This window comes from Nonomuraea sp. NPDC049758 (genome assembly GCF_040674635.1).
In the GTDB taxonomy this organism is placed as follows: domain Bacteria; phylum Actinomycetota; class Actinomycetes; order Streptosporangiales; family Streptosporangiaceae; genus Nonomuraea.
The window spans coordinates 1-55,702 of sequence record NZ_JBFAMZ010000032.1; the positions used below are offsets into that span (position 1 = coordinate 1).

Annotated in this window: 49 protein-coding genes and 2 pseudogenes (1 of these 51 cut by a window edge); 27 read left to right on the plus strand and 24 right to left on the minus strand. The window is 73.5% G+C overall.

What is annotated here, in order from left to right:
- The 5 genes from AB0J46_RS46895 to AB0J46_RS46915 form a co-directional block, all read right to left on the minus strand.
- On the minus strand, positions 1–5,135 hold a 5,135-nt coding region (locus tag AB0J46_RS46895), incomplete at its 3' end, for an amino acid adenylation domain-containing protein (protein ID WP_364342335.1).
- A complete protein-coding gene (locus tag AB0J46_RS46900; protein ID WP_364342338.1) occupies positions 5,132–9,811 on the minus strand; it encodes an amino acid adenylation domain-containing protein in 4,680 nt (1,559 codons plus the stop codon). The genes AB0J46_RS46900 and AB0J46_RS46895, both read right to left, overlap by 4 nt.
- A gap of 2,210 nt (positions 9,812–12,021) precedes the next feature.
- Complete coding sequence (locus tag AB0J46_RS46905) at positions 12,022–12,513, minus strand: tetratricopeptide repeat protein (protein ID WP_364342341.1); 492 nt, start codon at positions 12,511–12,513, stop codon at positions 12,022–12,024.
- A gap of 101 nt (positions 12,514–12,614) precedes the next feature.
- Entirely contained in the window at positions 12,615–12,974 is a 360-nt protein-coding gene (locus AB0J46_RS46910; protein ID WP_364342344.1) for a hypothetical protein, read from the minus strand.
- A gap of 51 nt (positions 12,975–13,025) precedes the next feature.
- Positions 13,026–13,433, minus strand: a complete 408-nt coding sequence (locus AB0J46_RS46915; RefSeq protein ID WP_364342347.1) for a VOC family protein — start codon at positions 13,431–13,433, stop codon at positions 13,026–13,028.
- Positions 13,434–13,517: 84 nt separating this feature from the next.
- Here AB0J46_RS46915 and AB0J46_RS46920 point away from each other — a divergent pair, with 84 nt between their 5' ends.
- Positions 13,518–14,093 carry a TetR/AcrR family transcriptional regulator gene (locus AB0J46_RS46920; protein ID WP_364342350.1) on the plus strand — a complete coding sequence of 192 codons (576 nt, stop codon included), beginning with the start codon at positions 13,518–13,520 and terminating at the stop codon, positions 14,091–14,093.
- Positions 14,094–14,297: 204 nt separating this feature from the next.
- Here the strand turns inward: AB0J46_RS46920 and AB0J46_RS46925 are convergent, their stop codons facing one another.
- Complete coding sequence (locus tag AB0J46_RS46925) at positions 14,298–15,467, minus strand: cellulose binding domain-containing protein (RefSeq protein WP_364342353.1); 1,170 nt, start codon at positions 15,465–15,467, stop codon at positions 14,298–14,300.
- Positions 15,468–15,670: 203 nt separating this feature from the next.
- Between AB0J46_RS46925 and AB0J46_RS46930 the strand changes: the two genes are divergently transcribed.
- The 5 genes from AB0J46_RS46930 to AB0J46_RS46950 are packed head-to-tail and all read left to right on the plus strand — an operon-like array spanning position 15,671 to position 21,981.
- Positions 15,671–16,063, plus strand: a complete 393-nt coding sequence (locus AB0J46_RS46930; protein ID WP_364342356.1) for a VOC family protein — start codon at positions 15,671–15,673, stop codon at positions 16,061–16,063.
- On the plus strand, positions 16,060–16,935 hold the full coding sequence (locus AB0J46_RS46935; RefSeq protein WP_364342358.1) for a sigma-70 family RNA polymerase sigma factor: 876 nt from the start codon (positions 16,060–16,062) through the stop codon (positions 16,933–16,935). The genes AB0J46_RS46930 and AB0J46_RS46935 overlap by 4 nt, the downstream gene beginning before the upstream one ends.
- Before the next feature lie 58 nt (positions 16,936–16,993).
- Entirely contained in the window at positions 16,994–20,308 is a 3,315-nt protein-coding gene (locus AB0J46_RS46940) for a BTAD domain-containing putative transcriptional regulator (RefSeq protein ID WP_364342361.1), read from the plus strand.
- 45 nt (positions 20,309–20,353) lie between these two features.
- Entirely contained in the window at positions 20,354–20,995 is a 642-nt protein-coding gene (locus AB0J46_RS46945) for a hemerythrin domain-containing protein (RefSeq protein ID WP_364342364.1), read from the plus strand.
- A complete protein-coding gene (locus tag AB0J46_RS46950) occupies positions 20,995–21,981 on the plus strand; it encodes a hypothetical protein (RefSeq protein ID WP_364342367.1) in 987 nt (328 codons plus the stop codon). The genes AB0J46_RS46945 and AB0J46_RS46950 overlap by 1 nt, the downstream gene beginning before the upstream one ends.
- A 32-nt stretch (positions 21,982–22,013) precedes the next feature.
- On the opposite strand, the gene AB0J46_RS46955 is transcribed toward AB0J46_RS46950, so the two are convergent.
- Positions 22,014–22,337: a cupin domain-containing protein gene (locus tag AB0J46_RS46955; RefSeq protein ID WP_358301847.1), complete on the minus strand. Its 324-nt coding sequence runs from the start codon at positions 22,335–22,337 to the stop codon at positions 22,014–22,016.
- Between the two features lie 71 nt (positions 22,338–22,408).
- Between AB0J46_RS46955 and AB0J46_RS46960 the strand changes: the two genes are divergently transcribed.
- Entirely contained in the window at positions 22,409–23,431 is a 1,023-nt protein-coding gene (locus AB0J46_RS46960) for a helix-turn-helix domain-containing protein (RefSeq protein ID WP_364342370.1), read from the plus strand.
- Here AB0J46_RS46960 and AB0J46_RS46965 read toward each other — a convergent pair.
- A complete protein-coding gene (locus tag AB0J46_RS46965; RefSeq protein WP_364342373.1) occupies positions 23,394–23,933 on the minus strand; it encodes a GNAT family protein in 540 nt (179 codons plus the stop codon). The genes AB0J46_RS46960 and AB0J46_RS46965 overlap by 38 nt on opposite strands.
- 37 nt (positions 23,934–23,970) lie before the next feature.
- Complete coding sequence (locus tag AB0J46_RS46970) at positions 23,971–24,933, minus strand: alpha/beta fold hydrolase (protein ID WP_364342376.1); 963 nt, start codon at positions 24,931–24,933, stop codon at positions 23,971–23,973.
- Positions 24,934–25,106: 173 nt separating this feature from the next.
- Between AB0J46_RS46970 and AB0J46_RS46975 the strand changes: the two genes are divergently transcribed.
- Both AB0J46_RS46975 and AB0J46_RS46980 read left to right on the plus strand, forming a co-directional pair.
- The gene (locus AB0J46_RS46975) at positions 25,107–26,258 is read left to right on the plus strand and encodes a histidine kinase (RefSeq protein ID WP_364342379.1); all 1,152 of its coding nucleotides are present in this window, start codon (positions 25,107–25,109) and stop codon (positions 26,256–26,258) included.
- Positions 26,255–26,914: a response regulator transcription factor gene (locus tag AB0J46_RS46980; protein WP_358301832.1), complete on the plus strand. Its 660-nt coding sequence runs from the start codon at positions 26,255–26,257 to the stop codon at positions 26,912–26,914. The genes AB0J46_RS46975 and AB0J46_RS46980 overlap by 4 nt, the downstream gene beginning before the upstream one ends.
- Before the next feature lie 4 nt (positions 26,915–26,918).
- Here the strand turns inward: AB0J46_RS46980 and AB0J46_RS46985 are convergent, their stop codons facing one another.
- From AB0J46_RS46985 to AB0J46_RS47000, 4 genes are read right to left on the minus strand one after another with little or no spacing between them, the layout of a single operon-like run.
- Complete coding sequence (locus tag AB0J46_RS46985; RefSeq protein ID WP_364342382.1) at positions 26,919–28,175, minus strand: FAD-dependent monooxygenase; 1,257 nt, start codon at positions 28,173–28,175, stop codon at positions 26,919–26,921.
- Between the two features lie 16 nt (positions 28,176–28,191).
- Positions 28,192–28,839, minus strand: a complete 648-nt coding sequence (locus AB0J46_RS46990) for a maleylpyruvate isomerase family mycothiol-dependent enzyme (RefSeq protein WP_364342385.1) — start codon at positions 28,837–28,839, stop codon at positions 28,192–28,194.
- Positions 28,839–29,672, minus strand: a complete 834-nt coding sequence (locus AB0J46_RS46995; protein ID WP_352327259.1) for a fumarylacetoacetate hydrolase family protein — start codon at positions 29,670–29,672, stop codon at positions 28,839–28,841. The genes AB0J46_RS46990 and AB0J46_RS46995 overlap by 1 nt, the downstream gene beginning before the upstream one ends.
- Positions 29,669–30,823, minus strand: coding sequence for a cupin domain-containing protein (locus AB0J46_RS47000; protein WP_364342388.1), 1,155 nt, complete (start codon positions 30,821–30,823; stop codon positions 29,669–29,671). The genes AB0J46_RS46995 and AB0J46_RS47000 overlap by 4 nt, the downstream gene beginning before the upstream one ends.
- Positions 30,824–30,902: 79 nt before the next feature.
- Between AB0J46_RS47000 and AB0J46_RS47005 the strand changes: the two genes are divergently transcribed.
- Positions 30,903–31,667 carry an IclR family transcriptional regulator gene (locus AB0J46_RS47005; protein ID WP_364342391.1) on the plus strand — a complete coding sequence of 255 codons (765 nt, stop codon included), beginning with the start codon at positions 30,903–30,905 and terminating at the stop codon, positions 31,665–31,667.
- 99 nt (positions 31,668–31,766) lie between these two features.
- Here AB0J46_RS47005 and AB0J46_RS47010 read toward each other — a convergent pair whose 3' ends face one another.
- Positions 31,767–32,528: an IclR family transcriptional regulator gene (locus AB0J46_RS47010; protein WP_358301814.1), complete on the minus strand. Its 762-nt coding sequence runs from the start codon at positions 32,526–32,528 to the stop codon at positions 31,767–31,769.
- A gap of 68 nt (positions 32,529–32,596) precedes the next feature.
- Here AB0J46_RS47010 and AB0J46_RS47015 point away from each other — a divergent pair, with 68 nt between their 5' ends.
- Genes AB0J46_RS47015 through dmpG form a run of 3 tightly spaced genes read left to right on the plus strand, consistent with a single transcriptional unit; the run spans position 32,597 to position 35,387 of the window.
- Entirely contained in the window at positions 32,597–33,421 is an 825-nt protein-coding gene (locus AB0J46_RS47015) for a fumarylacetoacetate hydrolase family protein (protein ID WP_364342394.1), read from the plus strand.
- On the plus strand, positions 33,418–34,365 hold the full coding sequence (locus tag AB0J46_RS47020; protein ID WP_364342397.1) for an acetaldehyde dehydrogenase (acetylating): 948 nt from the start codon (positions 33,418–33,420) through the stop codon (positions 34,363–34,365). Before AB0J46_RS47015 ends, AB0J46_RS47020 begins: the two co-directional genes overlap by 4 nt.
- Positions 34,362–35,387 carry a 4-hydroxy-2-oxovalerate aldolase gene (gene dmpG / locus AB0J46_RS47025; protein WP_352364326.1) on the plus strand — a complete coding sequence of 342 codons (1,026 nt, stop codon included), beginning with the start codon at positions 34,362–34,364 and terminating at the stop codon, positions 35,385–35,387. The genes AB0J46_RS47020 and dmpG overlap by 4 nt, the downstream gene beginning before the upstream one ends.
- 3 nt (positions 35,388–35,390) lie before the next feature.
- Here dmpG and AB0J46_RS47030 read toward each other — a convergent pair whose 3' ends face one another.
- On the minus strand, positions 35,391–36,077 hold the full coding sequence (locus AB0J46_RS47030; RefSeq protein ID WP_364342400.1) for a TetR/AcrR family transcriptional regulator: 687 nt from the start codon (positions 36,075–36,077) through the stop codon (positions 35,391–35,393).
- A gap of 186 nt (positions 36,078–36,263) precedes the next feature.
- On the opposite strand from AB0J46_RS47030, the gene AB0J46_RS47035 reads away from it, so the two are divergent.
- The 4 genes and pseudogenes from AB0J46_RS47035 to AB0J46_RS47050 all read left to right on the plus strand — a co-directional run bounded on the left by AB0J46_RS47035 (position 36,264) and on the right by AB0J46_RS47050 (position 41,160).
- Positions 36,264–37,805: a bifunctional 3-(3-hydroxy-phenyl)propionate/3-hydroxycinnamic acid hydroxylase gene (locus AB0J46_RS47035; RefSeq protein ID WP_364342403.1), complete on the plus strand. Its 1,542-nt coding sequence runs from the start codon at positions 36,264–36,266 to the stop codon at positions 37,803–37,805.
- Between the two features lie 357 nt (positions 37,806–38,162).
- Positions 38,163–38,564: pseudogene (locus tag AB0J46_RS47040) on the plus strand (VOC family protein); the annotation flags it as partial.
- Between the two features lie 199 nt (positions 38,565–38,763).
- Positions 38,764–39,427: pseudogene (locus tag AB0J46_RS47045) on the plus strand (alpha/beta hydrolase); the annotation flags it as partial.
- A gap of 515 nt (positions 39,428–39,942) precedes the next feature.
- Positions 39,943–41,160: an MFS transporter gene (locus AB0J46_RS47050; protein ID WP_364342406.1), complete on the plus strand. Its 1,218-nt coding sequence runs from the start codon at positions 39,943–39,945 to the stop codon at positions 41,158–41,160.
- Positions 41,161–41,302: 142 nt separating this feature from the next.
- On the opposite strand, the gene AB0J46_RS47055 is transcribed toward AB0J46_RS47050, so the two are convergent.
- The 7 genes from AB0J46_RS47055 to AB0J46_RS47085 all read right to left on the minus strand — a co-directional run bounded on the left by AB0J46_RS47055 (position 41,303) and on the right by AB0J46_RS47085 (position 47,005).
- Positions 41,303–42,187, minus strand: coding sequence for a LysR family transcriptional regulator (locus AB0J46_RS47055; protein ID WP_364342409.1), 885 nt, complete (start codon positions 42,185–42,187; stop codon positions 41,303–41,305).
- Complete coding sequence (locus AB0J46_RS47060; RefSeq protein ID WP_364342412.1) at positions 42,184–42,879, minus strand: hypothetical protein; 696 nt, start codon at positions 42,877–42,879, stop codon at positions 42,184–42,186. The genes AB0J46_RS47055 and AB0J46_RS47060 overlap by 4 nt, the downstream gene beginning before the upstream one ends.
- Positions 42,880–43,188: 309 nt before the next feature.
- Positions 43,189–43,674 carry an HAD domain-containing protein gene (locus AB0J46_RS47065; protein WP_364342415.1) on the minus strand — a complete coding sequence of 162 codons (486 nt, stop codon included), beginning with the start codon at positions 43,672–43,674 and terminating at the stop codon, positions 43,189–43,191.
- Positions 43,675–43,734: 60 nt separating this feature from the next.
- Positions 43,735–44,376 carry a histidine phosphatase family protein gene (locus tag AB0J46_RS47070; protein ID WP_364342418.1) on the minus strand — a complete coding sequence of 214 codons (642 nt, stop codon included), beginning with the start codon at positions 44,374–44,376 and terminating at the stop codon, positions 43,735–43,737.
- 154 nt (positions 44,377–44,530) lie between these two features.
- Positions 44,531–45,478 carry a TIGR04222 domain-containing membrane protein gene (locus AB0J46_RS47075; RefSeq protein ID WP_364342421.1) on the minus strand — a complete coding sequence of 316 codons (948 nt, stop codon included), beginning with the start codon at positions 45,476–45,478 and terminating at the stop codon, positions 44,531–44,533.
- Between the two features lie 157 nt (positions 45,479–45,635).
- Positions 45,636–45,944, minus strand: a complete 309-nt coding sequence (locus AB0J46_RS47080; RefSeq protein WP_358301788.1) for a hypothetical protein — start codon at positions 45,942–45,944, stop codon at positions 45,636–45,638.
- A gap of 272 nt (positions 45,945–46,216) precedes the next feature.
- Positions 46,217–47,005: a helix-turn-helix domain-containing protein gene (locus tag AB0J46_RS47085; RefSeq protein ID WP_364342424.1), complete on the minus strand. Its 789-nt coding sequence runs from the start codon at positions 47,003–47,005 to the stop codon at positions 46,217–46,219.
- 225 nt (positions 47,006–47,230) lie between these two features.
- Between AB0J46_RS47085 and AB0J46_RS47090 the strand changes: the two genes are divergently transcribed.
- From AB0J46_RS47090 to AB0J46_RS47110, 5 genes are read left to right on the plus strand one after another with little or no spacing between them, the layout of a single operon-like run.
- Positions 47,231–47,458, plus strand: a complete 228-nt coding sequence (locus tag AB0J46_RS47090) for a hypothetical protein (RefSeq protein ID WP_358301777.1) — start codon at positions 47,231–47,233, stop codon at positions 47,456–47,458.
- 37 nt (positions 47,459–47,495) lie between these two features.
- Positions 47,496–48,530, plus strand: coding sequence for a tetratricopeptide repeat protein (locus AB0J46_RS47095; RefSeq protein WP_364342427.1), 1,035 nt, complete (start codon positions 47,496–47,498; stop codon positions 48,528–48,530).
- A 10-nt stretch (positions 48,531–48,540) separates the two neighbouring features.
- Positions 48,541–49,074 (plus strand): hypothetical protein, encoded by a 534-nt coding sequence (locus AB0J46_RS47100; protein ID WP_364342430.1) that lies wholly within the window; start codon positions 48,541–48,543, stop codon positions 49,072–49,074.
- An 18-nt stretch (positions 49,075–49,092) separates the two neighbouring features.
- The gene (locus tag AB0J46_RS47105; protein ID WP_364342433.1) at positions 49,093–49,440 is read left to right on the plus strand and encodes a hypothetical protein; all 348 of its coding nucleotides are present in this window, start codon (positions 49,093–49,095) and stop codon (positions 49,438–49,440) included.
- Positions 49,437–50,828: a hypothetical protein gene (locus tag AB0J46_RS47110; RefSeq protein ID WP_364342436.1), complete on the plus strand. Its 1,392-nt coding sequence runs from the start codon at positions 49,437–49,439 to the stop codon at positions 50,826–50,828. Before AB0J46_RS47105 ends, AB0J46_RS47110 begins: the two co-directional genes overlap by 4 nt.
- Before the next feature lie 62 nt (positions 50,829–50,890).
- On the opposite strand, the gene cynR is transcribed toward AB0J46_RS47110, so the two are convergent.
- Positions 50,891–51,799, minus strand: coding sequence for a transcriptional regulator CynR (gene cynR, locus AB0J46_RS47115; protein WP_364342438.1), 909 nt, complete (start codon positions 51,797–51,799; stop codon positions 50,891–50,893).
- A 123-nt stretch (positions 51,800–51,922) separates the two neighbouring features.
- Between cynR and AB0J46_RS47120 the strand changes: the two genes are divergently transcribed.
- The 3 genes from AB0J46_RS47120 (at position 51,923) to AB0J46_RS47130 (ending at position 53,690) form a co-directional block, all read left to right on the plus strand.
- Positions 51,923–52,510 carry a carbonic anhydrase gene (locus tag AB0J46_RS47120; RefSeq protein WP_364342441.1) on the plus strand — a complete coding sequence of 196 codons (588 nt, stop codon included), beginning with the start codon at positions 51,923–51,925 and terminating at the stop codon, positions 52,508–52,510.
- A gap of 86 nt (positions 52,511–52,596) precedes the next feature.
- A complete protein-coding gene (gene cynS / locus AB0J46_RS47125; protein ID WP_364342444.1) occupies positions 52,597–53,067 on the plus strand; it encodes a cyanase in 471 nt (156 codons plus the stop codon).
- A gap of 122 nt (positions 53,068–53,189) precedes the next feature.
- The gene (locus AB0J46_RS47130) at positions 53,190–53,690 is read left to right on the plus strand and encodes a nucleoside deaminase (protein ID WP_364342447.1); all 501 of its coding nucleotides are present in this window, start codon (positions 53,190–53,192) and stop codon (positions 53,688–53,690) included.
- A gap of 36 nt (positions 53,691–53,726) precedes the next feature.
- Here AB0J46_RS47130 and AB0J46_RS47135 read toward each other — a convergent pair whose 3' ends face one another.
- On the minus strand, positions 53,727–54,638 hold the full coding sequence (locus tag AB0J46_RS47135) for a LysR substrate-binding domain-containing protein (RefSeq protein ID WP_364342450.1): 912 nt from the start codon (positions 54,636–54,638) through the stop codon (positions 53,727–53,729).
- Between the two features lie 101 nt (positions 54,639–54,739).
- On the opposite strand from AB0J46_RS47135, the gene AB0J46_RS47140 reads away from it, so the two are divergent.
- Both AB0J46_RS47140 and AB0J46_RS47145 read left to right on the plus strand, forming a co-directional pair.
- Positions 54,740–55,198 carry a nuclear transport factor 2 family protein gene (locus tag AB0J46_RS47140; RefSeq protein ID WP_364342452.1) on the plus strand — a complete coding sequence of 153 codons (459 nt, stop codon included), beginning with the start codon at positions 54,740–54,742 and terminating at the stop codon, positions 55,196–55,198.
- Positions 55,195–55,702 carry the 5' portion of a YceI family protein gene (locus tag AB0J46_RS47145; protein WP_364342455.1) on the plus strand. It continues 17 nt past the right edge of the window, so 508 of the gene's 525 nt are visible here — the first part of the coding sequence; its start codon is at positions 55,195–55,197; the stop codon falls past the right edge of the window. Before AB0J46_RS47140 ends, AB0J46_RS47145 begins: the two co-directional genes overlap by 4 nt.

Sequence of the window (55,702 nt, forward strand, 5' to 3'; positions counted from 1 at the left end):
CGCGGCACCAGGTGCACCGTCCCGCCGGTGGTCAGCGCGCCGAACACGCAGGTCAGGCCGAAGTCGGCGGCCGGTGTGGAGACCACCGCGAACGAGCCGCCGGGCACGCCGATGCGCGGCAGCATGCCGCCCAGGTAGTTCATGACGCCGCCGTGCTCGGCGGCCACCGCCTTGGGGGTGCCGGTGGAGCCGGAGGTGAAGATGACGTGGTGCAGGTGCTCGGGGCGGACGTCCACGCGGGGCCGCTCGGCGGGCAGGTCGGGCAGTCGGTCCAGTTTCAGGACCCGTACGTCCGGGCCGAGGCGGTCGGTGAACTCCGACATCGTGATCACGGCTCGGACTCCGGCGGCGTCGAGCATGGTCGCGATGCGTGCCGCCGGATAGGTCGGATCCATCGGCAGATATCCGCCGCCGGACTTCTGGATGCCGAACAACGCGCTTGCCAAGGAGGCGCCGGGCTCCAGCAGCACGCCGACCGGTTCGTCCGCGCGTACTCCGGCCTCGATCAGCCAGTGCGCGATGCGGTTGGCGGAGGACTCCAGCTCGGAGTAGGTGAGGCTGCGATCCGCGCCGACCACGGCGGGCGCGTCCGGGGTGGTGTCCACCCACTGTTCGATCAGGTGGTGCACGGCCTGGCCGGGTGCCTCCATGGGGGCGGGACCGGCCAGGACGGGCCCGGTCACGGGCTCCAGCGGCACCGCCCCGACCGGCGCGTCCAGGTCGGACAACATCCCGCCGAGCAGGGTGAGGTACCAGTCCACCAGCCTGCGGACGGTCGCCTCGTCGAACAGGTCCGTGCGGTAGCCGAAGCCGCCGCGCAGCGGCGATCCTGGACCGCTGTCGAGCACGTACAGGTCGAGGTCGAACTTCGCCGTCCGCTCGGGGAGCTCGATGGAGGTCGCCTCCAGGCCGGGCAGCTCGGGACGTCCCTGGTCGGGGATGTAGTTGAGCATCACCTGGAACAGCGGGGTGGCGGCCAGGTTGCGTTCCGGCCGCAGCCGGTCCACCACCCGGTCGAACGGCGCTCCCGCGTGGGCGAGCGCCCCCAGCGCGGCCTCCTTGACCCGGTCAAGCAGCTCCCGGCCGGTCGGGTCGCCGCCCAGGTCGGTGCGGACCACGACGGTGTTGATGAAACAGCCCACCACGCCCTCGGTGTCGGGATGGTCCCGTCCGCTGACCGGCACGCCGACCGCGATGTCATGGACCGCCGACAGCCGCGCGAGCAGCGCCTGCAACCCGGCCAGCAGCACCATGAACGGCGTCATGCCCGGCGCCGACCGCACCTTGGCCGCCAGCTCCGCCGGCAGCTCGACCTCCAGCGAGGCCCCCGCCGGGTCGGCCACCGCGGGCCGAGGACGATCCGTCGGCAGGTCGAGCACCGGCGGCAGCCCCCGCAGCCGTTCCGCCCACCAGTCCAAATCGGCCAGGGCCGGGACGGGCGCCACCTCCGCGTACTGGGCGGGCGGCGGGCCCGGCGGCGGGCGCAGTCCCAGCCGGGCGGCGTACAGCGCCGACAGCTCGGACTGCAGGAGGCCGCGCGTCCAGGCGTCCGTGGCGATGTGGTGGAAGGTGAGGGAGAGCACGTGCTCCGCGTCGTCGACCACGAACAGGACCGCCCGCATCGGCGGCTCCCGGTCCAGCGCGAACGGCGTGGCCAGCTGCTCGGCCACCGCCCGGTCGACCTGGGAACGGTCGATGGTCACGGTGGTCACCGGCACCTCCGCGGCCGGCCGTACCTCCAGGACCGGTTCGGCGCCGGTGGCGACGATCACGCTGCGCAGCACCTCGTGCCGCTCGGCCAGATCCCTGACCGCGCCCAGCAGCGCGTCCGCCTGCAGTGGCCCGCGCAGTCGCAGGGTCATCGGGACGTTGTAGGCCGTGCCGTCCGGCTCCAGCTGAGCCAGGAACCAGAGCCTGGCCTGGGCGCCGGACAGCGGCGCCGGGCCCTCCACGCGCTCGCGTCGCGCCACCGCCGCCGAGGCGGGACGGGGGAGCGCGGCGGCCAGGTCGGCGAGCACGGAGTGCTCGAAGAGCAGCCGCACCGGTACGGCGACGCCGAGCTGCTCGCGCAGGCGGCCCGCCACGCGGGTGGCGGCGAAGGAGTGGCCGCCCAGCGTGAAGAAATCGTCGTTCGCCCCCACCTGGTCCACGTCGAGCACTTCGGCCCACGCCTGGGCCACCAGGCGCTCCGCGGCCGTGCTCGGCGGCACGAAGGCCACCGCCTCCTGCTGCGGTTCGGGGAGGGCGGCCCGGTCGATCTTGCCGTTGGGATTGAGGGGCAGGTGGTCGAGGGTGACGATGTGGGCGGGGACCATGTAGTCGGGCAGCCGCTCGCGCAACGCCGACCGGAGCGCCGGCACGTTCGCCGACGCGGGGGTGACCCAGGCGGCCAGCTGCCTGGCCTTGCCCTCGCCGATCGGGAGGACGACGGCTTCGGAGACCTGGGGGAGGGCCCGCAGGGCGGTGACCACTTCGCCGAGTTCGACGCGGTAGCCGCGGACCTTGACCTGGTCGTCGACCCGGCCGCGGAACTCGATCTCTCCGTCGGCGGTGAGCCGGAGCAGGTCGCCGCTGCGGTAGCAACGCCCGTCGCCGGTCAGCGGGTCCGGGACGAACCGCTCGGCGGTCAGATCCGGCAGCCCGATGTAGCCGCGGGTGACGCCGGGCCCGCCGACGACCAGCTCACCCGGCACGCCGGGCGGGACCGGCCGCAGCCGCGAGTCCACCAGATGGCCGTAGACACCCGGCAGGGGACGGCCCAGCGGGACGATCCCGGTCCGGCGTTCCGCCGGGATCTGGTCGGTGTCGCAGACCAGGCAGATCATGGTGGATTCGGTGTGGCCGTAGTGGCTCTGGATGCGCAGGCCGGGTTTGGCTTTCTGGGCTCGTTCGACGAGGTCCCAGGGGCAGGCTTCGCCGGCGAGGATGAGCAGTTTGCCTGGCAGGACGGCGGCCAGGTCACCGCCGGAGGCCAGGAGCTCCAGGTGGCTGGGGACGCATTTGACGACGTCCACGTGGTGGTGGGTCAGGTAGTCGGCGAACGCGGTGGGGTCCATCGCGGTCTCGCGTGGCAGCAGGTGGACGGTTCCGCCGGTGGTCAGCGCGCCGAACACGCAGGTCAGGCCGAAGTCGGCGGCGGGTGTGGAGACCACCGCGAAGGAGCCGCCGGGGGCGTCGATGCGGGGGAGCATCCCGTTGAGGTAGCTGAGCACGTTGCGGTGCTCGGCGGCGACGGCCTTGGGGGTGCCGGTGGAGCCGGAGGTGAAGATGACGTGGTGCAGGTGCTCGGGGCGGACGTCCACGCGGGGCCGCTCGGCGGGCAGGTCGGGCAGTCGGTCCAGTTCCAGGACCCGTACGTCCGGGCCGAGGCGGTCGGTGAACTCCGACATCGTGATCACGGCCCGGACTCCGGCGGCGTCGAGCATGGTCGCGATGCGTGCCGCCGGATAGGTCGGATCCATCGGCAGATATCCGCCGCCGGACTTCTGGATGCCGAACAACGCGCACGCCAGGGAAGCCCCGGACTCCAGCAGCACGCCGACGGGTTCGTCCGCGCGTACTCCGGCCTCGATCAGCCAGTGCGCGATGCGGTTGGCGGAGGACTCCAGCTCGGCATAGGACAGGCTGCGATCCGCGCCCACCACGGCAGGTGCGTCCGGGGTGGTGTCCACCCACTGTTCGATCAGGTGGTGCACGGCCTGGCCGGGTGCCTCCATGGGGGCGGGACCGGCCAGGACGGGCCCGGTCACGGGCTCCAGCGGCACCGCCCCGACCGGCGCGTCCAGGTCGGACAACATCCCGCCGAGCAGGGCGAGGTACCAGTCCACCAGCCTGCGGACGGTCGCCTCGTCGAACAGGTCCGTGCGGAACTCGAGCACGCCGTCGAACCCGTCCCCGCGATCCTCCAGCGTCAGGTTGAGATCGAACTTGGCCGTCGGCGACGTCAGCCGCTCGGCCACGACCTCGACCCCGGGCAGGCTCATCGGGGTGACGCTGTCGTACACGTTCAGCATCACCTGGAACAGCGGGGTGACCGACAGGTTCCGCTCCGGCTGCAACCGCTCCACGATCCGCTCGAACGGCGTGCGGCTGTGGGCGAAGGCGTCCAGCGCGGTCGTGCGGGCCCGGGTCAGCAGCTCGCGCCCGGTGGGGTCGCCGCCGACGTCGGTACGCAGCACCAGGGTGTTGAGGAAGCAGCCCACCACGCCCTCGGTGTCGGGATGGTGCCGCCCGGCGTGCGGAACGCCCACCGCGATGTCGTCGCTGCCGGCCAACCGGCCCAGCAGCGCCTGCAGCCCGGCCAGGAAGACCATGAACGGCGTCGTCCCGGCGGTGGCCCGCACCTTGGCCGCCAGCTCCCCGTGCACCTCGAAGCCGACCGTGCGCCCGCTCCACGCCGGCACGGCGGGACGGGGCCGGTCCGTGGGCAGGTCGAGCACCGGGGCCAGCCCGGTCAGCCGCCGCGTCCACCAGTCCAGGTCGCTCTCGCCGGCCGTCTCGTGCGCATTCTGGCCGGCCTCCCAGGCGGCGACGTCGGCGTACTGCAGGGCCGGGGGCTCCGGCCGGGGGCCGGCGCCGAGCCGGGCCGCGTACAGCGCCGACAGGTCGCGCAGCAGCACCTGCTCCGACCAGGCGTCGGTCACGATGTGATGCAGGACCAGCACGAGCACGTGGTCGTCGGCGCCGAGCCGGAACACCGTGGCCCGCATGGGCGGCTCGGCGCCCAGCCGGAAGGGCCGCCAGGCCTCGGCCCGCAGCTCCCGCTCCAGCGACCCGGGGGTCACCTCCACCACGCTGACGGGCACGCCGGCGGCCGGCCGCACCCGCCGGCCCTCGACGACGCCGCGCAGCACCCAGTGCCGCTCACCGACGTCGGCCAGCGCGCCGGTGAGGGCGTCGAGGTCCACCGGCCCGCGCAGCCGCAGCGCCTGCGGCACGTTGTAGGCGGGGGAGTCCGGCTCCAGCTGGGCCAGGAACCACAGCCGCTCCTGGAGCGGGGACAGCGGCATGTCCGCGGCCGACAGCGCCGGGATGCCCGCCGGAGCGGCTTCCTCAAGGGTCTCGGCCGCGGCCCGCGCCGCCGCGAGCCGGGAGCGGAGCAGATCGGCGACCCGGTCGCGCTGCACTTCGGTCATGCCTCCACCCCGTCCGTCAGGTCGGCGAGCAGCAGCTCTTCCAGGCCGGCGGCGAAGTCCGCGAGCACCGGACGGTCGAAGAGCAGCCGCACCGGCACCGCGAGCTGCAGGACCTCGCGCAGCCGCCCGGCCACGCGGGTGGCGGCGAAGGAGCTGCCGCCCAGGGCGAAGAAGTCGTCGTCGGCCCAGACGGCCGGACGGCCGAGCACCGCCGCCCAGATCGAGGCGACCATGATCTCGGCGTCGGAGGCGGGCGCGACCCGTTCGGCCTGTGGGGCGTCGCCGGGCTCGGGCAGGGCGTCCCTGTCCACCTTGCCGCTGGACAGGGTGGGCAGGGCGGTCAACGCCACCCATCGCCGCGGCACCATGTGGTCGGGCAGCCGGGCGCGCAGATGTCGCTCCACCGCCGCCGGGTCGGCCGTCTCGGGCGTGACGTAGCCGACCAGGTGGGCCTGGGCGCCCGTGCCGGACACGGTCACCGCGCCCTGGGCCACCTCGCGCAGCACCGCCTCGACCTCGCCCAGCTCGATGCGGTAGCCGCGGACCTTCACCTGGTGGTCGCGGCGGCCGTGGAACTCCAGCATCCCGTCGGGCCGCCGGCGCGCGAGGTCCCCCGTCCGGTAACACCTGCCACCGGGGACGAAGGGATCCTCCACGAACCCGGACAGGCCCGGACGGTTCCGGTATCCCCGGGCCACGCCCGCGCCGCCCAGCAGCAGTTCGCCCACCGCGCCCGGCGGCAGCAGCCGCAGCCGCCGGTCGACGACGTAGGCCCGCTCGCCGGGCATCGGCGAGCCGATCGGCACCGGGCCGGGCTCGCCGGCGGACACGCGGTGCATGGTCGAGGTGACGGTGGCCTCGGTGGGGCCGTAGGCGTTCCACAACTCGCCGGCCCGCGCCAGGATCTCCGCGGCCAGGCCCGGGTCCAGCGCCTCGCCGCCGGTGACCGCGCGCAGCTCCGCGTCGCCCGTCCAGCCGGCCTCGATCAGCATCCGGTACGCCGTCGGCACCAGGTCGAGCACCGTTGCCTTGGCGGCCGCCTCGGCCAGCGCGTGACCGTCCCTGGCGGTGGCCCTGTCCACCACCACGCTGGTCCCGCCGCAGGTCAGGACCGTCCACAGCTCGGAGGCCGCCGCGTCGAACGTCAGCGGCGCCACGGCCGGCTGCACGTCGTCCGGGCCCAGGCGCAGCGCGGCCGCCGTGCCCGCCACCAGGGCGGCCAGGTTCGCGTGGGTGACCTCGACGCCCTTGGGCGTGCCGGTCGAGCCGGAGGTGTACATCACGTACGCCAGGTCGCCGGGCCGGACCTCGGGCAGCTCGGCGCGGCCGTCGAGCTCCAGCCGGTCGAGGTCCAGGACGTCGAGCCCTGGCAGGCCGCCCCTGGACAGCACGACGCCGGCCCCGGCGTCCTCGGCCAGCAGGCGTAGCCGCTCGGCCGGGTGCGCGGGATCCATCGGCAGGTAGGCCGCGCCCGCCCGCCACACCGCCAGCAGGACGGCGGGCATCAGGTGGTCGCGCGGCAGGCAGACGCCGACGACGTCCCCGGGCGCCACGCCGTGCTCCAGCAGCGTCGCCGCCGCCCGGTCGGCCCAGTCGTTCAGGTCGGCGAAGCTCAGCGACGTGCCGTCGGGGCCGACCACGGCCGTTCCCGTGGTGTGGGCCGCGATCGACCGCGGCACGGTCGGCAGCGGTCGCGGCAGCTCCGGCCCGGCGGCCAGCGCCAGCAGCGCGGCCCGCTCGTCGGGGGTGACGAGCTCCAGTTCGCGGCCGGGGTCCGTCATGGCGTGCCGGAGCAGCGCGATCAGGCGGTCCACGTACGCCTCGGCGCGGTCCCGGCCGAGCAGCGCGGTGGCGTACTCCAGGTGCAGCTCGCCGCCGGACGCCGTGCGGTTGACCAGCACGCTGAGCTCGTGGCCGGCGGCTCCCGAACCGAGCTCGGTGAGCAGTTCCAGACCGTCCACGCGCACGGGGACCTCGCTGTGCTGCATGGCCAGCAGCACGGCGGTGCGGGGCAGCTCGGCGGGCGGGAGCTCCTGGTGGATCAGCGCCCGCGTGGTGGCGTCCGCGGCCTGGCGCACCAGGTCGCGGAAGGTCGCGGCGTCGCCGGTCCGCAGCCGTACCGGCACGGTGTCGACCAGCGGGCCGACGACCGCGGCGAGCTCGGCGCCGGCGCGGCGCGCCGCGACCGCGCCGACCAGCGTGTCCGGTTCGGCGCCGGCCAGGGCGAGCCCGGCCAGGTACACCGCGAACGGGGTCGCGCCGCACCGCCTGGCCAGGGCGGACACGCCGGCCACGAACTCCTCCGGCAGCGGCCTGGTCACCCGCGCCGCCGTCAGGTCGGCGGGCGCCGGAGGCGTCATCGGCGCGCCCGACAGCTCACGCTGCCAGAACTCGCGCAGCCGCGGCAGCTCCGGATGCCCCTCCTGCTCGCGCACGGCCACGTCGCCGACCTGGACGGCGGGCCCGGCCACCGGCCGTCCGGCCAGCCCGGCGGCCAGCTCGTCCATCAGGATGCCGACCGAGCCGCCGTCGAAGGCGAGGTGATCGGTCACGACCACGAGCTCGGCCGCCGCCTCGCCGGTCCAGCACAGCTCGGCCCGGACCAGCGGCACCTCGTCCGCCACGTCGAACACGTACGCGCCCGCGCGCCTGGCCACCCGCTCCGGGTCGGCCTCGGGGTCGTGCTCGGCGAACGGCACCGGAACCGGCGGATGTGTCACGGCGTACGGCACGCCGTCCTCGCCCACGGCGACGGTGCTGCGCAGCACCTCGTGCCGGGCCACGACGGCGTCCAGCGCCGCCCGCAGCGGCGCCGCGTCCCGCAGGCCGCTCACCCGCAGCCGGACCGACACGGTGGTGACCGGCTTGCCCGGATGGAGCTGTCGCAGGGTCCAGAACTCGCGCTGCATGCCGGTCAGCGGGTACGTGCTCCGTCCGCCGTCCCGCCGCACCGGCTCCTGGACGGTCTCGCGCAGCCGGGTCGCCAGCCCGGCCGCCGTGGGCTCGACCAGGAACGCCGCCGGCGGCACGGTGTGCCCCAGCCGGCGCGACAGCTCGTTCACCACCTTGACCGCGGCCAGGGAGTGCCCGCCCAGGTCGGCGAAGCGGTCCAGCACGCCGATCCCGTCGAGGCCGAGCACCTCGGCGATGACGTCGGCCACCAGGCGCTCGTCGTCGGTCCTCGGCGCGACCGGCGCGGCGGCGACCAGCCGCGTGGAGCCGAGCCTGGGCAGGGCGGCGCGGTCCACCTTGCCGGTGGGGGCCAGCGGCAGGCTCTCGCTGATCCCGATCCGGGCCGGGATCAGGTGGCCGGGCAGCCGGTCGCTCAGCCATTCGCGCAGGTCGGGCTCGCCCACCCCGGTCGCGGCGACGTGGCCGACCAGGTGGGCGGCCCCGTCCTCGCCGGTCTGCGCCAGCACCACGGCCCGCCGCACCGCGGGATGGCCGCCCAGCACGGCCTCCACCTCGCCGAGCTCGACCCGGATGCCGCGGATCTTGACCTGGTCGTCGGCCCGGCCCGCGTAGCGCAGCTCGCCGTCCACCCGGCGGACCAGGTCGCCGCTGCGGTACACGCGGCCGCCGTCCGAGCCGGAGCCGAACGCGGGGGAGTCCACCCCCAGGTATCCGCGGGCCACCACGGGGCCGCCGATCCACAACTCGCCCAGCTCGCCGTCCTGTACGGGCAGGCCCTGCGCGTCGCACACCGACAGCACGGCGCCGGCCAGCGGCTCGCCGAGCGGCGGGTCGCCGTCGAAGTCGCGTCCCGCCTCGAAGAAGGTGCAGGCGGTGCTGCACTCCGTCGGGCCGTACATGTTGAGGACGCGCCGGACGTTCGGGTTGGCGTAGATCTGGCGGATCAGCGCGGCGGTCAGCGGCTCGCCGCCCGACACCACCGTCCGCACCCCGGCCGGCAGCGGGTCGCGCAGCAGCACCGACAGCGCGGACGGGACGCCGAACACGGTCCTCACCTCGTCGCGGGCGGGCAGGGACGGCAGCGCCAGCAGGTTCTCCGCCATGATCACCGTGCCGCCGGCGACGAGCGGGACGAACAGCAGCATGATCGAGGCGTCGAAGCAGATCGACGCGCTGGCCAGCATGCCGCCCAGCTCCTCGGCCGTGTACGCCGACGCGCCCCAGGTCAGGAAGTTCATGGTGTTGCGGTGCTCCACGACCACGCCCTTGGGCGTCCCGGTGGAGCCGGAGGTGTAGATGACGTACGCGGCGTCGGCGGCGTCTCCCGCGACGCCGGGCGCGTCCTCGCGCGGCGCGACGTCGTCGACGTGGACGACCTCCACCCCGGTGAGGGCGGCCTTCTCGGCCGGCGTCGTCGCGGAGAGCACGGCGGTGACCTCGGCGTTCGCGGCCATGAAACGTAAGCGTTCCGCGGGGTAGGCGGGGTCGAGCGGCACGTAGGCCGCGCCCGCCTTCCACACGCCGAGTAGCGCCGGGAGCAGCCATTCGCCCTGTTCCAGGCAGACGCCGACGTGGTGGCCGCGTCCGATGCCGCGGTCGAGCAGCGTGTGGGCGATGCCGTTGGCGCGGCGGTCCAGGTCGGCGTAGGTGAGGCGGGTGGTGCCGGCTATGACGGCGATGCTGTCGGGACTTTTCCTGGTTTGGATGGATATGGCCTCGTGAACGCGTGTGCCGGCCCCCGGGCCTTTCGCGTCGTCGGTCATGGTGTCTCCCCGTAAAACCCACCGCGATTGGCGGCAAATACGTACAAATTGCGCGATGAAGCATAATCCGCATGATCGCTTTGTCGAGTGTCTTCTGGGGCGGAGTTGGCCGTAAGCCGTGAATGACGCCACGTAAGGTTTTCCGGTCAAACTCCGGGGGATTCTGTGACCCTGTGTAGTGGCTGATCTCCGGGTGGCGAATTCGTGATCCCGACCGGCGGAAGAACGTCCGTTCCGTGGGGGTGGCGTTCCCTGTTCGGGTCTGCCGATGGTCTGCGTCCTGTGTCGGTACGGGTGTGCTGGCGTGGTGGCAGGGGTGACGTCGATGAGGGCCTCGGGTGCCGAGCCGCCTCAGGAAGGGCATCAGGGCTGGGGCATCCGAGAGGGTTCATGGCGGCTCGGGTACGACCGGGCCGGTGGTCGGCGCGAACGAGGTCGGACATTTGGCGGAGGAAGCCTGCGGCGGAGTGTCGCGGCCGGGTGGCGGTGCGAGGGTGGCGCCGGCAGAGAGCGCGCGGGCGGCATGGCCGGGTGGCGCGGCGGGTTGAGGCGCCGGGCTGAGGCGGCGGGCTGCCCGGTTAGGCGACGCGGTGGCGGTGGCGCGATCGGGCGGTACGACGGGCTGGGACGTTGGGCGGCGCGGCAGAGGCGAGACGGCGGGGCGGGGACTTTGGGCGGCGTGGCGACCGCATAGCGCGGCCGGGATGTCGCAGCGGGGCGGCTCGGCCGCGCAGTGCGGCGGAGTGAGGTGAGGTGGTGGCCGGGCTGAGCGTTGTCGTGTTCGACAGCGACCTCGATGAGCGTTGCTGGGCGCGCCGGGCTTTGGCGTGCTGAGTCCTCTGGAGGAGGCGGCCATGCCTCCGAGCTGGCCTTTAGTGGGTTGAAGCACGGCGAGCACCTGACCGGGCTTCTCGGGCCCTAGTGCGTGGTCGCCGCCGGGTTGGCCGACTTGGCGGGGCCGGTCTGGCGGGCAGAGTGCCGGTTTGTCTGGCGGGCAGCACGGCGAGCGGCCAAAGCGCGCGGTCTGGGGGCCGTTTGGCGGGCGGGCGGCCTGGCGGCCTTGCTCGTCGCCGTCCGAGCCGGCCTGAGCGGGTTGCATCACGGTGAGTACCTGACCAGGCACCTTGGGTGCCGGCGCGTGGTCGCCGCCGGGCTGGCCGACGTCGTGGGGCCCGTCTGGCGGCCAGGCTGACCGGCCGGTCTGGTGGGCAGCGCGGTGGGTGGTCTGGGAGGGCGGCCCAGCGCGCGGTCTGGCGGTCGGTCTGGTGCTGTTTGGCGGGCGGGCGGGCGGCCACGCGGTCTCGCTCGTCACCGTCCGAGCCGGCAGGGCAGCCTTGTTCGTCGTCGCCCAAGCTGGCAGGGCGGCCCTGCTCATCCCCGATCGGCGCGGCCCGGGGGGCCTGGCCATTGTCGTCTGAGTCTGCTGGGGCGGCCGGGGTGTTGTCGTTCCAGTCTGCTGGGGCCGCTCTGGTGTTATCGTCCGAGTCGGCCAGGGCCGCTCTGGTGTTGTCGTCTGAGCGGACGGGGCGGGTCTGTTCGTCGCCGTGCGAGCTTGTCGGATGGAGGGGTGGTCGCTCTGCCGGGAGCTGGTGGAGGGGTGTCTGGCTGGAGTGCCCCCGCTGCGTGCTCTCGCCGGGCCTGACGTTGGCGCGCCTGGAGTGGCTGCGCTGGCCGCGCACACCTTCGGCCCGCCCGGCGGCCTGGACGCATGGAAAGGAGGTTCCGGGCTCCGAGCTCCCAGCTCCCCGACCAGCGCGTCCCGGCCCCAGCTCCTCGCTCTCTGGTCCCCGCTCCCGCTCCCTGGTCCCCGGCCCCGGTTCCTGGCCCGTTTGCTCCTGGCCTGTCCGCTCTGGGGGCGTCCGCTCCCCGGTCTGCCCGCTCCTGGGCCGCCCGGACTCCCCGTGCCGCCGGGACTCCCCGGACTCCCGTGCCGCTCAGACTCCCCGGACTTCCCGGCCCTCGCCACCGGACCACCGGACGGACCACCGGACCACCGGGCCACCGGACCACCGGGCCATTGGACCTCCGGGCCGCTGGGCCGCCGCGGGTGGGGACGCTCGAGTGGGGTGGTGGTCTTTGAGTAATTGGGCGCCGTTGTCGTTCGGAATTGGGGATCGTTGTTTTGGCTTTGTTGAGGAATTTGCTGAAGGGGGCTCTGAGTGTTCGGGGGGGGAATTGCTCTGGTGTGAAATGGTGCTGGGGAAATCGGTTCAGGGTTTCGTGGGTGGGGTGACAGAAAAATTGTTGGAGTTCAGTAGGCCGGCCAGTCGGTCGAGGCCGCCCTTGATAAGTCGGCCGTATCCGTCGTCGGCCAGGGCGCCGATTCCGGCTCGGGCCTGGTCGAGGTGGTCGCGGGCGCGGTCGGGATCGCCCAGCTTGCGGTAGCACTCGCCCAGGTTCAGGTGCAGCGACGGGTACAGCGCCACCACCGGGAGCGCCACCCCGGCCTGTGCCACCTGTTCGTCGGTGACCTGGTCGGCGGCGGCGAGCGCGCGCAGGTCCCACATCAGCTCCTGGCGCACGTCGTCCTGGACGTCGGCCATCGAGTGCGCGAGAACGCAGACGTGCAGCGGATCGCCCTGCTCGCCGCCGATGTCGTCCCAGATCTGCGCGAACAATTCGCGAGCGGCTTCGGGCCGGCCTTGGTGGTGGTGTAAGTCCACCCCTTGGCCGATCCTGGCCATCGTCGGATCGGCGGTCATCGGTGCTCCTTCACTGTCGCGGGAAACAGCGGTCAGCGTACTTGTCCGGACCGATCCGGATGGCCGTACGAGCCGTGACCGCCGCCGTAATTCGGCGGGTTTCATCCGCGCCGGAGACGTTCGAGGTGTGGCAGTTCGGCCGTGCGCGGGCGGCCGGGCCGGGTGTCCAGGAGCCGCCATCGGGTGGTGACCCCGTCCGGGCCGTCGAGCGTCCCCCGCGCCAGCGCGGCGTCGATGCGGGCCCGCACACCGGCCTCGGCCGCCGCCTCGGCCGCGAACAGGACCCGCACCCGGACGACGTCGCCCTGCCGGTCGGCGGTCGTGTGGTGCGCCGCGATCGGGCAGGGCGGCTCGTGCTCCCAGTGCCCGCACAGCGCCACGGTGATCGCCGCGCCGGGGGCGCGCACATCGCCGTCCGCGTCCATGACGATCGTCGCCTCATGGGCGAAACCCGTACGCACCCCTCCATGATTCACGTACGCGTACGACGGGTCCAGCGCCCGGCGCCGGTCTCACTCGGGCGCGTACTGGGACGCGTACTCCTGCGAGGGCGGGATCGGCGTGATCACGTCCACGAGGACGCCGTTGGGGTCGGCCACGATGAAGTGCCGCTGGCCGAAGTCCTCGTCGCGCAGCGCCAGCTCAGGGGTCAGCCCCTCGCGCCCGACCAGGCGCTCCCACTCGGCGTCGACGTCGGCGACCTCGAAGTTGATCAGCAGCCCCGCGACCGGACGGCGGTAGGCGGCAGGCAGTGTCGGGTGGCGGTGGTCGAGCAGGGCCAGCTCGTACGGTCCGCGGCGCAGGCTCACGTACCAGTCGGCCTCGAAGGTCACCTCATACCCGAACAGCCGGACGTAGAAGTCCTTCGACGCGGCGAGGTCGGCCGTGCACACCACCGGATACACGCTGCTCAGCTCCATGCGTTCCTCCTCATCAGTTTCACGTACCAACGGTATGTGGGCGTACACTATTTGGGATACCGTCGGTATGTCAAAGGGGACGCAGTGGCCAGGACGGAGCAGAAGGAACGCACCCGCCGCACGTTGCTCGCCACGGCGCGGCGCCTGTTCGCGACCAGGGGCTATGCCGGGGTGGGGCTGGCGGAGATCGTCGGCGAGTCCGGCGTCACCAAAGGCGCCCTCTACCACCACTTCGAGGGCAAGCCCGACCTCTTCCGGGCCGTGCTGGAACAGGTGCAGCGCGAGGTGGCGGACCGGGTGGCCGCGGCGGCCGACGCCGAGGACGACCCGTGGGCGCAGCTCAAGGCGGGCTGCGCGGCGTTCGTCGCGGCCGGGGCCGATCCCGACGTGCAGCGGATCATGCTGATCGACGGTCCCGCCGTGCTCGGCTGGAACGAGTGGCGGGCGATCGACGAGGCCACCAGCGTCCGGCACCTGACCGAGGCGCTGGCCGCGCTCGTCGCGGCCGGCGCCATCCCGGCCCAGCCGGTCGCGCCGCTGGCCCGCCTGCTGTCCGGCGCGATGAACGAGGCCGCGCTGTGGCTGGCGCAGTCCGCCCCGGACGAGCTGGCCGACACCCAGGCGGCGCTGTCCCGCCTCCTCGACGCCCTACGCGCCTGAAGCGGCGCACCCTCGTCCGCCACCGAGAGCTCGCGCGCACCACGAGCCTGACCGCTCGGACGGGCGGAGCCGGTGGCGCTCGCCACGGCGGCCGATCGGATCGGTCGTGGTCGGTGTCGCTCGCCATGGAGGCCGGTCGGGCTCGGCGGGGTGGGGCTGGTGGTCGCCGTGGTCGTCCCCGCCGAGCAGTTACGGGCCGGAACGTCAGCCGGTGGCGCAGGTCTTGCCGTTGAGCGCGAAGCTCGCCGGCGAGGGCGGCGCGCCGCCGCCGTACGTGGCGGTGAACCCGACCTGGGTCTGCGAGCCGACCCCGATGACCTTGTTCCACTGCTTGTTCACCCCGGCCACCCCCGCACCGGCCTGGGTCCAGTTCGCGGACCAGCCCGAGACGAGACGCACGGCGGCCGCCGCCGGGTAGTCGACCGTCAGCGTCCACCCGTCGACCGGGGCCGTGCCGGTGTTGCGCACGACGAGTTCGGCGTCCAGCCGCGGCCCTCCCGCCGTGGCCCGGTACGTCACCGTGCAGGGCGCGATCGACGACGGGGTGGGCGACGGCAGCCCCTCCCTGGCCAGCGCGGACAGCGGGTCCGACGGCACGCTGACGTTGCCGCCCGCGTCCTTGGCGACCACGACGTACGTGTAGCGCTGCCCGACGACCAGGCCGGGTTCGGCGAAGTTCAGGCTCGGCGGAAGGACCGTGCCGACCCTGCTGTACGCCGTCGCCGTCTCCCGGTACACGTCGTACGCCGTCACCGCCACGTTGTCGGTCGACGGCTGCCAGCAGAACGTGACGCCCGGATAGTCCTGCAGGCAGGCGTCGCGCAGCCCGGTGGGCCTGGACGGCGGCACGTGGTCGCCCGGCAGCGGGGTCGGCGAGCTGGTCGGGGTCATCCCGAGCGTCGCCGGCACCGTGATCAGGGCGGACGGCGGGCTGAGGTGCCCCGCCAGGTCCCTGGCCACGACGTACATCGTGTACAGGCGGTTCAGCTCGCCGGAGAACCCGCCGATCGTGCTGGTCGTGCTGCTTGCGAGGACGAAGCCGTCCGGGTCCAGGCGGTACAGGTCGTACCCGGCGACGCCCGTGTCGTCGGAGGAGGGGGACCAGCAGATGGACGCGTAGCCGGTCGGGTTGGCGGCGAACGGCACCGGGCACGGCCGCAGCCCGCCGGGACGGGTCGGCGGCGCGTCGTCGGCCGCCCCGGAGACAGCCGCGACAGCCGCGCCGGAGACAGCCGCCGCGGGGACGGCCGCGTACGCGACGTCGTGCGCCGCCGGGACGGAGGCCAGAGCCGTCCTCCCGGTCGGGCCGATCGCCAGCGCGGCGAGGAACAACGCCAGAGTGAGGAATCCGAGGGTGAGGCCAACCGCTCCCAAGGATCGTCTGCCAGGCCGCATAGGGCCCCCTTCTGATCGAGCCTGCACCCCCTCGCAGTGATCGTGAACGAGTTTTCATGTTCCGTAAAGCCGGGAATCCGCCGGGCCGGACCGGCCGTGTTACCTTTTCCCGCCGCCACTCGTCATGGGGGTGACGACCGAGAACGAACGGTCGTCAGACCCGCGAGTGAATCGAGAGCAGGATGCTGACCACCATCATGTACACCACGGTCTACGTCACCGACCAGGACCGCGCGCTGGAGTTCTACACTGCCGGGCTCGGGCTGGAGAAGCGCATCGACGTCCGGGGGCCCGACGGCCGTTTCCTCACCGTCGGCGTGCCCGGGAGCCCGGTGCAGATCCTCCTGTGGTCGCATGCGCCGGCCGCCGGGCAGCCGGGCGACGCGGGCGGGAGCGGCGCGCCGGGCCCGCTGATCCTGGAATCCGACGACCTGCGCAAGGACTTCGAGGTCATGCGCGGGCGGGGCGTCACCTTCGAGGAGTCCGAGCCCGTGGACTACCCGTTCGGCGTCCGCGCCGAGGCGGTGGACCCGGACGGCAACCGGATCTCCCTCCGTCAGCAGCGCAGGCCGTGACCGTGCACCCGCCCGGCCCGGTGGCCGAGGCGTTCGAGGCCCAGCGTGACCGGCTGCGCGCCGTCGCCCACCGCGTGCTGGGCTCGCACGCCGACGCCGAGGACGTGGTCCAGGAAGCCTGGATGCGGCTGGTCCGCCAGGACGTGTCGGCCATCGGCAACCTGGCGGGCTGGCTGACCACCGTGGTCGGCCGCATCAGCCTGGACCTGCTGCGATCCCGCCAGACCCATCCCGAGACGGCGTACGGGCAGGAGTTCACGGACCTCCTGGTGACGCCCGACGACGAGCCCACGCCGGACGAGCAGGCGGTGCTGGCCGACTCGGTCGGGCTCGCCCTCCTCGTGGTGCTCGACTCGCTCACCCCGAGCGAGCGGCTGGCGTTCGTCCTGCACGACCTGTTCGGGGTCCCGTTCCAGGAGATCGGCCACATCCTGGGCAGGTCCGCCGAAGCCGCCAAGATGATCGCCAGCCGCGCCCGCCGCAAGGTCCGGTCCACGGACCGGGCGGCGGGCCCCGGCCGCGAGCACCGGGAGGCCGTGGACGCCTTCCGCGCCGCCGCGCTCGGCGGCGACTTCGAGGCGCTCCTGCGGGTCCTCGACCCGGACGTGAAGCTGACCGTGGACACCCCCGGCGGCGTGGTCGTCACCCTCGGCGCCACCGCCGTCGCCGCCGGAGCCCGCATGTTCTCCGGCGAGGTCGCCGGGCAGCGGCCCGTGCTGGTGGACGGGCTCCCCGGCCACCTGTCCTGGCGCGCCGACGGGATCCCGCTGTCCGCCATCGCCTTCACCGTCGCCGGCGGCCGGATCACCGGCATCCACATCGTCGTCGACCCGGCCAAGCTCGCCGCACTCGACCGGCCCGGCCCGGCCTGAGCCGGTGCCGTCATTGTCGCGTCTGGACCGGTTGAAAGGCGGCCCCTACCATGGGCGCGTGCGGCTGAACGTCCTCGGGCCCATGGAACTCGTCGTGGCCGGGCAGGCCGTACCGGTCGGGCCGCCCAAGCAGCGGGCCCTGCTCGCCCTCCTCGCGATGCACGCCGGCCGCGTGCTCCCCGCCGACCTGCTGGCCGACCGGCTGTGGGCCGGCGACCCGCCGCCGAGCGTCCAGGGCAGCCTGCAGGTGTACGTCTCCAACCTGCGCCGCCGGCTGGAGCCCGACCGGCGGCCGGGCGCGACCCCGGCCGTCCTGGTCAGCGCCGCCGACGGCTACGGCCTGATGACCGGCGGGCTCGTCCTCGACACGGCGGACTTCGGCACGCTCGTGTCGGCCGGCTCCGCCCACCTGGCCGCGGGACGGCACGAGCAGGCGGCGGCCGACCTCGCCGAGGCGCTCGGCCTGTGGCGCGGCGACCCGTACGCGGACGTGCGCGCCCAGGAGTGGGCGCAACCGGAGATCGGCCGCCTGGAGCAGGTACGGCTGGACGCGGTGGAGGCGCTGGCCGCGGCCCTGCTGGACCTGGGCCGCCACACGGACGTCGTCGCGCGGCTGGACCCGTTCGTCCGCGAGCACCCGCTGCGCGAGCGTGCCTGGGAACTGCTGGTGCTGGCCCACTACCGCGCCGGCCGGCAGGCGGCGGCCCTGGAATGCCTGCGCGGGGTGCGCGACGTGCTCGCCGGGGAACTGGGCATCGACCCGGGTCCGCGGCTGCGCGAGCTCGAAGCCGCGGTGCTGCGCCAGGACGCCGCGCTGTTGCCGTCCGTCCGTCCCGCCACCCCGCCGTCCCCTCCGCCCGCCCCGCCGCGGACGCCGGTGCGCGCGGCGGCGCCCGGCGCCGGCGAGCCCGCGCCGGACCAGCCGGTGTTCGTCGGCCGGGAGAGCGCGCTCGGGTTCCTGACCGAGGCGGCCGCGGCGGCGTCCGCCGCCGGGCAGGTCGTGCTGGTGGACGGCGAGCCGGGCGTCGGCAAGACGAGCCTGCTGAGGCGGTTTCGCGCGACCGCCGGCGTGCCGGTCGGCTGGGGGGCGAGCCCCGACCACGAGACCGCGCCCGCGCTGTGGCCCTGGGAACGCGTCCTGCGCGACCTCGCCGCCGCGGCCCCGCAGGCCGCCCTGCCCGGCGAGGTCGGCACGTTCCTGTCGGGCGGTCCGCGGGCGGTCCCGGCGTCCGACGCGCAGGGGGCGCGGCTGCGGTTCTTCGAGGCCGTCGGCAGGTTCCTGGCCGCGGTCGGCCCGGCGGTCGTCGTGCTGGAGGACCTGCACGCGGCCGACGACGCCACACTGCGGCTGCTGGTCCACGTGGCCGCCACCGCCCGGCCGGGCCTGCTGCTGGTGGCGACGTTCCGGCGGCACGAGGCGTCGGCGCTCACCGCCACGCTGTCGGCGCTGTCCCGGCTCGGCGCGCGCCGGCTCGGGCTGGACGGGCTCGCCACCGAGGAGGTCCGCGCGCTGGTCAAGGAGCTGTCCGGCCGCGATCCGGGCGGCCACGGGGCCGAGGAGCTGCGCCGGCGCACCGCCGGGAACCCGTTCTTCCTCGCCGAGCTGGCCCGGGCCGGCGACGGGCTGCCGCAGGGCGTCCTGGACGTCGTGCTGCACCGGGTGGCGGGTCTGGGGGAGGAGGCGTCCCGCGTGCTGGAGCTGGCCGCCGTGATGGGCGACGAGTTCGAGGCGGTGGTCCTGGCCCGGGTCGCCGGTGGCTCGGTCGGCGACCTGCTGCCGCCGCTCGACGCGGCGCTCGGCGCGGGGCTGGTCCGCGAGTCGTCGTACCGGCTGGGCGGTTACGAGTTCGCGCACGCCCTGGTGACCGACGCGTTGTTGTCGCGCCGGTCGCGGCTGTGGCGGGCGCGGGTGCACGAGCAGGTGGCGGCCGCCCTCACCGCCGTGCACGGCGACCGAGACGACCGCGACGACCGCGCGGCGGTGATCGCGCGGCACTGGCTGGCGGCGGCGGAGCTGGGCGCGGAGCCTGCCCGCATGGCGATGGACTACGCGGCCCGCGCGGCGCGGGCGGCCCTGCGCCGGCACGCGCCCGACGACGCGGCCGTGTCCTGGCAGGAGGCGCTGGCGGCCGCCGAACCGGCCGGCGCGAGCGCGGCCGAGCGGTTCGAGCTGGCCGTCGGGCTGGCGGAGAGCCGCTACGCCGCCGGCCGGTTCGACGAGGGCTACGAGGCGGTCGAGCAGGCGCTCGCCATGGCGGGTGACGACCTGGGCAAAGCCGTCAGAGCCGCCGACATCGCGATGGGCCACGGCATCTGGGTGCCCTTCCGGTACGGCGTCGACGTGGCCGCCGTACGCGACGCGGCGGACCGGGCCGCGCGCGAGCTGCCGCCGTCCACCCCGGCCTGGGCGACGGCGCAGGCCGTCAGGGCCGTCGTGCTCGCCCAGACCGGCCGCGAGGACGAGGTCGGCGCGGTCTCCTCGCAGGCCGTGGCGGCGGCCGAGCGCCTGGGCGACCCCGCCCTGCTGCGGCGCGTCCTGCACCTGCGGCTCATCGCGCTGCAGGGACAGGACTTCGTCGAGCAGCGCGCCGGGACCGCCCGCCGCCTGCTGGCCGAGCCGGACCTGTCGCCCCAGCTCAGGGTGATCGCGCAGCTGCACCTCGTCGGCCACCACGTGGAGCACGGCAGGGTGCCGCAGGCCCGCGACCTGCTGGCGGAGATCGGCACGCTGCTGCGCGACCTGCACAATCCCACGCTTGCGTTGCAGGCCGCGGTGGCGCACGTGGGGCTCGACCTGTTCCAGGGCGTCCCCGGCCCGGCCCGGCACTTCGAGCCCGTCAGGGCGATGTTGTCGTTCGCCGACCTGGCCTACTTCGAGCTCAGCATGCTCGCCGGACGGGCCGAGACGATCATCCAGGAGGACCGCCTGGGCGAGGAGGCGGCCTGGATCGAGGAGATGGCCCGGCACACCGGCCTGGCGGGGCCCGCCTACGCCCTGGCGTACGCGCTGGCGGAGCTCGGCGAGCCCGAGCGCGCCCGGCGGATCCTGCGCGAGACGCCCATGCCACCGCGCGACTACCACTGGGCGATGGCCGCCATGTGCCGGCTGCACGCGGCGATCCGGCTCGGCGAGGCGGACGTCGTCCGGGAGGTCTACGACGCGTTCCGCCCGTTCGCCGGGCTGCTGCACGTGAACGGCGCGTGCACCACCGTCGACGGCGCATACGACGGCCATCTGGGCGAGGCGCTGCTGGCGCTCGGTGACCGCGAGGGGGCCCGGGCCCACCTGCGCGAGGCGGTGCGCCAGCTGGAGCGGGCGGGTGCGGCCTACTGGCTGACAAGGGCCCGCCAAGCGCTCGCCAAGTGCACGTAGAGGCCCGGCGCGCACGCTGTTCCCGACATGTGAGGGAACAGACTGATGATCACACCAGAACACCTGACCGGCTTCCTGATGATGCACGCCGGTTTCCGCGCCGAGTTCGGCCGCCTGGCCGAGGCGTGCGGCGACCCGCGTGACGACGCGCACGAGGAGCTGCTGGCGGAGCAACTCGCGCTCGTGCTGGACATGCTGCACGCCCACCACTCGCACGAGGACGCCACCCTGTGGCCCAAGCTCACCGGCCGCGCCCCGCAGGCGGCGGACGCCCTGGCCGAGCTGGAGTCCGAGCACTCCGTGCTCGACCCGCTGATCGAGGCCGCCGCCGACCGCGGGGCGCCCCTGGCCGGGCGCGCGCCCGTCCTGCGGCGGCTGCACGAGCTCGTCAACGAGCACCTCGACCACGAGGAGCGGGTCGCCGTGCCGCTCATGCTCGCCCACCTCACCCCCGCCGACGTCGAGGCCGACCGGCGCCGGGCGATGGACGACTTCGGCCGCCGCCGGGTCCCCGTCATCCTCGGCTGGCTCGCCTCCAGCGCCGACGCCCGCCTGCTCGCGGCGTCGTACGCGGACCTGCCGGTCGTGGCCCGGCTGATGTTCCGCCTGTTCTGGTGGCCGGCCTACCGGCGGCGTTTCACCCGCCTGTACGGCACCACCCCCGCCGACCTGATCCTGGAGCCGTGATGACCGCATCCGCACCGACCGTCTCGCCGCGCCGGGCGGCCGAGGTCTTCGGCCGTGCCCTGGTCTGCGAGTACGCCTCGCTCACCCGCGACGGCCGCCCCGTCACCTGGCCCGTCACGCCGTACGCCGGCGCGGGCGGCACGCTCGACGTCAGCACCGGGCTCACCTACCCGGACAAGGCCGAGCGCGCCCGCCGGGACCCGCGCGTCGCGCTGCTGTGCTCCGGCGCGGAGGGCGGGCCGGACCGGGCGCCCGTGGTCCTGGTGCAGGGCCGGGCGACCGTGCGCGACGCGGACCTGCAGGCGGGCACCGATCGTTACGTCCGCGAGTCGCTGGCCAAGACCGGCGCCGGGTTCGCCGGGATGCCGTGGTTCCTGGTGAGGCGGCTGGGCTGGTACTTCGCCCGTATCTGGGTGGAGGTCACCCCCGAGCGGATCGTCTGGTGGCCCGAGGGCGACCTGTCCAGGACGCCCGAGATCTGGACGGCCCCTGCGGACGTCGCCGTGCCCGCCTCCGACCCCGCCCCTACCGGCCCCCGGCTGCCGAGCCGGTCGGCCCCGCCGGCGGACTGGCGGCCGTTCGCCGGCCGCGCCGCCCGCCTGGGCGAGCCCGTCGTCACCATGGTGGCCGACGGCATGCCGCTGGCCGTGCGCACCCGCTCGGCCGTACGCACCGAGGCGGGCTTCGACCTGTGGCTGCCCGCGGGCGTCCAGGCGGCCGACGGGCCGGTGTGCCTGACCTTCCACCGGCACGGCCCGGCCATGGAGTGGCAGGAGAACGTCGTGCTGGTCGGACGGGCCACCGGCGCGGGCGACCGGCTGAGCGTGCGGGTCGAGCGGGCGCTCAACGACTGGAGCCTCGCGGGGGGCCGCAGGGAGCGCAGCCGCTCGTTCCTCGGTCAGGGCAGGCTGCTGCGGAAGCGGCTGGAGGCCGAGGCCGCCCGCCGTGGCCAGCCCGTTCCCCGCGTCCGCCGCCCGCGCGACTGACGCCGCCCGCCGGACCCCGGCCTGCTGCGCCCCTACGGGGTGAGGATGCTGATGCCCAGCATGCGGGCGCCCGTCTCGGTGCGCGGGCGGTGCGTGCTGCCCGGCGCGAACACGACGTAACTGCCAGGCCCGAGCCGGTGTCCCCGGTCGATGAACTCGCCCGAGATCACGTAGTAGCGTTCCTCGCCGTCGTGCACGTCCACCTCGGGCCATTCGGTGCCCGGGGCGAAGTCGTACATCCAGCCGCGGGCCCGGTCGGTGGCGGGCAGCCTGCGCCGGACGATCCCGGGGACGACCTCGACGGCTTCCACCTCGTCGACGTGCAGGATCTGGACGTCGTTCGCATCTTGCGTCATGACCCCATCGTCGCGGCGGACGCCGTCCCCCGCCCAGTGTCTGGATTGACGTGTGGCGGTACTTTCCTGCCATGACCGTTCAGCGAGTGGTGGCGCTGGTCCTGCCGCCGCAGTCCACGTTCGAGCTGGCGTGCGCGGCGGAGGTCTTCGGCGTGCGCCGGCCGGGTCTGCCCGCCCGCTACTCCTTCCAGGTGTGCGCCGAACGTCCCGGCGCCGTGCCGACCCTGGCCGGGTACGACATGGCGGTCGGCGCGGGCCTGTCCGCGCTGGAGGCCGCCGACACGGTGGTGATCCCCGGATGGCACCGCCGCGACGACCCCGCGCCGCCCGCCGTGATCGACGCGCTCCTGCGGGCCCACCGGCGAGGCGCCCGGATCGTCGCGATCTGCTCGGGAACCTTCCTGCTCGCCCAGGCCGGACTGCTCGATCACCGCAGGGCGACCACCCACTGGCGGCTCGCCGCCGAGCTCGCGGACCGCTTCCCCGACGTACAGGTCGAACCCGACACGCTGTACATCGACCTGGGCGACCTCGCCACCAGCGCCGGCACCGCCGCCGGCATCGACCTGTGCCTGCACCTGGCCCGCGCCGACCACGGCGCGGCCTACGCCGCGCACATCGCCCGCCACATGGTCATGCCGCCGCACCGCGAGGGCGGCCAGCTCCAGTACAGCACCGCGCCCGCCACGGACCGCCGGCCGCAGTCGCTCGCGCCGCTCCTCGACTGGGCCGCCGAACGGCTGGACGAGCCCCTCACCCTCGACGACCTCGCCGCACGGGCCGGGGTCTCCCCGCGGACCCTCGCCCGCAGGTTCGCCGGTCAGCTCGGCGTCAGCCCCGGCCGATGGCTGCTCCAGCAGCGCGTCACGGCGGCGCGGGCCCTGCTGGAGGAGACCGACCTCCCCGTGGAGACGATCGCGGTCAGGGTCGGCCTGTCCTCGGCCGCCAACCTGCGCAGGCGTTTCCACTCCCTGGTGCACACCACGCCCGCCGCCTACCGCCGCTCGTTCGGCGATCACGACGGCGGCGCCTCCTCGCGGCCGTCCGCCGTGACCGTCAGGGGCGGGGCTCGTCCTCCCACGCCACCGGCGTGACCTCGCCGGTCTCCCAGTCCGAGCGCAGGATCGCGTAGGCGACCGAGTCGTACAGGCGTCCGTCGCGTCCCGGCCAGGCCCGGCGGTAGTGCGCCTCCTTCACGTAGCCCGCGCCGCGGAAGACGGCACGCATGGCCAGGTTGTCCTGCCGGGTGGTGCCCTCGATCCGGGTGATGCCCGGCAGCTCGGTGAACAGGTGGCCGGTCAGCCAGCGCACCGCCTGACCGCCGAGCCCGCGCCCCCGGTGGGCGGCCCTGATGCGCAGGTCGAAGACCGGCCCTTCGTCGGCGAGGTCCTGCAACCTGATCAACCCGGCCCGCTCGCCCTCGGAGACCACCCAGAAGGTGCGTTCGTCCGCGTCGTCGTAGTGACCGGCGGCGGCCCGCCGCCGGACGGCCTCGGCCTCCGGCCGTCCGACGTGGAAGGGCCAGTCCTCGCCGGTCAGGAAGGCGACCAGGTCGTCGACATCGTCAGGGACGAACCGGATGAACGCTGCTGTCATGATCCAGCCTTCTACCAGATCCCCGCGACCGGCCGGATCACCGCACCCGCGCCTGATCGGTGACGCGGTCGACGGCCTCGACGGCGACGCCGGGCTCGTCCACGTAGATGTAGTGCTCGCTGCCCGCGGCCGTGCTCAGTTCGCTGCGGCCGGACAGCGCCAGCCACTTGCGCTGGCCCGCCGCCCACGCCCGCTCCAGGCGCGGCCCGTACTCGGGCAGGGCCTCCAGGTACGGCTTGCCGTGCCGGACGACCTCGACCGGGATGTCACCGGCGGAGCGGACCGGGCCGTCGGGGATGACCAGCTTCTCCGGGTTCTGCCCCTGGAAGATCGCCAGGTTCTGCGCGCGCAGCTCGGCGGCCGGGCCCTCGGCGGACTTCGGGATCGCCTTCTCGATGTCGTTCATCATGGTGGGCGGGGTGGCGTCCAGCAGGACCAGCCCCTTGACCCTGTCCTGGTGGTCGGGGGCGTACCGGGCGGCGATCAGCCCGCCCAGCGAGTGACCGGCCAGGACGACCGGGGCCTTCCCGGCGACGCGGTCGAGCACGCCGGTCAGGATCCGGCCGCTGGCGGTGAGGTCCTGCGGGCCGTCCGGCCGGTCGCTCTTGCCCGCGCCGAGCCGGTCGTAGGAGCAGACCCGGTGCTTGCCGCTCAACGTCTTCTGCAGGGACGCCATCTTGTCCAGCCCGTCGCCGCCGCCGTGCATCAGGACGACGACCGGGCCGCCCTCGACCGGGTCGCCCGAGCAGGACACGTTCACCGACCGTCCCGCCACGGTGATCTTCTCGGTGCCGGAGATCGGCGCGGCCCCGGCCGTCGGCGCGGAGGACGCGGAGGGCGTGGAGGCGGCGAAGGGGTCCCAGTTCTCCATCGCGTCGCCGTCGCAGCCGGCCACCCCCGCGCCGAGACCGACGCAGCACAGCACGGCCGCGACGGGTGTCCTGATCTTGGCGAGCATGAGGTCCTCCAGTGAGCCGGCCGCCGCGAAGGCGATGCGCACGGCGGGGGTACGAACGGGAAAAGGCCGGCGGAACGCCGTGGCCGCCCAGAAACGTTACGGACCGGGCGGCGCCCGGATCGTCACCGCACGGTGGACATTCCCCGGTAGCTCGCACGGGGGACAAAGCAGGCTTATCGGCGCCCGCACGCCCGTGGTCCCGCTACGCTCACCCGGTGATCGATCTGCGGCGGGCCACGGAGGTGTGGCGACGGTGCGACGTCGTGGTCCGGGATCTGCCGTTCGGGCTGCTGGTGGCCGTCGCGTCGCTCCTGCCGGGCCTCCACGACAAGGGCACGCAGGTGGGCGACCTGCCCGCCCGTCCCTTCGACGGGGTGGCCCTGGTGGCGATCGCCCTGGAGTGCCTGCCGCTCGCCGTCCGGCGGCGGTGGCCGGCGGTGTGCCTCGTGCTGGTGTCGCTCGGCTTCGCCCTCGACCAGCTGCGCGCCTACCACCTGTTCGCGAGCAACGTGCTGCCCGTCGCGCTCATCAGCGCGGGCGCCCATCTGGAGCGTTTCCGGCGCGCCACCGTGGTCCTCCTGTCGCTGGCGTACGTGCCGCTGGCCCTCGCGCTCGACCGGCTCGGCGCGGACGAGCGGGTCGAGGGGTACGTGGTGTTCTACCTGGCGCTGGCCCTCACCTGGGGCATCGGGGCCTGGCTGCGTTCGACCCGGGCCGCCGAGGAGGAACGCCGCCGCCACGTCGCCGAGGCCACCCGCGCCGCCGAACGCACCCGGATCGCCCGCGAGCTGCACGACGTCGTGACGCATCACGTGACGGCGATGGTGGTGCAGGCCGAGGCCGCCCGCTACCTGACCGCCGTCCCGGAACGGCTCGACGCGACGCTGAACGCCGTCACCGACACCGGCCGCCGGGCCATCGCCGACCTGCGGCACATGCTCGACCTGCTCAAGGCCGATCACGACCCCGACGGCCTGCCGTCCGCCGCCGACCTGCACAGCCTCGTGGAGCGGACCCGCCGGGCGGGGCAGCCGGTGGAGTTCGCCGAGGAGGGCAGCCGGGCGGAACCGGCGGGCAGCGCCGAGTTCGTCGCCTACAGGGTCGTCCAGGAGGCCCTGACGAACGCCCTGAAACACGCCCACGGCAGCCCCACAGCGGTCCAGGTGCGTCACGGCGAGAAGGAGATCAGCGTGGTGGTCAGCACCCACGGGCCCGGCTCCCGGGCCGCCGCTCCCGGCGGGAGCGGGCGGGGCCTGGCCGGGCTCCGCGAGCGGGTGGACGCCCTCGGCGGCGAGTTCAGCGCCGGCCGGCAGGCGGGCGGCGCCTTCGTGGTGCGGGCCCGCGTCCCCGCGGGCGGCCCGTCGTGAGCGCGCCGATCCGGGTCCTGGTCTGCGACGACCAGGCGCTGATCCGCACCGGCTTCGCGACGATCATCGACGCCCAGCCGGACCTGGAGGTCGTGGGGGAGTGCGGCGACGGCCGCGCCGCGGTGGACCTCGCCCGCCGGCTGCGGCCCGACCTCGTCGTCATGGACGTGCGCATGCCGGTGCTCGGCGGCATCGAGGCCACCCGGCTGCTGGCCGGCGCGGGGGTCGACGACCCGGTCAAGGTGCTCGTGGTGACCACGTTCAACCTCGACGAGTACGTCTACGAGGCGCTGCGCGCGGGGGCCAGCGGCTTCCTGCTCAAGGACGCCCCGCCGGCGCAGCTCCTGCACGGCATCCGCACCGTCGCCTCGGGCGCCGCGCTGCTGGCCCCCGAGGTGACGCGCCGGCTGGTCGGCCGGTACGCGGCCCGCATCCGTCCGGCCGAGCCGCCGTCCGGGGAGACCGCGCTGACCCCGCGCGAGCTGGAGGTGCTGCGCCTGATCGCCGACGGCCGGTCCAACAGCGAGATCGCCGCCACGCTGGTGATCAGCCACGAGACCGTCAAGACGTACGTGTCACGCATCCTGGCCAAACTCGGCCTGCGGGACCGCGTGCAGGCGGTGGTCTACGCCTACCGCCGCGGCCTGGCGACCTGACGTCTCACAAAGGCGCGGAGTCGAGGGGGATCGGGCGGAACATCTCCGGCTCGTCCTCGGGGGTCAGGGCCGTCGGGCCGAAGATCCAGTCGACGAACGAGTAGTCATGGACGTCGCGCTCCCGCAGCAGGGCGTTGCGCTGCAGCCTCGGGACGCCCTCCAGGTGCCACAACGCGCCCCACGCCCGGGCCGTGCCGACCACCCGGCGGCAGTGCTCGGGCCGTACCGCCTCATAGGCGGCCAGCGCCCGGTCCCAGTCCACGGCCGGTCCACCCGCGGCGCGCTGGGCGGCGACGTGCTCACCGAGCACCCAGCCGTCCTCGATCGCCATGATCGCGCCCTGCGCCATGTACTGCAGCGGCGGGTGCGCGGCGTCGCCGAGCAGCGCGATCCGCCCGGTGACCCAGGTCATGATCGGGTCGCGGTCGAACATCCGCCACCACCGGTCGCGCCACATCAGCGGCAGGCCCCGCTGGACCTGGTCGCAGGTTCCCGCGAACGCCGCGTCCAGCTCGTCGGGGGTGCCCCAGTCGTCCTGGCCGGCCAGCGCCTTCGGCGACTCGAACACGGCGACCTGGTTGAACGTCTCCGCGCCCCGCAGCGGGTACTGCACGAAGTGGCAGCGCGGCCCGACGTACACGACGACGTCCTTGTCCTGGACGTCGTTGCCCGCCACCTGCTCGAACGGCACCGCGCAGCGGTAGGCGACATATCCGGAGTTCACCGGCTCGTCCTGGACCAGCAGTTCGCGGGCGATCGAGTGCAGGCCGTCGGCGGCGATCACCACGTCCGCCTCGTCCACGACGCCGTCGGCGAACCGCACCCGGGCGCCGCCCTCGACGTTCTCGTACCACGTGCAGCGGGCGTCGGTGAGCAGTTCGACGCCCGCCCGCTCGCAGGCGCGCAGCAGGATGCCGTGCAGGTCGCTGCGGTGGATCACCAGGTAGGGATAGCCGTAGCGGCGTTCGACGTCGCGCAGGTCGAGCCGGGTCAGCTCGGTGGCGTCCAGGGCATCCTTCATGACCATGGTCTCGGGCAGCACGCCGAGCGCGGACGCCTCGGCCAGCAGGCCGTAACGGTCCAGGATGCGGGTGCAGTTCGGGGCCAGCTGCAGGCCCGCGCCGACCTCGCCGAACGCCGAGGCCTGCTCGTACACCCGGACCCGCAGGCCCTGGCGGACCAGGGCGAGGGCGGCGGACAGACCGCCGATGCCGCCCCCGACGACGATCACGTCGGCACGGGTGGAGGGGAGGGTGCCCATCAGATCTTCCTTCTCGTCACAGCCACGGAGGCAGGGTCGGTGGGCGTCCGCCGCCGGCGGCGGTCACTCCGCCCGCCGGGCGTCCGGCCAGGTAGGCGGTCACGTCGGGCAGCGACCCCTCGACGTCGGGCACCGCGCCGGGGCCGCGCTTGGCGCGGATGTCCTCCCGCAGCTCCCGCAGGAAGGCGTCGGGGAGGTCGGCGAAGGTGAGCCCGGTGGCCAGGTCCACCGCGTGCACCATGACCTCCCGGCTGCGCATCCAGGGGATCTCGCTCGCCGGCACGGTCCGTCCCTGCGCGGTCACCACCTCGGCCCGCCACGCCTCCTCGGGCAGTGCCGCCATCGCGGTGGCCAGGGTCGCGGCCGACTCGGTGAACCACCGGGCCAGCTCGCCGGCGGCCAGCAGGGCACCCCGCTCGATCCCGGCGGCGCGCGCCTGCGGGGAGGCGTACATCGGGGTCGGCTCGCCGGTGCGCGCCCAGCGGACCAGGTTGCCGATCGCCTCGGCGTTGGCCGCCAGGTGCGCCACGACATGCCTGCGCGTCCAGCCGGGCAGGGCCGACGCGGCGTCGTACTCCCGCTCGGACAGACCGGCGATCGCTGACGCGCACAGCCCGGTCCCCGTCTCGACCCACGCGAGCGTGGTGGCGAGGTCGCGCGCCATCACGCGCCCTCGCCGACGACGCGGTTCTCCAGCCTGCCCAGCCCCTCGATCTCGGTCACGACGAGCTCGCCGCCGCGCAGGAAGACCGGCGGCTTGCGCGCGTGGCCGACGCCGCCCGGCGTGCCGGTCGCGATCACGTCGCCCGGGTTGAGACGGACCATCGTCGAGACGTAGCGGACCAGGTGGACCGGGTCGAAGAGCAGGTCGCCGGTGTTGTCCGACTGCATCACCCGGCCGTCGACCTCGCAGCGGACGTCGAGCGCCGGCCGCGGGCCGGTCTCGTCCGCGGTGACCAGGAACGGGCCGATCGGGGTGGTGGAGTCCCAGTTCTTGCCCTGCAGCCACTCCCGGGTCCGGAACTGCCAGTCCCGGCAGGTGACGTCGTTGAGCACGGTGAACCCCGCGATCGCGGCGACCGCCTGCTCCTCGTCGGCCCGCCGCACCGGCCGGCCGATGACCACGGCGAGCTCGGCCTCCCAGTCGAACTGGTCGGTCTCCGCCGGACGCCGGATGTCGTCCGCGGCGCCGATCAGGGTGTCGGCGAACTTGGCGAAGAGCGTCGGGTACTCGGGCAGGTCGCGGCCCATCTCCTTGATGTGGTTCTGGTAGTTCAGCCCCACGCAGACGACCTTGCTCGGCCGCGGCACGACCGGGGCGAGGTCGGCGCCGGCGAGCGGGTGGCGCGGGCCGTCGGCCGCCGCGGCGCCCTCCAGGCCGCCGGGCGCGGCCAGCACCGCGCCGACGTCGGCCCGGCCCACCTCGACGAGCTCGTCGCCCTCGACGCGGACGGCGGCGGTGCGGTGGTCGTCCAGACGGACGGTGGCGAGCTTCATCGGCTGTTCTCCTCGGTGTGGCTGCGGTACAGGCCGAGCCTGGTGAAGATCGGGGCGTCGCTGAACTGGAACAGGTCGAGCGCGCCGGAGTCGGAGTCGGAGGCCGACGCCTCCGAGCGGATCGACAGCGGCTGCCAGGACGGCACGACGAACAGGTCGCCGCGGCTCACCCGCCACGACCGGTCGCCGACGGTGACCTGGCCGGACCCGTCGAAGACCTGGTAGACCGACGAGCCGGTCTCCCGGTACGGCGCGGTCTGCACGCCCGTCGTGATCCGGTGGAACTGCGCCCGGATCGTCGGCAGCACGTCGCCGGCGGTCGTCGGGTCGATGTAGCGGACCAGGGCGTGGCCGGGCTCGATCGGGCCCGCGTGCCCCTCCCGTTCCAGCGCGAGCTGGTCGGTCAGCGCGGCGTCGGTGTCGGTCCAGCGGTAGCAGAGCAACGGCGTGCCCTCGTGCCGGCGGAGCTGGGAGACCGGGGCCAGGCCGGGGTGCCCCCAGAGCCGCTCGGCGCGCGAACGGTCGGGGGTGGCGTGCTCCTCCTCGGTGAGGGTGTCCCGGCCGAAGTCGAAGAACTGCGCCTCGACGCCGTACTGGAACGGGATGTCGAGCCCGTCGATCCAGGCCATGGGCGTGTCGGCCGCGTTGTGGTGGGCGTGCCAGTGCAGGCCCGGCTGGGGGAGGAAGTCGCCGCGGCGCATCGGCACCGGGTCGCGCTCGACCACGGTCCACACGCCCTCGCCCTCGACGACGAAGCGGAAGGCGTTCTGGCTGTGCCGGTGCTCGGGGGCGTTCTCGCCCGGCATCAGGTACTGGATCGCGGCCCACAGGGTCGGCGTCGCGTACGGCTTGCCGCCCAGGCTGGGGTTGGCCAGCGCGATCGCCCGGCGCTCGCCGCCGCGGCCGACCGGGACCAGTTCGCCGGCGCGGCCGGCGAGGTCGAGCAGCGTGCCCCACTCCCACCGGTGCGGCTGCGCGCTGGAGCGCGGGTGCGGCGGCATCAGGTCGCCGATCTCCGTCCACAACGGGACGAGCAGCGCCTTCTCGAAGCCTCGGTAGAGGTCCTCCAACTCGGGGCTGATCGAGGGCTGGTCCGGCCGGTCCACGGCGGCGATCTTGACCGGCGAGCCGCCGGCGTTCACGTGGGGCATGGCCCCGACTATCCGCGCAGGCGGCCGGACTGGAAAAGAGGATTCTGCAGAGCGGAATTCCTGTGCCAGGATCGGTTCCATGGCCAAGCCCATGAAGACCCCGCCGGCCTACGCGCCCACCAGCGTCGACCATGCCCTGCGGCTCGCGCAGATCCTCCAGCTCGACGGGGTGATCACCGTCTCGGCCGCCGCCGAGCGGCTCGGCGTGGCCCGCTCCACGGCCCACCGGCTGCTGACCGCGCTGGTGTACCGCGATTTCGCGGTGCAGAACGACGACCGCAGCTACCGGGTGGGCCCGGTCCTCGCGCTGGCCGAGCGCGCGCAGTCCGACGTCGGCGCGCTGCGGGCGGCGGCGCTCGGCGAGATGCGGGCGCTGGTGGACCGGATCGACGAGACGGTGAACCTCAGCATCCGCACCGGGCGCAACGTGCGCTTCATCGCCTCGGTCGAGTGCGGGCAGGCCCTGCGGGTGGGCAGCCGTGAGGGCATGGTCTTCCCGGCCCACCAGGCCACCGGCGGCCTGGTGGCGCTGGCGGCCCTCTCCGACGAGGAGCTGGCGCAGCTCTACGCCCCCGGCGACCGGGGTGACCCGGCCGAGGAACTGCCCGACCTGGCGCGGCTGCGGCGCGACCTGCGGTCCGTGCGGCACAGCGGGGTCGCGCTCAACCTGGAGCGCACCGAGCGGGGCGTGGTCGCGGTGGGCTGCCCGGTGAAGGGCCGCGACGGCGCGACCGGCGCGGCGCTGTCGATCTCGATGCCCAGCGTCCGCTACTCCCCGAAGGAGATCAAACCCCTCGTCGCCGCGCTCACGGCCGCGGCCGACGCGATCAGCCGCGCCCTCTGAGCCACCGGTTGATCGGAGGAGGTCGCGCACTGTGAGCACCGGTTGATCGGAGGGGGCGCGCCCTCTGAGCACCGGTTCACCACCGGCTGGGCCGTCGCCTCACCGGAGGAGGTCGCGGCGGGTGAGCGTGCTGCCGAGCGCGGCCGCCGCCGCGCGCACCGCGGCCACGTGCCCCTCGGGCCGGAACCGGCCGGTGGGCCCGGCCACGCTGATCGCGGCGAGCGGCTCGTCGCCGCGCCCCAGCACCGGCGCGGCGACGCACACCAGCCCGACGGCCGACTCCTCCGCCTCGAACGCGACCCCGGTCTCCGTGACGCGCCGCAACTGGCCGCGCAGGATGCTCGGCACGACGACGGTGTGCGGCGTACGCCGTTCCAGCGGCCCGGTCAGCACCTCGCGCCGCAGGTCGGGGCCGGCGTAGGCGAGCAGCGCCTTGCCGATCGCGGTGCAGTGGAGCGGCATCCGGCCGCCGGTGCGCGAGGGCGCCCTGGCCTGGCGGTGGCCGCCGATCTTGGCGACGTAGACGACGTCGTGCCCCTCGCGCACGCCGAGGTGCACGGTCTCGTGGGTGCGTTCGTAGAGGTCCTGGAGGAACGGCATCGCCAGTTCGAGCAGGCTGCGTTCGAGCGAGGCGAGCATGCCGAGCTCGAACAGGCCGCGGCTGAGCCGGTAGCCGCCGTCGGCGCGGTCGAGCAGGCGGTTGGCGACCAGATCGCCCGACAGCCGGTGGACGGTCGCCTTGTGCAGGCCGGTACGCCGCACCAGCTCGGCGAGGCTGACGACCCGGTCGTCGGGCCGGAAGGCGCGCAGGATCGTCACCGCCTTGCCCAGCACGGTGTCGAGGTCGGCCCGATCGGTCACCGGCACAGCGTATCGCTGAACGAGACGATGTGCTGGTTGGGGCGGCATCCTGCCTGCACAGTGGGGGGATGAACGAAACCAACGGGCCCGCCGCCGCGAGCCCGTCCGACATCGCCGCCGCGGCCGGGCGGCTGGCCGCCGCCGCCGCGTCCGGCGTGCCGTGCGCCCCCGTGCGGGATCTGATCGGCCGCGACGACCTAGCCGCCGCGTACGCCGTCCAGGCCGCGCTGGCCGCCTCCCGGCTGGCCGCCGGCGCGCGGATCACCGGACGCAAGATCGGCCTGACGTCGGAGGCGGTGCAACGCCAGCTCGGCGTCGACCAGCCCGACCTGGGCATGCTGTTCGAGGACATGGCCTACGCCGACGGCGACGCGATCCCGGTCGGCCGGATCCTCCAGCCGCGGGCCGAGGCGGAGATCGCGTTCGTGCTCGGCGCCGACCTGGACGCCGGCCCGCTCGACGCCTCCCAGGTCCGGGCCGCGATCGAGTACGCCGTCGCCGCGCTGGAGATCTGCGGCAGCCGGATCGCCGGCTGGGACATCTCCTTCGGCGACACGGTCGCCGACAACGCCTCCGCGGGCGCCTACGTCCTCGGGACGGAACGCCGCACCCTCGGCGAGTTCGACCCGGTGGACGTCGCGATGTCGATGAGCATCGGCGGCCAGGAGGTCTCCACCGGCACCGGCGCGGCCTGCCTGGGCGACCCGATCGAGGCGGTCGTGTGGCTGGCCCGCATGGCCCGCGACCTCGGCGAGCCGCTCCGCGCGGGCCAGGTCGTCCTGTCCGGCGCGCTTGGCCCGATGCGGCCGGTCGCCGCCGGCGACATCGTCACCGCCACCCTGTCCGGCCTCGGCACGGTGACGGTCCGCTTCACCGAAGGAGCAGCAGCATGAGCAGGACGAAGGTCGCGATCATCGGCTCGGGCAACATCGGCACCGACCTGATGATCAAAGTGTTGCGCGGCTCGCGTGACCTGGAGATGGGCGCCATGGTCGGCATCGACCCCGCGTCCGACGGTCTGGCCCGCGCCGCCCGGATGGGCGTCCCGACGACGGCCGAGGGCGTGGACGGCCTGATCGCGCTGCCGGGCTTCGACGAGATCGGGATCGTCTTCGACGCCACCTCGGCCAAGGCGCACGAGGTGAACGCCGCCAAGCTGCTCCCGCTCGGCAAGCGGCTGATCGACCTGACCCCGGCGGCGATCGGCCCCTACGTCGTCCCCGCCGTCAACCTCGACGAGCATCTCGACGCGCCCGACGTGAACATGGTCACCTGCGGCGGCCAGGCCACGATCCCGATCGTCGCCGCCGTCAGCCGGGTGGCGCCGGTCGAGTACGCCGAGATCGTCGCGTCCATCGCCTCGAAGTCGGCCGGGCCGGGCACCCGCGCCAACATCGACGAGTTCACCGAGACCACCTCGGCCGCCATCGAGCAGATCGGCGGGGCGCGCCGCGGCAAGGCGATCATCATCCTCAACCCCGCCGACCCGCCGCTGATCATGCGGGACACCGTCCTGTGCCTCGTCGCGGCGCCGGACCCGGCCGTCCACGACGAGATCCGCCGGTCGGTCGAGAAGATGGTCGCCGACGTCGCCGCCTACGTCCCGGGCTACCGGCTCAAGCAGCAGGTGCAGATCACCGAGGTGCCCGCCGACCAGCCGGTGGAGACGCTGCTGGCCGCCGGCGCGGCGCGGCCCACCCACCAGGTGTCGGTGTTCCTCGAGGTCGAGGGCGCCGCGCACTACCTCCCGGCCTACGCCGGCAACCTCGACATCATGACCTCCGCCGGCCTGCGGGTCGCGGAACGCATCGCCGCACGGAAGGCGGGCCTTCGATGACCACCCCGATCTTCGTCCAGGACGTCACCCTGCGCGACGGCATGCACGCCGTCCGCCACCGCATCGGCCTGGAGGACGTCAAGCGCATCGTCACGGCGCTGGACCGGGCCGGCGTCGACGCGATCGAGGTCGCGCACGGCGACGGCCTGGCCGGCGGGTCGCTCAACTACGGTCCCGGCTCGCACACGGACTGGGCGTGGATCGAGGCGGCCGCGTCGGTGCTGGAGAACGCCCGCCTGACCACGCTGCTGCTGCCCGGCGTCGGCACCGTCCACGAGCTGAAGCGCGCCTACGACCTGGGCGTGCGGTCCGTCCGGGTCGCCACGCACTGCACCGAGGCCGACATCTCCGCCCAGCACATCGCCGCGGCCCGCGAGATCGGCATGGACGTGTCCGGGTTCCTGATGCTCTCCCACATGGCCCCGCCCGAGGAGCTGGCCCGGCAGGCCAAGCTCATGGAGTCCTACGGCGCGCACTGCGTCTACGTCACCGACTCCGGCGGCCGGCTCACCATGAACGACGTGGCCGCGCGGGTCCGCGCGTACCGCGACGTGCTCGACGCCGGGACCGAGATCGGCATCCACGCCCACGAGAACCTCTCGCTGTCGGTCGCCAACTCCGTCGTCGCGGTGGAGAACGGCGTCTACCGGGTCGACGCGTCGCTGGCCGGTCACGGCGCGGGCGCGGGCAACTGCCCGCTGGAGGCGTTCGTCGCGGTCGCCGATCTGTCCGGCTTCGAGCATCGGTGCGACCTGTTCCAGCTCCAGGACGCCGCGGACGACATCGTCCGCCCGTTGCAGGACCGTCCGGTGCGGGTCGACCGGGAGACGCTCACCCTCGGGTACGCCGGCGTCTACTCGTCGTTCCTGCGGCACGCGGAGGCCGCCGCCGCGCGGTACGGCGTCGACGTGCGCGGCATCCTGATGGAGTGCGGCCGCCGCCGGCTGGTCGGCGGCCAGGAGGACATGATCGTCGACATCGCCCTCACGCTCGCCGCCGGGCGCGAGCAGCGGTCCGCCTGACCGTCAGCCGCCGGACGCGCCCCGGCGGCCGGCGATCAGCGACTCGCCGATCGCCACCAGGGCGTCGGCGAGCTGCTCCATGAACTCCGCGATCGGCTTGCCGTCCCCGGACTGGAGCGAGACGAAGGCGCCGTCGAATCCGGCCATGCCGAAGTGGGCGAGGGCGTCCGCGACCGCGTCCGCGGCCTCCGCGCCCTCGCCCTGGCCCGCGCCCTCGCCGGCGAACGACGAGCGGATCATGTGCCGCATGAGGTCGCGGCCCTCGGCGCGGACGTCGATGACGGTCCGCATCGCCTCCGGGGCCTCGGCGGCCTCGTTGCTCATCACCAGCACCAGCAGCAGGCGGAGGAACTCCTCGCGGTGCACGAAGACCTCGCCGGTGCGGCGCAGGTACCAGCCCAGGCGTTCGCGGGGGGTGCCGCCCGCCGGCGGGTCGCGGTGGGCCTCGCGCATGGCCTCGAAGAAGCCCCGCGCCCCCTGGGCCATGACGGCCGACAGCAGCCCCGCCTTCGACTCGAAATGGTGGTAGAAGGCGCTCTTGGGCAGGCCCGTCTCCTTCACGAGCGTCGAGATCGACGTCCCGGCGTAGCCGCGCACGGACATCACCCGGGCGGCCGCGTCGAGGATCTCCTGCCGGGACCGGCGGCCGCGGCTGTTTCCGGTGTGCGCCTCCCGTGCCGACTTCTCCACCAGCCGAATTCTAGGGACTCCGCGACAGCGGCTCGTCCGGCGGTCCGGACGCGGTCTCAGTAATCGGTTCGTGAACAGGTCCTGACACGTCGCCGCAGGTCGTTGTTAGTCTCCTCACAATTGGACCGAACGTGTGGTCCAAAAGTGCCGCATCGGATCACCGGCGGCCGAGAACGGAGTCAGCGCATGACCGGCAGCTACGACGCGGACGTCGCGATCGTCGGGTACGGCCCGACCGGCGTGATCGCCGCGCTCACCCTCGCCAGGTACGGCGTGTCCGCCGTCGCCCTGGAACGGGACACGGACATCTACCCCCGGGCCCGGGCCGTGACCGTCAACGACTGGACGATGCGGATCTTCCATGACCTGGGCATCGACGAGCGGATCGAGAAGAAGATTCCCCAGCGGGCCCTGCGCTGGGCCACCTACGGTGGCCAGGAGATCATGCGGATCGAGCACCCGCCCTCGACGCTGGGCCGCAAGGCGCGCTTCTACAACATCCACCAGCCGACCATGGAGGCCGAGCTGCGCGCGGCCGCGCAGGACCACGGCGACCGCATCACCGTCCACTACGGCGCCGACGTCACGGGGATCGCCCAGGACGCCGACGGCGTCACCGTCACCTCCACGGACACCGCGACCGGTCAGGCGCGCACCACCCGCGCCCGGTACGCGATCGCCGCCGACGGCGGCGCCAGCACGATCCGCGGCGAGGTGGGCTGCCGCCTGCTGGGCGACACCAACGACGTCACCTGGGTGGTCATCGACTGCCGCGTCAAGCGCTGGTGGCCCGACCGGGACTTCCTGACGTTCTGGTCGGACAAGGAGCGGCCGGTCGTCGACATCGCGCTCTCCGCCGGCAACCACCGGTGGGAGATCCCGCTCAAGCCGGCGGAGTCACCCGCGGACTACCCGACCAGCGCCGAGGTCTGGCCGCTGCTGAAGGCGCTGGGCGTCACCGAGCAGGACGTCGAGATCCACCGGCACGCCTTCTACAAGCACCACGTCCGGATGTGCGACACCTGGCGCCAGGGCCGGGTGTTCCTGGCCGGGGACGCGGCCCACCTGATGCCGCCGTGGGCCGGCGCCGGGATGCAGTCCGGCATGCGCGACGCCCACAACCTGGGCTGGAAGCTGGCCCGCGTGATCAGGGGCGAGCTGCCCGAGAGCTGGCTGGACACCTACGAGGCCGAAGGGCGTCCCAACACCGCCTTCTACACCGGCCTCGCGGTCCAGCTCGGACGGGTCATCAAGCAGGAGCTGTCCGAGGAGGAGCAGGCGGCGATGAACGCCGTCCCGCAGGACACGGTCACCCCGTACGAGCCGCCGCTCTCCGCGCCGCCCGTCCTGGAAGGCGGCTGGATCAGGGGGCCGCTGGGCGACGCCAGCGTCGTCGGCCGGATGGTCCCGCAGCCGGTCGCCGGCGACGCCACGGGCCGGATGGCCCGCCTGGACGACCTGCTCGGCGACGGCTTCGTGCTGCTCGGCGACGACGTCGACCCGGCGACCCTGCTGACGGCGGAGGAGCGGGCCGGCTGGGACGCGCTCGGCGCCCGCTACCTCGCCGTACGGCCGAAGACCGCCTACACGCAGGGGCCGGAGGAGCTGGTCGACCTCGACGAGATCCTGCTGCCCTGGCTGCGCAGGTACGGCGTCCGCGCCGTGGCCGTCCGTCCCGACAAGTTCGTCGCCGCGGCCGACGTCAGCGGCCTGGCCGTGCCCGCCTGAACCTGTCACCCGAGAGGAGAAGAGAGATGTCCGGAGTCAAGGAGCTCGGTTACGTCGTCTACGAGGTCAGCGACCTCGCCGACTGGGAGCACTTCGCCGTCGAGCTGCTGGGGATGCGCTTCGGCGAGAAGAACGACGGCGGCTTCACCCTTGCGCACCGACGAGAAGGCCCACCGCTGGATCGTCACCGGCGGCCCCGCCGACGACCTGGTGGCCACCGGCTACGAGGTCTCCGACGCCGCCGCGCTGGACGCCCTGGTGGACAAGGTCCGCGCGGCCGGCGTCGAGGTCACCCAGGGCGACGACGCCCTCGCCGCCGCCCGCAAGGTGGAGCGCGTCTTCGTCACCGCCGACCCCATGGGCAACCGGGTCGAGCTGGTCACCGGCCTGGCCGACGCCGCCACGCCGTTCGAGTCGCCGAAGCTGCTCGGCGGGTTCGTGACGGGCGCCGGCGGCGCGGGCCACCAGGTGTTGCTGGCCCACGGCGTCTCCCGGGAGGAGTACCTGCACTTCTACATCGACCTGCTCGGCTTCAAGGTCAGCGACGTCATCGTCGAGGAGCTGGCCCCGGGCGTGGTCGCCGACCTGATCTTCCTGCACTGCAACGGCCGCCACCACACCGTGGCCTTCGGCGACCTGCCCTCGCCGAAGAAGACCCACCACTTCATGGTCGAGGTGACCGACATCCGCGACGTCGGCCTGGCCTACGACCGGTGCATGGACGCCAGGCAGCCGTTCGAGATGACGCTCGGCATGCATCCGAACGACCACATGTTCAGCTTCTACGTCCACACCCCCTCCGGCTTCAGCGTGGAGTACGGCTGGGGCGGACTGATCATCGACGACGCGACGTGGGAGGTGAGGACGCTCGACAAGCTGCACAGCTGGGGCCACCGCCCCCGGGCGTCGTCGCCGGGCTGCTGGCCGCCGCGCCCGCGCCGAACGGGGAGGACCACTGATGGCACTCGACGCCAAGGACATCGCGCGCACCGTCCGGACCAAGGACTGGAAGCTGCGTTACTACGAGGCGGGCTCCGGCCATCCGGTCGTGCTGCTGCACGGCAGCGGGCCGGGCGCCACGGGATGGAGCAACTTCGCCGGCAACATCGAGGCGCTGGCCGGGCACTTCCACGTCTACGCCGTCGACATGCCCGGCTGGGGCGAGTCCGACCCGGCGACCGTCGACCGGCTCGACCACGTGGAGGCGGCGATCCAGTTCCTGGACGCCCTCGGCATCGAGCGGGCCGCGTTCGTCGGCAACTCGATGGGCGGGCAGACCTCGCTGCGGCTGGCCACCGAGCACCCCGGCCGGATCTCGCACCTGATCACCATGGGGCCGCCGGTCGGCCGGATCCCCACGCTGTTCGGCGCCGGCGACGGCCCGTCCGGACGCCGCCCTCGCCCGCCCCGACCACCTGCGCAACTACGTGGACGGCCTGCCGAAGGGCGCCCCGCTCCCCAAGTGGGTCAAGCCGGAGCTGCTGCCGAAGATCCAGGTGCCGACCCTGCTCATCCACGGCCGCGACGATCGCGTCGTGTCGTTCGAGACCTCCCTGTACCTGCTGGCCAACATCCCGGACAGCCGGCTGGTGCTGCTCAACCGCTGCGGGCACTGGGCGATGATCGAGCACGCCGACGAGTTCAACCGGCTGGTCGCCGACTTCATCGCGAACAACTGACCCCGGGGGCGCGGGCGGCTGCCTGCCCGCGCCCGGGACCGCCGATCGCCCGGCCGATCGGGTCGATGGCCGGCACGACAGCGATCTCCGGCCCAGCGAGCCGGACAGCGGGCCCAGAGATCCTGACACGCCGTCGCCACACCGTATGACTGCCGGCGTGCTCGGTACTGGCGGTGCCGGCCGTGGAGCGACGGCCTGCGCCTCTGCCTGCCCGTCACCGGGGGCGTTGGCCGTCCGGCGGACTCCAGCGGCCTCGTCCGTGTGACGATCACGTGCCCTTCGCCGGTGCTGCCTCCCGCCGGACAGACGGACGTGGTCCGGCGCGCGGGGCTTCCCTTCCGCCACGCGTCCGGCCCCGCCCGAGAACCCGAGACCTAGGACCATGGACGGACCGGAGGCCGCCTTCATGGGACCAGCGGCCGATGCCGTCCCCATGAGCGCCTGGCAACACTGATCACATGGCTTCCCCCTCTCTCACGAGTGTCGTCGGCGTACGCCCGTTCCTGGTCGGCATGTTCGTCGACGCGCTCGGCAACGGCCTGTACGTGCCCCTGACCCTGCTGTTCATCCACGAGGTGACCGGCCTGCCCATGACGACCGTCGGGCTCGGGGTCACCGTGGCGGCGGTCGTGGGGCTGGCGGCCAACCCGGTGGCCGGGACCCTCATCGACAGGTTCGACGCGCGCCGCGTGCTGATCGGCACGTACGTGCTGCGTGCGGCCGCCTTCGCCGCCTATCCCCTGGTGGACGGGTTCGTGGCCCTGCTCGTCGTCGCCGCCCTGATCGCGGCCGGCGACCGCGCCTACCATCCCGCCTCCGGCGGCCACGTCTCCGCACTGGCGGAGGGCGCGCTCAGGGACCGGCTGTACACCCTGATCGCCACGGCAAGGAACGTCGCCTTCGGCCTGGGCGGCCTGCTGTCGGCGGGCGTGGTCTCCCTCGCCGGCACCACCGGGTTCGCGGTCGTCGCCCTGATGAACGCGGCCAGCTTCACCCTGGCGGCCGCATGCCTGATGCTCCCGGGACGGCGCGCGCCCGCTCCGCCGCCCCGGAATCCGGGCGGTTACCGGCAGGTGTTCGCCGACCGGCCGTTCCTCACCCTGGTGGCGGCCGAGCAGGCGTACACCTTGATCCACCTCATCCTCCCCGTCGCCCTGCCGGTGTACGCGGTCACGGTGCTCGGCGTCCCGCCGGCCCTGCTGGGCGTCCTCTACGCGATCAACACGGTCCTCGTGGCGGCGGGTCAGCTCCCGGTCCGGAGGTGGCAGCGGCACGCCCGGCGTACGCACGCCATGGCCCTGAGCGGCCTGATCTTGATGGCGGCATGTGCCGCCTACGCCGCGACCGCGCTGCTGCCCGCCGGACTCCCGCGCGTCGGCGGGCTGCTCGTCGCCACGCTCGTCCTCACCTTCGGCGAGCTCATGCACACCGTGCCCAGCTGGGCCCTCGCGGCGGCCAGCGCACCACCGGCCCTGCGGGGCCGCTACCTGGCGATCTACCAGCAGACCTGGGCGCTCGCGGCGGTCCTCGCACCCGCCGGCTTCTCGGCCCTGCTCGACACGGCCCCGCCGCTGCTGTGGCTGACGCTGGCAGCCCTGGTGGGTCCGGCCGCACTCGCGCTGCTCCGCCTGACCCGCCGCCTGCCGCCCGCCGCCGTGGCCCCACCGCAAGCCTGAGCCGCCCCTGGCCAAGCCCGCACTCGCCGGGGCCTGGCCGATCCCGTCCCTGTGCCGATCGCCGTCAGGCTGTGCGTACGCCGCGCCGACCTGCGCGGACCGCTGGCGGCGGCGCTGTGGAGCTTGGCCGATCGCCGTGAGCTCATGGGGACGCCGCACGGTGGGCGGTGGCCAGTTCGGCGAAGGCGACGGCCGCCGGGAGCGGGTCCGCGGGCAAGGCGAGGAGGACCGTCCGCTCGGTGGCGGGCTCCAGCGGGATCGCGTGCACGCCGCTGAGGTGGGCGGGCAGCGACAGTTCGGGGACGATGCTCAGCCCGAGCCCTTCGGCGACCATGGCCAGGATGCTGTTGGTGTCACGCACCCGGTAATGACACTTCAGGCTCGCAGCCGCCGCCCGCGCGATCGCCGTGATCAGCGGCTCGCACCCGCCCGTGGACATGATGAACGGGTGCCGCGCCAGCTCCGCCACCGGCAACGAAGGGCGGACGCTCAGCTCGTGGCCGCTGGGCAGGACGGCCAGCATGCGGTCGGCGGCGAGCGGCCGCGCCACCGACCCGGCGGGCAGCGGGACCTGCCCGGCCGCGGCCGACACGGTGGCGATGTCGGCTGCCCCGGTCTCCAGCCACTCCAGGACCTCGTGGTCCGAGCCCTCCAACACCGCGAGCCGCACCCGCGGATGCGCTTCGGCGAACCGGCGCAGCAGGGGCGGCATCAGCCGGGCGTTGGCGCTCGGGATGACGCCGACGCGTAGGCTGCCCCGCTCCTGCCCGCGGATCGCGGCCACCTCCTGTTCCAGCGCCTCCGCCTGGGTGAGGATGAGCGTCGCGCGGCGGCACACGGCCCGCCCCGCCGCGGTCAGGCGCACTCCCTGGCTGCCTCGTACCAGCAGCGCCACCCCGAGCTCGCTCTCCAGCGCGCGCAACGCGTGGCTGACGGCGGACTGGGTGGTGGCCAGTTCCTCCGCGGCCCTGGTCATGTTGCCGGTCCGCGCGACCGCCTGCAGGATCCTGAGCTGGGTGAACGTCATGACGCCGCACGCAGCAGACCGGCCACCAAGGGGTGTGGCTCCTCGGGACGCGAGCGGGCCTGCGGCACGAACAGCGTGGCCACGTAGTACGGATGCCCGGGGATCTCCAGCACCCGGGCCTCCCCGCCGCCGTCCACGCCGGTGACCAGGAAGCCGCCGTCGTGCAGGATCGCCTGCCGGTCGGGGGCGAGGCCGAAATTGCAGTAGTACTCCTCCTCGACCTCGGTCCGCCCGTACAACGCGGCCACCCGGGAACCGGAAGCCAGAGTCACGGGCATGGTCCTGCCCGCCAGCGAGCAGGTCAGCTCCGACACGAACAAGGTCGAGGCGTACGGGTCGTACTCGGCGTGCTGGGCGTCCTCATGGCCGAGCACGTGGCGTGCGTACTCGATGACCATGTGCTGGCAGCCGCCGCACGTTCCCAGCGTGGGGACGCCGTGCTCGCGGCCGTGCCGGAGCGCGGCCAGAGCGCCGGACAGACTGCGGTACGGGCTGCCGGGCGCACACCACAACACGTCGGCGGCCTTGACCTCGGCCAGGTCGGACTCGAGCGGTTCGGTGGCGAGCCAGCGGACGTCCACCCCGACGCCGAGGTGCGCGGCGGCGTGGCGGAGGGCGTCGTCGGTGGCCAGGTGCGGAGGAAACGCCGGATCGCGGTCGCCGATGACCGCGACGCGCAGTGATCGGTCCATGGCCCTCACTATGCGACGGCCCCGCCCTGAGCACCAATGCCGAACCACGCCCCCGCCATGAGCGATCACTCATGCCCACAACGCGATGGGGCAGATCGCTGACGCGTGGCGAGATCCGAGGGCTCGTAGCTGTGTCCGGTCCGCATCTTGTATGCGGTGACGGCCTCGCGTGCCGCCATCAGGCTGCCGGTTTCCCACGAGTTCCGGCATTCGGCGCTCATGGGAGACGGGCGGGGGAAGCAGCTCCGGCCGCAAGTCCATCCCTGGCATTCTCCGAGCAATTGTCGGATTCTGTGGATTGCGGGTGGCTCACAGGGCTTGAAACCATTGATCGAGGACTGCGAAATCATCGTCGGCGAGTCCCATGTGGGACTCCACGTGGTGGAGGAGAGCCCGGCCGCCATGGTGCGCGGAGACCCACTCCCTGTCGGCGTCGGTGATCTCGTCGTCGATCCACGCGAACGGGCGTCCGCCCGCCCAGTTCACCAGGGTCCGGGTCTTCCAGCAGAGCCCGAACCATCGGTCCGCACGTTCGTGCTGCTCGGTTGCCTCCGGCCATCTCACGACGGCCAGCGGCGGCAAGCCGATTCGGGGTGCCATCTCGGCATTTGCCTCCTCTTCCCAAGTTGTCGCCCAGACGAGTTCGCAGGGCAACGCTGCCAGCCGACTCCCGAGCCGCGCCAGGCGCGAGTCCGGCGTAGCACCCTGTGGTACGCGTTGCGGGTTCTCACCGAAGGGGAGAAGGGGCCCGTCGACGTCGAGGAAGAGCAGCGGGCGTTCGGTATGCCCGGTCATGCTGCGCTGACCTCGTCATGTTCCATGAGTACGTCGCGTTCGAAGCGGACCAGATAGAGGTCAGCCAGCTTCGGCGGGGCCGAGATGACGGGTGTCACCGAGGCTGACGACCGTGCGGTTGTGGAAGAAGTCGTCTTCGCGCAGCATGGTGATGCTGCCCGATGGCACCCGGAAACTGGCATAGCCGACCGCGTTGATCGGCATTTTGATCCAGGACGTCACGACGCATGTCAAGGAACCACCATGAGTCACGATGATCTGGTGTTCGCAGGGACGCTCCAAGATCTCGTCCATGGCCGCGTAGATGCGCTGCGCCAACGCCGCCTTGGTCTCGGCGCCCGCCACGCCCTCGTCGTGCTCCAACCGTTCCCCGACCGCCGGCGGCGGGATGAATCGTTGGTCCAGCCACTCCTGTGGCCTTCCCCCTGCCTCTCCGTAGGACTTCTCCCGAAGTCTGCGGTCCAGGATGGGTTTCACGCCGAACAGCTCGGCGACCTTCTCGGCGGTTTGCTTGGTGCGCTGGAGATCCGAGGAGAACAGCTCCACGTCGGCGCCATGAGGGATCTGGGCTCGCAGCGCCTGGGCGATGGAGCCTGCCGCGCGGAGGCCGGCCGGCGTCAGCCGCGAATCATGCCAGCCGCCGACGACCCTCTCGACGTGGTGCGTCGCCTCCGGATGGGTGACGGCGTAGATGGTGCGCATGCGTAACGTCTTCCTGTCGGGGCTCTTGAATGATCTTAAGAGTCCGAGGCCGCATCCTGACGGTTGTCGCCGCAGGATGTGGAACGGCTCATCCCGATGCCCGGGCCGGCGGCGGGAGGCTGCGGCCGTGGTCGGGGGAGTGTGGTGCCGCTCGTCAGGACCCGCCGCCGCCTCCGCCGTCGCCCGCGCCGCCGCCTCCACTGTCCCAGCCGCCGCTCCAGCCGCCGCCTCCTCCGTCCCAGGTGCCGGTTCCGCTGTCGTCCGGGGTCCAGCCGACGGAGCCGCACTGGTCGTTTGAGGTGCTGGGGGCGGCCGGGTAGAGGTGGCCGTCCGGGATCGAACGTTTGCTGAGCTCGGCTGACAGGTGCGGGTCGCCGAGGTGGCTCAGTCCGTACAGTGCGAGCGGCACGGCCACGGCGTCGGTCTCGGCCCCGTACGGGTGTGCCAGGCGGGCCTTCTCCAACTGGTGGCGCCCCGCGCGGCCGAGCCGGACCGGCCGGTTCCTGACGTACAGGGTCCGGATCTTCCTGGCCGCCAGCCAGCTCGCGCCGAACCCGAACAGGGCGGCCACGCTCAGCGGCGGCGACTGCGCGACGATCATGTAGATCACGTCGGCCCCGGCGGCGACGGCCGCGACCGTGGGGATCAGCTTCAGGACGTCGCGGCAGACCCGGAAGCCGGGCACGCTCCGGGAGTCGACGAGCAGGCCCAGGTCGGCGAGCCGGCGGCTGATCCCGGCGACCTCCTCGCTGTCCGCCAGGCGGCGCTTGACCTGGACGACCGGCAGGCTCCTGCGCTCGGCGAGGATCGCGACAAGCCGCTCCTCCACGGGGTATCCCGCCGTCACGGCCGTGGAGACGCGATGGATCTTCCCGCCTCGGGAGACGCGGATCTCCCCTTCCCTGGCCAGCAGCCCGATCGCGGTGTCCGCCACCCGTACGGGACCGCCCGCGAGATAGGCGAGCTCGTAGTGGCCGAGGTCGACCTCGCGCAGCCCGCCGAGCCGCAGGCGAGCGCGGACGTGCGCCATCTCGGCGGCGACGACCGTGCCGACGGTGACCGCCCCGAGGAGCACCGCCAACCCTGCGAGGATCACATCCATGCCCACCTCCCGTGTTGTTGATCAACGTGTGAGGCGGGCACGAAGGTTCCGGCGAGCGCCGCATCCGGCCACCCCGGGCCCAGGAGCCGCCCGGGGACCGTTCATGGCGAGGCCGGCCGGGCCCGTCCAGGCGCCGGCCGGCCATGTGGGCCGCGGGTCAGGGGTTGTCGTAACCGATCCACTGGATGTACCAGCCGAACTGCTGGGCGGTGCCCGGGGACAGCGCCGACGCGTCACGCCACTGCACGTAGACGCGGAACTTGGTGGCGGTGGCGTCGTAGACGGCGCTGGGGCCGACCAGGTTCCACTGGTTGCCGCCGGTGCTGCTGATGGACGTGACGTAGACCGGGCGCCCGGAGAAGTGCGCGGAGCTGGTGTCGACGTCGATGTAGATGCCGTTGGAGCCGTAAGCCTGCCAGCCCTGTCCTGGGGCGGTCTGACCGGAGGCGATGCGGGCGGTGGGCATGGGGGGATCCTTCCGTCCGAGGAGTTTGTCACGCTCAGTATTCGATCCACCACAAAGAGTGTCGAGATCAGGAATGCTTGGCCTCGCGGGCACAGGAATCGAGCCGGAAAGGGGTCTGGTCGCGTGCCGGGACCCGTGCGCTCCTACTGCCGTCCGGCCTCCCGCCAGTACGCCGGCTCCTCGTGAGCCGCCAGGGTTCCGAGGTGGTCGATGGCGAGGTCACTCAGGCAGGTGGCGAGGCGGCGGCGTCGTCGGCCTGCTGTTCTGGTGGATCACTCACCGTTGGGCCGGGCGTCCCGCCCCGGATCGGGGGGCAGGAGGTCGAGCGCGCGGGCCCTTCGTAGCGCCGTGACCCGGTCGTGCACGCCGAGCTTGCGGTACAGGTTCTCCTTGTGCTTGTTCACCGTCGCCTCCTTGATGCTGAGCCGGCGGCCGATGGCGTACGCGGTCAGCCCTTCGCTCAGCGACATCAGGACCGCCATCTCGCGCAGGGTGATCCCGTGCTCGGCCGGGTCCGCGAGCGCGGGCAGGCGGAAGACGGCCTTCTCGTGCGCTTCGACCGTGTCGAGGAGCGAACGCGCGAGAGCGGCGTACTCCAGGTCCCGGTCGCTGTAGCCGGTGCCGTCGCGGCTCATGATGACGCCGCGGATCTGTCCCGGACGGGCGTCCAGGGGCAGGGCGAGCTGGCGGTCGATGCCGATCGCCGCCCGGCCTGCGTGATAGGCCTCGCTCTTCCACCAGTCGCCGTCGGCGACGTCGTCCATGGCCAGAGGGGTGCGGTCGCCGGTCCGGGCGTAGTGGCGGAGCAGCGGGTGCGCGCGCATGTGGGAGTGGATGAGGGCGTCCAGCGGCGCCTGGTGCAGCCAGTCGGGCGAGCCGGTCAGCGCGTGCCCGGTGCCCGCCGTCCAGTCCAGGTCGATGAGCACCGCCAGGTCTCCCGGCAGGTCCTTCGCCAGCCGTTCCATCAGCAGCGGCCAGACGCGTACGGGCTTACTCGTCGTGAGGATGTCCATCGCCAGGTCGTGAATGCGTCGGCCATCGTCCCTGAACAATGACGTCATGGGCGCATTGTGCACGAACGGCTACCATCCGGCACAGCGAATCGGAAGTACGCACTTCTTCGTATTCATCGGCCCGGCCGACCGGCGGGACAGTGGGGGTGTCGGTCTCCGTCGGCGGATGTGCGGGCGCGACTGGAGTACGGCAGTTTTTCGTCTTATCGTTACCAGGTGATGACGTTCAGTATCACTCTGGCTCCAGGCTGTGCGACCCAGAAGGAGTGACAGATGCCGTTCGACGACTACCAGCGGGAGAGCTCGCGGCGGATCGACCACCAGCGGGAGATGGTCCGGCGCTCCATGGACGAGTCGTCGCGCCGGCGCAACCGCGACGACTGGCGGGCCCGCCGTGACGGCGGCGGCGACGAGCTGAGCCTGGGGACGCAGATCATCATCGCCGTCATCGCCCTGGCCGTCTTCTTCCTCGTGGTGTACCCGGAACTGCCCCACCACTGAGACGTCCGGCTCGGACCCGAGAGCGGAGGGTGGACGCATGTCGGCACAGGACGACGAGGGCTTCGACCGGGCGCTGGCCCTGTACCGGGCGGGACGGACCGCCGAGGCCCGGGACGTGCTCCTGGAGGTGGTCGCCGAGTTCCCCGGCGATCGGGTCTGCCGGTACTCGCTCGGCGTGTGCCTGAACGAGCTGGGCGAGTGGCGCGAGGCGGAGCGGCACCTGGGGGCGGTGGTGGCGGCCGAGCCCGCGCACCACCTGGCGGCCTACGAGCTCGGCGTGGCGCTCCAGGAGCAGGGCAGGCCCGCCGAGGCCGCGGTCGCCTTCCGCCAGTCGCTGGCGGGGGACGTGGTGAAGGACGTGCACACCCGCCTGGCGGCCTGCCGGACGGCCGACGGCCCCGCCACGGGCCACCCGCCGCACCAGCCCACAACCCCGGACCCGCCGCCTGCCGGGCCGTTGCCCCCGGTGGCCGCCGCCGTGCCGCGTCAGGTCGTGGTCCCGGACGACTCCGAGCACGCCGCCGCCCTGGAGTACACCCGGACCGTCGCAGCGGGGGTCACGCCGTACCGGAGCATGGCCGACGACCTGGACGAACGGGCCGTCTACGACATCGGCCAGGAAGTGTGGTCCACCAGGACGCAGACCCGGCATCTCGCGCTCACCCCGCTCGTGGCCACGGCGCTGGCGCTGTCCGTCTTGGTGCTGCGGGTGCCGCTGCTGGTCGTGGCGCTCGGGCTGTACGCCGTGGCGGCCTGGGTCGCCGCCGTCGTCTCCGCCAGGGTGACGTCGTACGTCTTCCACCAGCGCCGCGTCGACGTGGCACAGGGCGTCAGGGACCGGAGCAAGCAGGTGATCCTGTACGCCTCGATCACCCAGGTCCGGTACGTCCGCACCCTGTCCTCCTACCTGACGAACACCGCCTCGCTGGAGCTGACCTACATGCTCGGGACGGAGAAGGAGTCGATCGTCCTGGCCGGGCTCGGCGGGCCGGGCCAGGTCGACAAGCTCTACCAGGAACTGCAGGGACCGGTCGTGCGCGAGCGCCGCGCCATGAAGAAGATCCTCTTCTAGGGGGTGGCGGATGCGCTTCTTCGCCCGCGCCAACCTGGTGATCGCCGTGCTGATCGCGGCGGCGCTGGTCGCCCCCCGGATCGGGCTCGACGGGCCGGCCGTTCCCCGGCTCGCCCTGCCCAGGCTGCCGTTCCTGGAGGCCGACGAGCCGATCAGGAAGAACGCGTCCGGGCCGCCGCCGTGGACGATCCACGGGTACGGCTGGCGGTTCACGGTGGAGCGGACCGCTCGGACGGTCAGCAGGTGGATGGGGAGGACCAGGCCGTCGATCGTCGTCACCGCGTACGTGACCCGGGAGGAGCGGCAGTTCGCCTCTCGGATGATCTACCGCATCAGCGACCGGGCGAGCGGCAGCGAGCTCGCGTCGGTGCCGTTCCAGGGCGGCGGGGACGGCGACCCGCCGCTCGGTCAGCGCAGCAAGCTCGTGTTCACGGTGTGGGACACCTCGCCCAGGGCGTCCCGCCTCACCGTCACCCTGCACGATTTCCATTGGCCGGACGGGCGTGACCTGGTCCTCGGCGAGGTCCGGGTCCCGGCGTCCTGAGCGGGCCGGGAGGCCGAGATGATCGTCGACGTGGTGCGTGCCGCGATCTCCGTGATGCAGGTCGTCCAGGCGGTCCCGCCCCGGCCGCCGGGTTCGGGCCTGCGCAGGAAGCTGATCGCCGCGCTCGTGGAGCAGGCCGGCGAACTGCGGCCGGAGCCCGCCGAGCAGCCGCTGGCCGAGGCGTTCGCGACCTGGATCGAGCTGGCGGCCAGGCGGGAGGCCGATCCCGCGGCGGTCGGGCCCCGGCCGTACGCGCACGCGGCGGCCATCCTGGCCGCCGAGCTGGACCTCGCGCTGGCGGCCGGGACGCCGCAGCCCGAGCCGGGCGACACCGTCGCCCGGGCCGGCCTGTTCACCCGGTCATGACGGACCTCCTGCCGCAGGCCCTGCGGGACGCCCTGCACCAGGCCGCGGACGTGCTGCGCGGCGTCGACGACGCGGCCCGCAGGGCCGACGACGCCCTCCAGCACGTGGTCAACGTCTTCACGGTGCCCAGCTTCCTGATGAACACCGACTTCGACAGGCTCGGCGGCAGCGCACACGGCCTGGGCTCCTCCGGCCCGTTCGCCTTCCCGCCGCTGAACCAGGCGATCAGCGGCTACGGCCTGTTCGCCGGCGCGCGCGACACCTGGAACGGCGGCGTGAAGCTCGGCACGGGGCTGGGCAACGACAACGGCGAGCAGGTGCTCGACGGAGCCGCGACCGCCGCGACCGGGCTCGCCGGGGCCTACTCCGCCACGCTGGGGCTGCTGGACGTCACCACCCCGGCCGGCGCGCTGGTCGGCGCCGCGCTGGCGGGCTACGGCCTGGGCACCACGGCGATCAAGGGCATCGAGGCGGCCACCGGCCACGACGTCGCCCACGACCTCGGCGACCTCCTCTTCCGGGCGGTCCACGGGAGCGCCGAGGAGGCCGCGTTCACCCTGCCCTCCGACGTCGCGCCGCCGCTGCATGCGCTGCCCGACCTGGCCGGGCCCGTCACGGAACACCGTCATCAACCCGCGGCTCCGCTGACGCCGCACGGGATCGTCGAGTTCCAGGGCGGATGGTGGTACGAACCGGGCAGCGCCTGGCACGCGATCTCCTCCACCCCGGTCCCCGGCGCGATCACGCACACCGAGGGCGGCTACCGGGACGCCGCCGGCGCCTGGCATCACGTGTCGGCGAGCGACCCGCCCGGCACCGCGGGGTCGGGCTGGCGCGGCCCGGAGGGCGCCTGGCATCCCATCGGCCCGGACGGCCACACGATCGCGGGCGCCCAGAGCGTCGTCAACCTGGACTGGACGCAGGACGCCGCCGGTTCGTGGCACCCCGTCCCGCCCGCCGCGCCGCCCACCGGGCCGATCTCGCCCGACGCCGGTGGCGGCACGCCGGGGGTCGAACTGAACGCGGCCTGGTTCCTGGGGCACGACGGCGCCTGGCATCCGCTCCCCGTGCACGACGGGACCGCCGGCGACGGCGGCCAGACCGGGACGACGGAGCTGGTCTCGGCCGCCTACCAGTCGCCCGACGGCGGCTGGCACCCGCTGCCCGGCTCCCAGCCCGAGACCGCGGCCGCGGCGTCCGGTGACACCGCCCATTCCCACGGCGGTCCGGACGCGGCGCAGCAGGCCGGAGCGACTCAGCAGCACGACGACCCGGTGCAGGCCGCCGCCGTCCAGCCGGACGGGGGCGTCCCGGCGACCGGCGAACCGGCGGCGCAGGGCGGCGACGGCGGCTCCGAGTCGGCGGCCGGGCACATGTCGGGCTTCTGACCGACGCCCGCACGCCGCACGCCGGGGTTTCAGGCGGGCGGGGTGTAGCCGCGTGCCGGGCTTCAGGCGGGCGGGGTGTAGCCGCGGGAGCGGACGAAGTCCCCGGTGAGTTCGGTGAAGGCGCGGGCGGCGGCGCTGCGGTAGCCGCCCTCGCGGTGCAGCAGGGTGACGGTGCGGCTGGGCAGCGGCGGGTCGAGAGGGACGGGCGTGAGGTGCGGGTGGCCGTGGGCGATGGCGTCGGGCAGGACGGTGGCCAGCGGGGTGCGGTGCACGATCTCGGTGAGTGCCTGGATGGAGTTGGCCTCGACCGCGATGCGGGGGGCGGCCCGGTGGCGGGCGAAGTAGGCGTCGATGTGGCCCCGGGTGGCGAAGTCGCCGCTGAGCAGGGCGAGCCGTTCGCCCTTGAGCGCGCGCACCGGTAGGGGGACGGCCAGCGTCCGGGCGTGCGGGGTGCCGGTGACGAGGCTGAGGGTCTCGGTGAACAGCGCGGTGGGAGTGACACCGGGCAGGTGGGGGCCGGCGAAGGCGATGCCGAGGTCGAGGTCGTCGGCGAGCAGGGCCGCTTCCATGCGGTCCTGGGGCATCTCGGTCAGGGTGAGGTCGACGGCCGGGTGACGCACGTGCAGCTCGGCGGTGAGCGGGCCGACCAGGTAGGCCGTGAAGGTGGGGGTGACGCCCAGCCGCAGGTGGCCGCGGGAGAGGTCCTGGACGTCATGCACGGCGCGTTCGGCGGCGGCCAGGTCGCGAAGCGCGCGCCGGGCGTGGTCGGTGTAGACGGCCCCGGCGTCGGTGAGCCGTACCGCGCGGCCGGTGCGGTCCAGCAGTTGCACGCCCAGGGTCCGCTCCAGCTGCCTGATCTGCTGGGAGAGCGTGGGCTGCGAGATGTGCAGCTCCTCGGCGGCGCGGGTGAAGTTGCCGTGTTCGGCCACGGCGAGCAGGTAGCGCACGTGACGCAGTTCGAGAGCGGCCATGGACAAACTATAGATGAGAGCAATGGCTCTCAGGCGGAACGCCTCTTGGACACTATAGGACCAGGTCATGCATGCTGGATGTCAGCAGCCCACAAGGGCCGGCCACCGCCGAAGGGAGTGACCATGCAGGACCTCGCCGAGGGCGTCGCCCGTTTCCAGCGGGACGTCTTCCCGGCCAAGGCGGAGCTCTTCGCCCGTCTGGCCACCCATCACACACCGCACACGCTGTTCATCGGCTGCTCCGACGCCCGCGTCGTCCCCGAGCTGATCACCGGCACCGAGCCGGGTGACCTGTTCGTCATCCGCACCGCCGGCAACCTGGTGCCCGCCTACCGTCCCGAAGCCGACGGGGTGGCCGCGAGCATCGAGTACGCGGTCACCGCACTGGGCGTGCGGGACGTCGTCGTCTGCGGCCACTCGGCGTGCGGCGCGATGACCGCCTTCGCCGAGGGGCACGACCTCAGCGGCGCCCCGACCGTCGCCGCCTGGCTGCGGCACGCGGACGCCGCCCGGGCCCGCACCGCCGCCCACGGTGACGTGCCGGCCCTGGTGCGGCAGAACGTGCTCGCCCAGCTGGCCAACCTGGCCACCCACCCGTCGGTCGCCCGCGCGCTGGCGGCGGGGAAGGTCACCCTGCACGGCTGGGTCTACGACATCCCGACCGGCCGCGTCGAGGAGCTGACCGCCGCCGGCGCCGCGCTCACGGCCTGACCCGGCTCCGGGGTTCCCGCGCGCGACCGCCTGCGGGGAGCCCGCACCCATCCCGACATCACCCGAAGAGAAGGACGTACCGACAAATGGTGCACGCACAGTTCGACCCCACCGCCCGCCAGGCCCTGGCCGCCACCGCCGTCGAGGCCAAGATCCGGAAGGACCTGTCCTGGCAGCAGATCGCCGACGCCGCCGGCCTGTCGGTGGCCTTCACCACCGCCGCCGTCCTCGGCCAGCACCCGCTGCCGGAGAGCTCCGCCCGGGCCGTGGCCGAGCTGCTGGACCTCGGCGAGGACGCGGCGACGCTGCTGCAGACCATCCCGATCCGCGGCTCGATGCCGGACCGGATCCCGACCGACCCGACCATGTACCGCTTCTACGAGATGCTCCAGGTCTACGGGACGACCCTCAAAGCCCTGATCCACGAGCAGTTCGGCGACGGCATCATCTCCGCGATCAACTTCCGGCTCGACGTGAAGAAGGTCGCCGACCCCGAGGGCGGCGAGCGCGCCGTCATCACCCTGGACGGCAAGTACCTGCCGACCAAGCCCTTCTGACCAAGCCCTTCTGACCGAGCCCTTCTGACCGAGCCCGAGCCCGGGCCCGATCCCGGGCCCGGTTCCCGTCCCTCGCGGAGCCGCCCCGACGGCGGCCCGCCCGGCCACTTCCGGAGGACTTCATGGACTTCGTCCAGCGCACCATCGACCTCGCCCGCCAGAACGTCGCCGAGGGCGGCCGCCCGTTCGCGACCGTCATCGTCAGGGACGGCGAGCTCCTGGCCGAGAGCGCCAACAAGGTCGCCCAGACCGGCGACCCGACCGCCCACGCGGAGATCCTCGCCATCCGCGAGGCCTGCACCAGGCTCGGCACCGAGCACCTGACCGACGCCACCATCTACGTGCTGGCCCACCCCTGCCCGATGTGCCTGGGCGCGCTGTACTACTGCTCCCCGGCCGAGGTCGTCTTCCTCACCACCCGCGACGCCTACGAGCCCCACTACGTGGACGACCGCAAGTACTTCGAGCTGGGCACCTTCTACGACGAGTTCGCCAAGCCCTGGCAGCGGCGCCGGCTGCCGATGCGCCACGAGCCGCGCGCGGACGCCGTCGAGGTGTACCGGTTCTGGCAGGAGCGCAACGGCGGCGAACGCCGCGTCGCGGGCGCACCCACCACCGCGTAGGGCGCCGGAGCGGACCTCAGCCCGGCCAGCGGGGCCTCAGCCCGGCTCGCCGCTCCCGCCGAGCGAGAGCGGGCCGAGGTCGGCGGCGGTCCTGGCCAGCGCGCGGACGGCGGGGCCGTCGGCGGTGGACGACCAGACCAGGGCGAACCGGAGAGCCGGGGCGTCGTGGAGCGGCACGAAGACGACGCCGGGCGGCCGGTTGTAGCGGGCGGCGATCTCGCCCAGCGGATGGACGCACTGCCCGGCGGCGACCAGCGCGAGGATCTCGTGGAACGTCCGCGCGACGGGCCCGCGCGGGATGCGGCGGCCCAGCGGCGTGCGGGTCGGGACCATGGACGCCACCCAGTACTCCGGAGCGGCCGGGCCCAGGTCGACGACGTGCTCGTCGGCCAGGTCCTCCAGCGACGCGCCGCCCCGCCCGGCGAGCGGATGCCCGGCCGACACCGCCAGCACCCGGCCGGTGACGAGCACGGTGGGGCCGACGGTGAGATCGGGTTCGGCCACCGGCAACCACAACACGTGCGCGTCGGCGTCCCCGGCGCGCAGGGCGGCGAACGGGTCGCCGCCGGTGACCTCGCTGAACCGGACCTCGGCGCCGGGATGGCGGGCGCGGAAGGCGTCGACGAGCGGGCGCAGCTCGTAGCCGGCGTGGCCGAACACGCCCAGGCGCAGCGTGCGTCCCGCGCCCACGCCCGCGGCCTCGGCCCGGGCCAGCCCCTCCTGGAGCAGGTCGTATGCCTGCCGCAGATCCTCGCGCAGGCGGCGGCCGACCGGCGTCAGGGCCACGCGCCGGCTGGTGCGGTCGAACAGCGCCACCCCGAGGCGCCGTTCCTGCCTGCTGATGGCCTGGCTGACGCGCGCCTGCGAGACGCGCAGCCGTCCGGCGGTACGGCCGAAGTGCAGTTCCTCGGCGAGCGTCAGGAAGATCTCGATGTCCCTCAGCTCCACGGATAACCCCCATGTTATGGATCGCCCCACGAACCCTACCTTGTTCGCCCTCCGACCTGCCTCGATGCTGGACGCACCACCTGAGCGAGGAGGAGATCCACATGACCGACATGCAAGCCGTAGCCGACCGCGTCGAGATCGAGGCGCTGCGCGGCGAGCTCACCGACGCGGTGATGACCCGCGACTACGACCGCGTCGAATCCCTGTTCACGCCCGGCGGCGTCATGCGATGGCCGCACATCGGCAAGGAGTTCGCCGGCCGGGAGGCGATTCGCGCCGGGATCGAGTGGGGGCAGGGCCTCTGGGAGTTCTTCGTGCAGAACGTCCATCCGGGCGTCATCCGGATCGACGGCGACACCGCGACCGGCCGGGCCTACATCCACGAGTTCGGGCGGATGCGCGACGGCGGCTCCCACGCGAACCACGCCCTCTACCACGACCGCTACGAGCGCACCGGCGACGGCTGGAAGTTCGCCGAACGCGTCTACGAGGTCAGGTACCTCGACGCCAGCCCGCTGCCGGGCTCGGCCCCCGCCGGCGACCAGGAGCGCCCGGCATGACGACCAGCCTTCGCGCCCTGACCGGCGACTACGTCCTCGACCAGGCCCGCACCCGGATCGGCTTCGTCGCCCGGCACACCGTCGGCCCCGCCGTACGCGGGCGGTTCGACCGGTTCGCGGGAACCGGCCACCTGGACGGCGACGACCCGTCCAGGTCGCGCATCGAGCTCACCGTCCAGGCGGGCAGCGTCCAGACCCGCAACCCGCAGCGCGACCGGTACCTGCGGGGCAAGTACCTCAAGGACGCCGACCACCCGGTGATCACCTTCACCTCGAACCGGGTGGAGCCGACCGGCGAGACGGCCTTCCGGGTCACCGGCGACCTGAGCATCCGCGGCGTGAGCCACCCGATCACCCTGGAGCTGGAGCTGACCGGCGACGGGGACGGCCTGCGGCTGCGGCTCAAGGACGGCGTCACGATCGACCGCACCGACTGGGGCGTGAAGTGGAACGCCGCCGCCGGGCTCGTCGCCAGGAAGGTGGCGCTGGAGCTCGACCTCGCCG

What these genes read in the sequence shown, in the direction of transcription:
- AB0J46_RS46900 (WP_364342338.1), bottom strand. Translation starts at nt 9,811, where the DNA reads ATGACCGACGACGCGAAAGGCCCGGGGGCCGGCACACGCGTTCACGAG.
- AB0J46_RS46905 (WP_364342341.1), bottom strand. Translation starts at nt 12,513, where the DNA reads ATGACCGCCGATCCGACGATGGCCAGGATCGGCCAAGGGGTGGACTTA.
- AB0J46_RS46915 (WP_364342347.1), bottom strand. Translation starts at nt 13,433, where the DNA reads ATGGAGCTGAGCAGCGTGTATCCGGTGGTGTGCACGGCCGACCTCGCC.
- AB0J46_RS46930 (WP_364342356.1), top strand. Translation starts at nt 15,671, where the DNA reads ATGCTGACCACCATCATGTACACCACGGTCTACGTCACCGACCAGGAC.
- AB0J46_RS46945 (WP_364342364.1), top strand. Translation starts at nt 20,354, where the DNA reads ATGATCACACCAGAACACCTGACCGGCTTCCTGATGATGCACGCCGGT.
- AB0J46_RS46950 (WP_364342367.1), top strand. Translation starts at nt 20,995, where the DNA reads ATGACCGCATCCGCACCGACCGTCTCGCCGCGCCGGGCGGCCGAGGTC.
- AB0J46_RS46955 (WP_358301847.1), bottom strand. Translation starts at nt 22,337, where the DNA reads ATGACGCAAGATGCGAACGACGTCCAGATCCTGCACGTCGACGAGGTG.
- AB0J46_RS46960 (WP_364342370.1), top strand. Translation starts at nt 22,409, where the DNA reads ATGACCGTTCAGCGAGTGGTGGCGCTGGTCCTGCCGCCGCAGTCCACG.
- AB0J46_RS46965 (WP_364342373.1), bottom strand. Translation starts at nt 23,933, where the DNA reads ATGACAGCAGCGTTCATCCGGTTCGTCCCTGACGATGTCGACGACCTG.
- AB0J46_RS46985 (WP_364342382.1), bottom strand. Translation starts at nt 28,175, where the DNA reads ATGGGCACCCTCCCCTCCACCCGTGCCGACGTGATCGTCGTCGGGGGC.
- AB0J46_RS46990 (WP_364342385.1), bottom strand. Translation starts at nt 28,839, where the DNA reads ATGGCGCGCGACCTCGCCACCACGCTCGCGTGGGTCGAGACGGGGACC.
- AB0J46_RS46995 (WP_352327259.1), bottom strand. Translation starts at nt 29,672, where the DNA reads ATGAAGCTCGCCACCGTCCGTCTGGACGACCACCGCACCGCCGCCGTC.
- AB0J46_RS47000 (WP_364342388.1), bottom strand. Translation starts at nt 30,823, where the DNA reads ATGCCCCACGTGAACGCCGGCGGCTCGCCGGTCAAGATCGCCGCCGTG.
- AB0J46_RS47005 (WP_364342391.1), top strand. Translation starts at nt 30,903, where the DNA reads ATGGCCAAGCCCATGAAGACCCCGCCGGCCTACGCGCCCACCAGCGTC.
- AB0J46_RS47015 (WP_364342394.1), top strand. Translation starts at nt 32,597, where the DNA reads ATGAACGAAACCAACGGGCCCGCCGCCGCGAGCCCGTCCGACATCGCC.
- AB0J46_RS47020 (WP_364342397.1), top strand. Translation starts at nt 33,418, where the DNA reads ATGAGCAGGACGAAGGTCGCGATCATCGGCTCGGGCAACATCGGCACC.
- dmpG (WP_352364326.1), top strand. Translation starts at nt 34,362, where the DNA reads ATGACCACCCCGATCTTCGTCCAGGACGTCACCCTGCGCGACGGCATG.
- AB0J46_RS47035 (WP_364342403.1), top strand. Translation starts at nt 36,264, where the DNA reads ATGACCGGCAGCTACGACGCGGACGTCGCGATCGTCGGGTACGGCCCG.
- AB0J46_RS47050 (WP_364342406.1), top strand. Translation starts at nt 39,943, where the DNA reads ATGGCTTCCCCCTCTCTCACGAGTGTCGTCGGCGTACGCCCGTTCCTG.
- AB0J46_RS47055 (WP_364342409.1), bottom strand. Translation starts at nt 42,187, where the DNA reads ATGACGTTCACCCAGCTCAGGATCCTGCAGGCGGTCGCGCGGACCGGC.
- AB0J46_RS47060 (WP_364342412.1), bottom strand. Translation starts at nt 42,879, where the DNA reads ATGGACCGATCACTGCGCGTCGCGGTCATCGGCGACCGCGATCCGGCG.
- AB0J46_RS47065 (WP_364342415.1), bottom strand. Translation starts at nt 43,674, where the DNA reads ATGACCGGGCATACCGAACGCCCGCTGCTCTTCCTCGACGTCGACGGG.
- AB0J46_RS47070 (WP_364342418.1), bottom strand. Translation starts at nt 44,376, where the DNA reads ATGCGCACCATCTACGCCGTCACCCATCCGGAGGCGACGCACCACGTC.
- AB0J46_RS47075 (WP_364342421.1), bottom strand. Translation starts at nt 45,478, where the DNA reads ATGGATGTGATCCTCGCAGGGTTGGCGGTGCTCCTCGGGGCGGTCACC.
- AB0J46_RS47080 (WP_358301788.1), bottom strand. Translation starts at nt 45,944, where the DNA reads ATGCCCACCGCCCGCATCGCCTCCGGTCAGACCGCCCCAGGACAGGGC.
- AB0J46_RS47085 (WP_364342424.1), bottom strand. Translation starts at nt 47,005, where the DNA reads ATGACGTCATTGTTCAGGGACGATGGCCGACGCATTCACGACCTGGCG.
- AB0J46_RS47090 (WP_358301777.1), top strand. Translation starts at nt 47,231, where the DNA reads ATGCCGTTCGACGACTACCAGCGGGAGAGCTCGCGGCGGATCGACCAC.
- AB0J46_RS47095 (WP_364342427.1), top strand. Translation starts at nt 47,496, where the DNA reads ATGTCGGCACAGGACGACGAGGGCTTCGACCGGGCGCTGGCCCTGTAC.
- AB0J46_RS47100 (WP_364342430.1), top strand. Translation starts at nt 48,541, where the DNA reads ATGCGCTTCTTCGCCCGCGCCAACCTGGTGATCGCCGTGCTGATCGCG.
- AB0J46_RS47105 (WP_364342433.1), top strand. Translation starts at nt 49,093, where the DNA reads ATGATCGTCGACGTGGTGCGTGCCGCGATCTCCGTGATGCAGGTCGTC.
- AB0J46_RS47110 (WP_364342436.1), top strand. Translation starts at nt 49,437, where the DNA reads ATGACGGACCTCCTGCCGCAGGCCCTGCGGGACGCCCTGCACCAGGCC.
- cynR (WP_364342438.1), bottom strand. Translation starts at nt 51,799, where the DNA reads ATGGCCGCTCTCGAACTGCGTCACGTGCGCTACCTGCTCGCCGTGGCC.
- AB0J46_RS47120 (WP_364342441.1), top strand. Translation starts at nt 51,923, where the DNA reads ATGCAGGACCTCGCCGAGGGCGTCGCCCGTTTCCAGCGGGACGTCTTC.
- cynS (WP_364342444.1), top strand. Translation starts at nt 52,597, where the DNA reads ATGGTGCACGCACAGTTCGACCCCACCGCCCGCCAGGCCCTGGCCGCC.
- AB0J46_RS47130 (WP_364342447.1), top strand. Translation starts at nt 53,190, where the DNA reads ATGGACTTCGTCCAGCGCACCATCGACCTCGCCCGCCAGAACGTCGCC.
- AB0J46_RS47140 (WP_364342452.1), top strand. Translation starts at nt 54,740, where the DNA reads ATGACCGACATGCAAGCCGTAGCCGACCGCGTCGAGATCGAGGCGCTG.